We start from the raw sequence: 57,671 nt of genomic DNA, 5'->3' as shown, positions 1-57,671 counted from the left end.
CTACCACTAGTTAAAACAATAAAATTTTCTAATGTAATAGTACACCCTGTTCTTGGTGCAGTTAAAGATAAAGAGCCTTGTACAATCAAGTTTTTAACAACTAAATCAATATTATCTGCCTGAAAATCTCCCAGGAATGCTCCAGTTGCTACTCTTATAGTATTTACTGTTACATCACTAGAAGGTAGGTAAACAAAATCACCTGCTCTAATAATTAAATTATCTGTTGAAAGAAATGATGTTTTTACGCTACCAGAATTGGCCGCTGCATCAGAATCTGTTGACCACTTTGCTCCATTGTATATATCACCTCCAGTGGTAGAATAGTAATCTGTTCCATAAGAATCTATGCTGCAGTAAAGTAGTAACAATATAAAAATATAGGGTCTCATAGGTCATTAATAATTGATAATCAGTTTTTTCAGCTTTGTAACAAAGTAAACGCATTTTTTTAAAAGGAGTTAGTGAGAAAAATCTGCTTGGATGTAAGTTTTAAAAACGATTTGTGAAATTATTTTTAATATCTTTAAAGAATTCTTGGACAAAATTTAATAGTATCTTTTAAAAATTCAGTTTTAGTGAAGTACTATTTCGAATAACAAATCATTTTTTGGGATGAAAAAAAAAGTACTCGAGACAATAAAATCTTCTGATAATCAAGTATTAAGGATACGTATTTTTGATTATCTACTCAAAGAAAGTACTCTTATTACCTCTCGAAACGGCCTAAAAAAAGCCTTCAAGCAAGGTCGTATCGTATGTAATAACACACCAATGAATGGAAGTGAGTGGTTGGAAATTAATCAAGAGTTCAAAGTGTTAGGAGAAGACACACCTCCCCCAAAAGTCTTTGAATTGAAACTTGATGTGATCTTTGAAGATAATGATCTTGCAGTTATTTATAAACCTTCAGGAATAACAGTGAGCGGAAATCAATTTAAAACCATTGAAAATGCTTTGCTTTTTAATCTTCAAACTTCATCTATGGCCGATGCCATGCCTTGGCCTAAGCCATGTCATAGATTGGATGCCCCTACTTCTGGTTTATTATTAATTGCCAAAACTAGATTAGCGAGAGTAAAACTTGGACAACAGTTTGAAGATAAAACCATCAAGAAAAAATATCACGCTGTAGCTATGGGGAAATTTAAAGAATCTAAAGGTGATATATTATTTGATCTAGATGAAAAGAAATGTCACAGTTCTTATCAAATAATAAAGTCTGTTCCTTCCTTACGAAGTGAACAACTTTCCTTAGTCGAATTATCACCACATACAGGGAGAACACATCAACTAAGAAGACATCTTGCCATGCTAGGACATCCTATTGTTGGTGATAAAGAATATGGTGAAGAAGGAAATACACTCAAAGGAAAAGGTTTATTTCTTTCCAGTAACGGAATCACATTTTTACATCCAAGAACTTCAGAAAAACTCACTTTTTCCGTTCCTTATCCAAGCAAATTTGATTCTTTGTTAGAAAGAGAAGAAAAAATGTGGAAAAAATATCAACTATAAGATATCTATTAGATCTCTGCTGATTTCAAAATATGCTTAATTCTAATCTGTATCAATTGGTCTATTTCATTGTAATGAAATATGATGACGATATTCTCTTTATTATTATAACCTGTGTAATAATTTAAAGTATGGTTGTTTTTCCCTGCAACCGTTTCATCAAATCCCATTGCCAAGCCTGATACTCTATTAAAAGCGTTTAAGTAAGTATCTTCATCATATCTTCCGATATCATGGATAAAAATGTATTGACTAAATTCTGTGATAATCTTTTGTTGATTCACAATGTAATTTGTGACAAAAGTAGAGCCTTTTGCATTTTCTACGACTACAGATTCACCGGTGTAGTAATCCCCAACCATTTGAACTGGAGATAAATTTTCAGTTTGCCCAAACAGTGTATTTGGAAAAAGAAATAATAGAGCATTAGTCACTAAAATGCATACGAATACACATCTCATCGAGGTAAAAATTGAAGAGGTCATTGAAGTAAGTAATAAGTCATCCTACATTTCATAGGACACAAAAAAAGTGCTTTTCAGCATGATACAATATCAAACTTAGCACTTTCAATTATATTAGACAAATATAAGATTGAAAAATATTAACACATTTTTAGTTAATAGTAATATTTCATTCTTAAAACTTGATATAATAATTTATTACATCACAAAACAGTACAAAACAATGATAGTTAAACGCATTGAGGTTGAGATTAAATATAACTATCTATAGCTATAATGGTTATTTCATGTTTAATAAAATAAAATCTATGTTTATGTAGTTAATTACAAATCAATCTTTTTAAGAACATCTCTCCTTACATGATGACCTCCATCAAAAGTTATAAATTCTGCTTTACAATCCACATTCTCAACAATTTCATTTAACCATTCAATATTAATAAACCCTCTAAATGGGTCATTTTCACCAAATACAATGGTTAGTTTCGATTCTTTCTTTAAAAAAGAGAAATCATCTAATGTAAATTCTTTAGGAACATCTGCCGCCCATAAAATCAGATGATCTACTTTTGGTTGATAAGCTTTCATCCATCTCAATAAAGTGGCACCACCTTGAGAAAATGCAAAGTAATTGTGTTTGACTTTACGGTCATATTGATGAAGTGCCATTAATCTATTTTCATAAACTGCAGAAATGTAACGTTGTTGATGTGTAATATCGGCTTCTCTTTCCAAACGGGTCATCCATGAGGCCCCTACTTTTTCATAGGTATTGTCTAAGTAAAACCTCGATAATCCTTGGCAAGCTACGATATGATGCTTTTCCTTGTCATAGATATTAAACCTTCTCATGAAATGTTCTCCTAACTGTCCATAGCCATGAAAAACCATCCATAAATTTTCTACTTCTTTTGATAAGGCTGCATTGGTATAAAATGGAGCATCAATTGCAACAGGTACCCATTCTTTATGTATATCCATGATTTTTTGAATTCTATTATTTATAAATGAAAAAAGGTACCGTAATGACAGTACCTTTCTATTTATTTGTAGTGAGAATTAATGAAGTACTTTCTTTGTCTTCTCTAATTCTTCCTCCTTTAACATTCTTCTTAGAATCTTACCAACTGTTGATTTTGGTAATTCTGTTCTAAATTCATAATGTTTAGGCACTTTATAACCTGCCAAGTTTTGCTTGCAGAAAGCTTTTAATGTTTCTTCCGTAAGATGTTGATCTTTTTTGACAATGAAACATTTTACAGCTTCAGTTGACTTGTCATCAGGAACGCCGATGACTGCACATTCATCCACACCTTCATGCATTGCTAAAACATCTTCTACTTCATTAGGGTAAACATTAAAGCCAGATACAAGAATCATATCTTTCTTACGGTCTACAATTTTGAAATAACCATGATGATCCATAGTTGCAATGTCGCCAGTTCTCAACCAACCATCAGGAAAAAATGTTGCTTCAGTCTCTTCTGGACGGTTCCAGTATCCTTTCATTACTTGAGGACCTTTCACACAAAGTTCTCCTACTTCACCTACTGCTACTTCTTGTCCGTTTTCATCCAATATTTTTACGTTTGTAGAAGGATAAGGTAATCCAATTGTTCCAATCTTAGGACTATCCAATCGATGTACACAAACTACTGGTGAAGTTTCTGTAAGGCCATACCCTTCTGCAAGGGTACAACTTGTCACCTCTTCCCAACGTTTTGCTACAGCTTCTTGCACTGCCATACCACCTCCAATCGTCACTTTAAGATTTGAAAAATCTAAATCTGCAAATTTTCCGTGATTCAACATTCCATTGAACAAAGTATTTACTCCCGTAAGAATTGAGAATTTGTATTTACCAAGTTCTTTGATAAACCCATCCATATCTCTTGGATTCGTGATTAGTAAGTTGTGAGCACCGATCTTCATCATCGTCATACAATTCACTGTCAATGCAAAAATATGATATAATGGAAGTGCAGTAACTACCAATTCTTTTCCTTCTTCTAAACTTCCTTGTAACCAAGCATTAGATTGTTCTAAGTTCGCTACAATATTTCTATGTGTTAAGATTGCTCCCTTAGCTACACCTGTTGTTCCACCCGTATATTGTAAGAAAGCATGATCTTGCCCAGTTAATACAGGACGTTGGTATTCAGAAGTTGCTCCATATCTCAATGCCTTTTTGAAGCTAATTGCTTTAGGTAAACTAAATGAAGGAACCATTTTCTTCACATATTTCACTACTGTATTTACAATAAGGCTTTTTGGGAATGGTAAAAGATCACCTAGTTCAGTCACTACAATATTTTGTAGCTCAGGCAATCTATCTTTTATATTTTGTAATTTATCTGCGAAATTGGCAAGTATAACAATTGTTTTCACACCAGCATCCGAAAACTGATGTTCCATTTCTCTTTCAGTATATAATGGATTGGTATTTACTACCACCATACCAGCACGGATAGCTCCGATCATTGCAATTGGATATTGGAGTGTATTGGGCATTTGAATAGCAATACGATCTCCTTTCTTCATCTTACACGTATTTTGTAAATAAGCTGCAAATTCTTTTGATGCTTTATCCACTTCAGCGAAGGTTAGCTTCCCTCCCATACATTCGTAAGCTGTTTTATTTGAAAACTTCTCAAATGATTCTTCAAATAACTTAATTAAAGAGTGGTAATTGTCCGGATTAATCTCTTTGGGAGTAAAATCGGCATAGTGCTTATGCCAAGGAAAATTTTGTTCCATTTGCAAAATGTTGATATGTTAGAGATAAAAACCTCTATATGTGTGTAGTATTAGATAATTGATCTAAAGAAAACCAATTTCTTGAATAAAAAGAAAAGAGGTTTATCAGAAAGATAAAAAAAATGTTTGAGTGTTAGTGCTCAGCCGAAGCGGATTAACACTTCTTTAATAATCGTCAAATATACACCTATTACATATTACCTCCAAAAAAATGGATGAAAAATCATTCACAAATAACTTTTTGAGCATTAATACATCTTTTTTAGTAACTTTTCGTGTTATATATATAGACGTGTATTATATTTTATTTAGAAAATAAAAAACAAGAATGTTAGTCGACCGATTTAAGAACATATTAAAGTCAACAATTAACGATAAGATTGAGAGTAATCCCGTTTTTAAGCAATTCTTTGAAGAAGAGGATAAGCAAGACTGGGAAAAGTACTATGAGCAAATTAAAAATGATACTTACGAATATCAAAGTACAAACAACAATAATCAACAATCGTATCAACAAAATTCTTCTCAACAACCTCAACAAAAAAGTCAAGAAGATGAATATTACAGTGCTTTAGAGGTAAAAAGAGGTGATGATTTTCCAACTATTAAGAAATCGTACAGAAAATTAGTTAAATTATATCACCCGGATTTATATGCGGATGATCCTCAAAAGCAAGAATTAGCAAAAAAGGTAACATTACAAATCAATGAAGCCTATACTTACTTTGAAAAGAAATTTAAAAATTAATATAAAATAGAGAATAGCACATGTTTGGATGGTTAAAAAGACTTTTTGGAATAGCAGAATCAGAAGCTCATTCCGTATTAGATAAATTAGAAAACCCTATAAAACAAACTGAACAAGGGATCAGAGATTTAAAGACTGATTTATCAAAATCGATGCAAGGACTTGCTGAAGTAAAGGCCTTATCGATTCGTGAGAAAAAAGAATTTGAATCAAATCATAGAAATGCAAAAGACTTTGAGCAAAAAGCAGTTTTATTATTACAAAGAGCTCAAAGTGGACATATTAGTGCAGATGAAGCAGATAGACTAGCAAGTCAGGCATTAGAGCGTAAACAACAATATGAGCAACGTGCCGTTGCTAACCAAAAAAATATCGACAATTACTCAGGAATGTTGACCAAGATGGAAAGCAATGTACAAAGCTTAAAATCTCAGATTTCAACTTGGGAAAATGAATTAAAAACTTTACGTGCTAGAGCTACAGTTAGTGATGCTTCTGCCAAATTAAATAAACAATTATCTAGCGTTGATTCTTCAACTACCATTGCTCGTTTAGAAAAAATGAAGCAAAAAGTGGAGGAAAAAGAAGCTTTAGCAGAATCTTATGGTGAAATGGCTGATCTTAAGAATCAATCTGTAGATACAGAAATTGATCAAGCATTAGGATTAACCGGAGGCTCTTCAGCTGCTCAATTAGGTACATCAGATGAGCTGAATAAATTAAAAGCACAAATATCTCAGAATGCTGGTCAGTCTAGTAATCAAAATACTTCTTCTACGGATAATTCTACAGGAAGTAGTAGTGGAGATACTTTATCTGAATTAGATAAATTAAAAGAGCAATTGAAAAATAAGTAATTGCTGTAATCATAAAATGAAAGGCTTATAGTTTATAAAATTATAGGCCTTTTTTTATGCTTATTAAATACTAAAATAGTACTATTCCAATATTTAGATAGCACTTATTTAAGACTTACAGTTTAATGAGATTTTCCAAGCACTAATCATAGAAGGGTTTTGTTCTGTAGTTGTAATAAACAATAACCCCTTATGAAAAAACTAATACTTTTTATCTTAAATCTATTAATTATCAATTTTGGATTTAGTCAACACCACGTTATTGAAAATGATATTCATGATGCTTATGATTTTTACCAAACATCACACGAGGGTGCTGAAACCGCATTATATTTTATCAATGAATGTTTTGACTGTCACACAGAAGAATGTATTAAAGAAAATATAGGTTATGCAAAACGAGAAGCTCAAGATGCAATGAGGAATGCTCATTTTGCAAAAGACGAATCACATAGTGCAAAGTCACAGGCTATAGATGTATGCTCAAATGCTGAGGGACATGCTGGAGAAGCACATGGATCTTTTCATGATGCTAAAATCGTATTTGACATTGCAACAACAACTTTATCTGACGCTCATTATGCTGATGATATGAATGAAATGCATTATCATTTAAACAATGCTGTCGATCATTTGCATGATGCAATTGAACACTTAAACAGTGGTGTTGATGATTTAAATAATGCCTTAGGACATTTAGAATATTGCAAAAATAGATAAAACTACCTGATTTCGATCAGATCAAAAATACTTCGCTTAATTATTCATGTTTTAAAAAAAGGCCTCTGTTCTTCATTGAACTAGAGGCCTATTTTTATATTTAATTTTTCTTTTTTCTGACGCTAACGGAACTCTGATTATACACTGTGGAATCCGGTGCTACACTTTCTGTCAACCAAACATTCCCACCAATAATAGAATTTTTACCAATTGTCGTATCCCCTCCAAGAATTGTTGTTCCTGAATAGATAATCACATTATCCTCAATCGTAGGGTGCCTTTTCATAGTCGCAAAATCTTTACTCACACTTAAGGCACCTAATGTTACACCTTGGTATAACTTTACATGATCTCCAATTTTTGTGGTTTCTCCAACAACGATACCTGTACCATGATCTATACAGAAATATTCTCCAATTGTAGCTCCTGGATGAATATCTATTCCTGTTTTGCTATGTGCATATTCAGCAAATAATCTAGGGACAATGGGTACTTGACATTGTAGCAACTGATGAGCCATTCGATAGACAAATACAGCAAAAAAGCCAGGATATGCTAAAATGACTTCTTCTATATGTTTTGCGGCAGGGTCACCATCAAAAATTGCTTGAGCATCTTTTAATAATTTATTATGTACTACTGGAAGTGCTTCAAAAAATTTGTCAGTAGCTCTACTACAACCCATTTCGAATTGATCCCTAATTGGAAGAATGATCTCTTGTAATTTGCCATTAAGACGAATCAATGCTAATTCAGCAGCATAATAACCTTGTTCTACCCCTGATACTACAGGAAATAGAAAACGAAACATATCATCCACAAACTCTTCAGCTTTTTGCTTTGAAGGCATTTGGAACATACATTTATTTGAATTGATTTGAGCAATTATATCTTTATTCACTTGTTTTTTGATATTACTTTCCATAATCAATGAGTTGGGGTGTATAATTCAAAAGTAAGGAATGTAAATGTTATTATTCAATAAATCCTATATTAAAATAAAAAAAGCGAGAAGTTTCCCTTTCGCTTTTCCTTATTCAAAACGTGTATCATAAGCAAATAACTCCGTAAATTTTGGAGCGGGGTTGTGCTTCTTATATACAGACGTTATGTATTTCATATCTTTTTCAAAATCTCCTGTTGGCATAAATGCTTCATAGATTCCTGCTTCTTTCTTATCATAATCCAAGTAGGCTAAGATAATCGGTACTTTTGCTGATACAGCAACATAGTAAAAGCCCGATTTCCATTTGTCTCTCAAAGACCTCGACCCTTCAGGAGGAACAACCAAAGAAAGTTCTTTATTTTCTTTAAATAAATTGGCCATCGCCTCGACCATACTTAGTTTTTCTTTTCTATCTCCTTGCGGTCTTCTGTCAATACCAATTGCTCCCATTGGGGATAAAGCAATACTTAACGGAAAGCGTAACCATTCTCTTTTTATCGCAAAACGTAATTTTACTTTAATTTTAAGCATGGCTGCAACCATATAGACAGCATCCCAATTCGAAGTGTGTGGAGTAGCTAGAAAAACACTTCTTTTGATATCCTCTTTAGCAATATGATCAACTTTTAGTGACCAACCATTGATTTTAAATAATAAACGAAATATTAATCGTATCATATTTTCTATTTACGCTCTATGGAGAAAGTATTAATTAGAGTAAAAATATATTACTGTATTAACAAAAGTAACAACAGAAAAGATCAAAAGTTTGTGACAAAAACAGATATTTATTTTTGGTAAATATTATTAACATACAAAAAAAACTCACCATAGTACATGATGAGTTCTTTCTTCCTGTTTCTAAGGCATTTATTTTAATAAGTCACGAATAGCCACAGAAGCTACTGTCAAGCCAAATACTGCAGGCATATAAGATATTGTTCCAATAGTTGACGCTTTGTGCTTCACACCTTCTACCGTCACTACTTTACTTTTATCGATTAATTCAGAAGAGAATACACATTTAATCTTTCTTCTAAACGATTCGTGTGTAATTCTTTTTCTTACTTGTTTTGCTAGTAAGCAATTATAGGTATCTCTTAAACGTCCAACTTTTGTTTGTGTAGGGTCCATTCTTCCACCTGCACCCATCGAACTGACTACTTTGATTTTTTTCTTTACACAAAGTGATAATAAGGTCACTTTAGGCGTCAAAGTATCGATACATTCTACAACATAATCGTAAGGATATTCATCTAATAATGCTGCAATTGCTTCCTCATCCTCTAGATAAGTCTCTTTGACATGTAATGTTACATCCGGATTTATGTCTTTTATACGATCAGCAATTACAGTAGCCTTTGGTTTTCCTGTTGTACTTTCTAAAGCTGCAATCTGACGATTTCTATTACTTTCATCTACTACATCACCGTCCACAATTGTGATTTGTCCAACACCTGCTCTTGCGATTACTTCAGCAGCAAAACCGCCAACTCCACCAACACCTACAATCAATACATGCTTTCTTCCAAGTGTTTTAATTCCTTCTTGACCAATCAGTAATTCTGTTCTTTCCTGCCAGTGTCCCATCTTTTTTGAATGTAAATTTATAATGTGGGTGCAAATCTAAAGAAGTTGTTCAATTTTGGGAAATAAGTTTTTAGCAATTTCAATTTTTTCTTCAATTACTACATTCAATTCTTGCTTGTATAAGGCACTTCCTTTCTGATAAATATCTTCAATCTTTAATGCTCTCTCATCATCTGTTTCGAATAAATGGAAAGTTGAAGGCGTATCAAACATTACTTTTTCCAATTTAGGTCGAGATTGTAAAAGGGCTTTTCCGAAGGACAAATAACAGTTTTTTTGAATCAATTGATGTGCAATCTGAATATTACCCATAAAACCGTGAATCAGCCATGGAGTCTTACATTTTTTCTTTTTTCTGATCTGAAGAATATCAGCATACGCTCTTACACAATGAATCACCATTGGTTTTTGATATTTTTCAGCAATATCAATTTGTGCTTCAAAAATTTCTATCTGTTTTTCAAAAGGAAAATCAATGGCTCTGTCCAACCCTGCCTCTCCTATTGCATCTAGTTCTTTTGCTTTTTCATTTAGCCGAAGTAGACAATCCTCTACATTCACCTTATCCAAATGCCATGGGTGAATACCAGTACTATAAAGTTTATTATCTTCAATGATAAAATCTTCTTGAATAAAATAATTGACTAAACTCAGCGTCGTATTTTCTTTTTGATGTGTATGTGCGTTGAAATATGGAGGCATAAAAAAAACTTCTCTATTATCAGATAAAGTACCTAAAATAATAGAGAAGTTTGATTTCTTCAATGCTAAAGTGAATTAGAATGAAGCTAATTTATGAAATTCCTCAACTCTTGCTTCAAGATCAGCTTCTGTGATCTCAAGAAGACGTTCAGTACCGAATTTTTCTACACAGAATGAAGCCATAGCTGAACCGTAGATTACTGCTTTCTTCATGTTTTCGAAAGAGATATCGTCAGTTTTTGCTAAATAACCAATGAAACCACCTGCAAAAGTATCTCCCGCTCCAGTTGGATCAAATACTTCTTCTAATGGTAAACCTGGAGCTGAGAAAATTTGATCTTCATGGAATAATAAAGCGCCGTGCTCACCTTTTTTGATGATTAAGTACTTAGGTCCCATTGCCATGATTTTCTTCGCTGCCTTTTTCAATGAGTATTCACCTGATAATTGACGAGCTTCTTCATCGTTTACAGAAAGAACATCAACCATAGAGATTGTTTTTCTTAAATCATCCATCGCGATATCCATCCAGAAATTCATTGTATCCATTACAACTAATTTCGGTCTGTTATTTAAACGCTCAATTACTGTACTTTGAACCTGTGGAGAAAGGTTACCTAACATAACATATTCTGTACCTTGGTAGCTTTCCGGAACGATTGGATCGAAGTGCTCTAAAACATTTAATTCTGTCACTAAAGTATCACGAGAGTTCATATCGTTGTGATATTTACCGGCCCAGAAGAAAGTTTTTTCACCTTCTTTGATTTGAAGACCTTCAGTGTCTACACCTTGCTCTTTCAAAGTATTAATGTATTCTTGAGGAAAATCCTCTCCTACTACTGCTACAACACGAACAGGTTTTACAAAGAAAGAAGATGAGATAGAAATATATGTTCCAGCTCCACCAATGATTTTATCCGTTTTTCCAAAAGGTGTTTCAATTGCGTCAAATGCAACTGAACCTACAGTTAATAAACTCATAAGTTGTATATTATTGCGTCTAAATTTTTCAGTTAAAATTCTTATTGAAAAGCAATTAGAATTTACTTTTCGCAAAAGAGAAACAAAAGTAATTAATTCTAAAATAAAATTAACGACTTATGTAAATTCATTAAGATTTAGTTGTATTAATATCTCTTTTTTAATGATTTAGGTATAAAAAAACACTTACTCTTTTCAATTATAAGAATAAGTGTTTTCAAAATTATTTAATCAGCAACCTTAAAGCATTCAGATTAATACTATTATTGGTTTCGCATTGATAACTTAAAGAAGAAATCAAACTCTTCAATTCCTGAAGCTCAGTACTTGCCTGACTTTCATGGTCAATATTATTATCTGCTAAAACGAGATAAATAACAATACAGTTATAATTGTCATCAATAAAAGAAAGAATATTCTCATTCTCATCCGTTATTGTTGTACAATCATTTTGTGAAGCTGCATTTTCTATAATATCTACATAATTTAGAAATGTCTGTCTTATATAATTATTATCACAAGATGAGACTGCTGAAGTTTCTTCGTTTTCTAAACATGATAATATTGAAAATGCCACACAAATATATAGGATTAGGTTTTTTATATATCTAGTCATAATACTTTAATTCTCTACTCAATATAATGACAACCCAAACAGATTATTGAACAAATAAAATAAAGACTTTTTAGTGGAAGCTTAAAAAATGCTCAAGTAGTCCCTGTTTTAAATTGACAATGTTTTGGGTATTTTAACTATTTTTAATCTAAGTTAAAATATTGATTCACAACACATTTAAAATTAATTCTTTTTATTTGAAAGTATATATAAAAACCTAAATATTTTTACACCGTAAAGGTAAATTCAACATAACTACAGAGACAATATGACAAATATCTATAAATACATCCTTTTTATAATTAGCATCGGTTCATTCTTTAGCTGTGCATCAAGCAAACCCGCTAAACAAATGACAAAAACACTGACCATTAATAGTCAACAGATTGACTGTAATGGTGTTGCTGCTCAAAAATGTCTTCAAATCAAAGAAGATGGAAGTACTGAATGGAATACATTTTATGGTTCAATAGAAGGTTTTGAGTATCAAGAAGGAAATACATACCAAATTGAGGTAAGTATCTCTGAAGTTGAAAACCCTCCTGCTGATGCATCATCACTAAATTATAAACTTGTTAAGATTTTGAAAGAGACTAAAGATCCTTACGCTAGCTTGGCTGGTACTTGGGTAATCGATGCTATCAATGGAAATACAGCTGATCCAATTGTTACTTACATTTCTTTTGACCCTTCTAAAAATAGAATCGATGGTTATGCAGGCTGTAATGGCTTAGGAAGTAATATGAGTTATGATGCGGAGAAAAATACAATCAAAGCAGGACCCTTTATGTCCACAATGATGTTTTGTGAAGAGGTTGCAGCTAATGAAAGAGCATTAAGCAAAATCTTAGAAAATTTTAATCGTTTTACCATTGATGGTGATGAATTAACTTTATATCAAGATGATAAAATGCTTGTAAAAGCAAAGAAAGGTGTCAATCATAGAGATTTAATCAGAAATTGGAAAGTAACTGAAGTTGAAGGAGTAGTTAGTTTAAATGGAAATATTCCTGATATCTTTTTCGATAAAGATGGTAAAGCATATGGAAGCGGAAGTTGTAATAAATTCAATGGAAGATATACTATTGATGCTTACTCTAAAAATATTAAAATCGGTCCATTAATGTCAACAAAGATGATGTGCGGTGATAATAAAGTTGAAAGTGTATTTTTCATACAAGTGAATACAGTTGACCATTATGAGATTGTAGGTAAAGAATTACACTTGTATAGTGGAGATAAGGTTGTTATCAAAGCAACAAGATAAAAATATTAAATACGATTTCCATCAAAAAAATAAACCCCGATACAGTTTAGATCGGGGTTTTTCATATCTTCTAATTTGTCTTTACCAAAATACAATATTTACCGGTAATGGCAATTCTAATTCATCTTTGAAATCTAATAATCCTGTTTTCTTATCTCTCTTTAATAATACAACATTATTAGAAACTTGATTAGAAACTACTACAAAATCTTCTTTTGGAGTCAATGAAAAATCTCTAGGTGAATCTCCATGTACCGATGTAAAACCTAGATTCTTCAACTTGCCAGTTTTACTATCAATTTTATAAGTGACAATACTGTTATGTCCACGATTAGAAGCGTAAAGGAACTTTCCATCTTTTGACACTTTAATGGCTGCACAAGTATTTGTCTCTTTAAAGTCTGTCGGCAATGTTGAAATCTGCTCAACAAAAACTAAATCATCTGAAGTTTTTTGATAAACAGAAACTTCACAAGACAATTCATTTAAAACGTAAAAGTATTTTCCATTAGGAGACCACATTGTATGTCTAGGACCTCCTCCCGCTTTAACATCAATCGTCTTTATTTCATTTAATTTCCCATTTTCTACTGTGTAAAAATGAACTTTATCACTTCCTAAATCAACAGTTACTACTTGCTCTTCTTTGGGGAAATATTTAGAAAAGTGTGCGTGAGCAGCTTCTTGTCTAGCCTTATTAGGGCCTTTACCTTCATATTGAATCACCTCAGTAGAAGGCGTTAACATTCCATCTTTTATTTTAAAAACTCCAACATTTCCTCCTGAATAATTGGCTACAAAAATCATATTGTTATCGTCTAATGACACATGACAAGGATGAGCTCCTCCACTTGGCATTGAATTAACAAAAGTAAGATCACCTGTTGATTTATCTACTTTAAATAAACTGATCATTCCATCTTTACTTGGTAGCTTTTCATCTGAAGTTTCATTTACGGCAACAACATATTCATGATCTTTCGAAAATGCTACATAAGAAGGTTGTTCTGACTTAGCAGCTACTCCATCTAATACAAGTTTATCGGCTTTAGTATCGATATGCATCTTGTAGATGCCCTCTGAAGTAGTACCTGTATAAGTACCGACATAAAAATTAGTTTGTGCAAATGCTGGCATTAGTACAAGGTAAGCTAAGCAAGAGAATAATAATTTTTTCATTTGTTTTACGATTAATTTACTCCTCAAAGTACAACTTTTTAATTTATTATTTACATTTATTTCTACGTATAACCTATTCCAATCGATAGAAAGTAGAAATAGTACTATGAAGAAAATTAATATTAAAATAGAATACTGTACACTCTGCCAATGGACGCCAAGAGCTGTATGGGTGCAACAAGAATTACTTTATACTTTTCAGAACGAAATTGAAGAAATTACACTTCGACCGACCAATGGAGGCGTTTTTAAAATATATGTGGATGGACAAATGGTTTGGGACCGTAAAGAACAAGGGTTTCCAGAGCCTAAAAAAGTAAAACAAGCGATTAGAGATTTAATTGACCCTGAACGTTCTTTAGGGCACTCAGATAAAAAATAAATGAATGATTTATATTGAAATACAATCTCTTTTCCTTATTTTTTGGACATAAACCAATAAATAAACACTTATGCAACATCCTATGTCCAATAGAGGTTTCTCTACTTCTCATTATGATGCTATTGTCATTGGAGGAGGAATTACTGGAGTTTCTATTGCATATGAACTGTGTATCAAAGGTGCTAAAGTTGCTTTACTTGAAAAAAGTGATTTTGGCAGTGGTACATCAGCCGCAACATCTAAATTAATTCATGGAGGGTTACGTTACCTCAAAAACCTTGAATTGGGTTTGGTACGTGAGAGTCTGAAAGAACGTCGTTTTTTATCAGATATTGCTCCAAATTTTGTACGTCCAATTCCTTTTCTACTTCCTTTTTATTCTCTTTCAGAAAAGTGGATGCTGAAAGCGGGAATGGAAGCGTATGATCTTTTGTCTTACGATAAAGATAAAACTACTTTACAGGAAAATGCATTACCGAAGTATCAAACTTTGAGTAAAAGAAAAACATTGATTCGCGAAAAGATTGTTCAAGAAAAAAATCTTCAAGGAAGCTATCTTTATTATGATTGTCAAAATGCTTATGCTGAACGTCTAACATTAAGTTTTTTAAAATCAGCCATGGAATATGGTTGTGATACTGCAAATTATTGTAAAGTCACTGATTTTATTATTGAAGACGAAAAAGTAAAAGGAATTGAAGCTTTTGATTTAATTCACAATTCTACTTTTAAACTGACAAGTAATGCTGTCATCAATTGTGGAGGTGCGTGGGCCAATGACATCCTTTCTTTAAATACTGAATCTAAAGTTGATACTATCAAAGTGAGATCTGAAGGAATTCATATTGTTACACCTTCTTTAGGTCATCAGAGTGCTATTGCTTTGATCACACCAAAAGGGAGACATATAATGTTTTTACCGTGGAGAGGACATACAATTATTGGCACTACTGATAAGGCTTATCATGGTAATGTAGAAGATTGGAAAGTAACTGCTGAAAGTATCGATGAATTGATAGAAGAAGTCAATAGTTGTTACCAAAGTCAAGTGCTTCGAAAAGAAGATATTACTGCGTATTATGGTGGATTACGCCCCTTGGTTGATCAGGACAATAACAATACTTACAATCAATCTCGTAAACATGAAATTGTAGATCACAAAGAAGAAGGTTTTGATGGCCTTTTTACAGTTGAAGGAGGAAAATATACGACTTCTCGACACCTTGCTGAAGTTTTGAGTACCAAAATTTCGGACCGCATTGATATAGTATATGAAAGAGAGAAAACTGCCAAACAACCATTATTTGGATGTAGTATTATAAATCTTGAAAATTATAAAAAGCATCTTCAAGAACAATATCCAAAAGCATCAACGATTCAAATAGAAACTCTTGTCAATATGTATGGTGAAGAGGCCAATACGCTTTTATCACATCATTTTAATCTAGATGATCAACAGGAGATTTTATCTGATGAAGGAGAAGTTTTAGCACAAGTCTTTTTTGCTATTGAAAATGAAATGGCTTTTACGCTAGAAGATATTTTCCTACGAAGAACAGGTTTGGGTACTTTACATCAACCATCAGAAGATTTGATAGAAAAAGTGGCTTCTATTTTAAAGGAGAAACATCAATTCACTTATGAAATAATGAGTACACAAAAAGAACGATTACTAACACATTATCAACTACTACAATAAAGCATTAAATCATGAAAACATTGCTTCAAAATACCTATAGAAATATATTTAAATGGGGGGATCCACAACATCAAGAAATATTATCAGAGGATGTCAAACGAACGATTCAAGATCTTGTTGGTATTCCGGTAATGGAAGTCAATCTTCCTACTTTTTTACCGGGAGAAAAAGAAGTTGTCGTTGAAAAAAGTATTGGTATTCCTCCCAAAAAAGTGCAGGTATTTACAGAGATCGTGGGGGCTGAAAATATTAAAACATCAGACTTTGATAGAGCTGTTCATGGCACTGGAAAATTTTATAGTGAATTATTAGAATTACGTCAAGAGAAAGTCACTACACCCCCAGACTTGATCTTATCACCCAATAGTGAAACTCAATTAGAAGAAGTAATCTCCAAATGTCATGAATGGAATATTCCGATTAGTCCACAAGGATTACGCTCTTCTGTCACAAAAGGTATTGGATTACCGGACGGAGGTATTGCCATAGACTTAACAAAGCATTTTACACAAATCATTGCTTTGGACGAAGAAAGCCTCACTGTTACAGCACAAACAGGAATTAGTGGACCTGTATTAGAAGAATTTTTAAATAAAAAAGGATACACTTGTGGTCATTTTCCTCAATCGTTCGAATTTTCAACATTAGGAGGATGGATTGCAGCAAAAGGGGCTGGACAATGTTCAACAGGTTATGGTAAAATCGAAGATATTGTTTTAAGCCTCAAAGCCTATACTCCTACTGGAATTATTGACAACGAAACGTATCCAAAGACAGCACAAGGATGGGACTACACTCCTCTTTTTATAGGTTCTGAAGGTGCTTTAGGTGTCATTACACAAGCAACGATAAAGATCAGAAAATTTAATCCTAAAAACAGGAAGAATGCATGTATTCTTTTCAAGGATTTTATTTCAGCAAAGAATGCCATGAAAGACTGTATTCAAGGGCAATTTGGATTACCGCATCTTTTTAGAATTTCAGATCACGAAGAAACTGAAGTTGCCTTCCGAATGAAGGGTTTTGAAGGAACTTTTTCTGACAAAGCTTTACAAGCCATTGGATACAAACCAAACAGTAGATGCTTGATGTTTATTTCTGTAGAAGGAGATAGAGAGTATACTTCTTTTGTGGTCAATAAAATAAAAGCTACAGCAAAAAAGCATGGAGGAAGATCAATTGGCGCAGGACCAACAAAAAAATGGTTATCTCAACGTTTTCATTCAGCTTATATGCGTGAGCCACTTATGGACTTAGGCTTAATGACAGACACCATTGAAACTGCCGTTTTATGGAAAGATTTAGAGCAATTGTGGAGAAATGTTCGTTCGTATGTAAAGTTGAGACCTAAGACCGTTTGCATGTGTCATATCTCTCATGTTTATGAAAATGGAGCAAATTTATACTTTACCTTCATCTCTCCCACTGATAAATCTGCTCCTCTAGAAGATTATCAAAATTTCCACAAGGGATTAGTAGATACTATTCTTCAAAATAAAGGTGCACTTTCCCATCATCATGGAGTGGGTAGAGCATTAGCGCCTTGGATGAAGGGTAAAATTGGAGAAAGAAATATTGAATTAATGAAAAATATAAAAGCTACTTTGGATCCAAAAGGTATCATGAATCCAGGCAGTATTTTAATGTAAAATGAAGCCCCTTCTCAGTGATGAAAAGGGGCTTCATTTTTTATTTATTTAGATTAATATCTTTAATACTTTCTATTCTATTTCTCTCCAAGAAAGCATCAATTGTTTCAAAGTGTTCTATTACTCTTTGTTCTTTAAATTCGAAAACTTTTTCAGAAAGTCCTTGTAAGAAATCTCTATCGTGAGAAACTAAAATCAATGTCCCATCGAAATCTTTTAATGCCTCTTTCAATACATCCTTAGATTTCAAATCAAGGTGGTTTGTTGGTTCATCAAGAATCAATAAATTGACAGGTTCCAACAATAATTTCACCATTGCCAATCTTGTTTTTTCACCTCCAGAAAGAACACCGACTTTTTTGTCCACATCCTCTCCGCCGAACATAAATTGACCTAAAATATTATTGATATGCTTACGAATATCTCCTTTAGCAACTTCGTCTACCGTTTGGAAAATGGTTAATTTTGGATCTAAAAGTGATGCTTGATTTTGAGCAAAATACCCCACTTTTACATTATGACCTAGCTCTGAAACCCCTTCATCAATACCAATTTCTTTTAAAATTGATTTCAACATTGTAGACTTTCCTTCACCATTTCTACCAACAAAGGCCACTTTTTCACCTCTACGAATCGACATATTTGCACCTTTGAAGACCACTTTATCTTCATAAGATTTGGCAACATCAGAAACAGTAACTGCAATTTCACCCGAACGTGGTGCAGGAGGAAACTTCAGTTTTAATGCTGATGTATCCACTTCATCCACTTCGATAATTTCCAATTTCTCCAACATTCTTTCTCTAGAATTCACTTGATTCGTTTTTGAATAAGTACCTCTAAAACGTTCGATAAATGCCTTCGTTTCTGCAATGAACTTCTGCTGTTCTTGATATGCTTTTAATTGCTGTTCTCTTCTATCCTCTCTTAATTCTAAGTAATGAGAATAGTTGGCTTTATAATCATAAATACGTCCCATCGTCACTTCGATAGTACGGTTTGTGATATTATCAATAAATGCTCTATCGTGAGAGATGACCATTACGGCATCCGCTTTATTTACTAAGAAATCCTCTAACCAAATGACAGATTCGATATCAATATGGTTAGTCGGCTCATCAAGTAGAATTAAATCGGGCTTTTGTAAAAGAATCTTTGCCAGTTCAATTCTCATTCTCCACCCACCAGAAAAATCACTGGTCTGACGTTGAAAATCTTCTTGTTTGAAGCCAAGACCTTTCAAAGCCTTTTCTACTTCTGCATCATAATTTATTTCTTCGATAGCATAATACTTTTCACTAAGATCAGTTACTTTCTCAATGATTTTCATATACTCATCGCTCTCGTAATCAGTACGTGTTTCTAATTGTTTATTGAGATCTTCCATTTCATCACGCATCACAAAAATATGTTGATACGCTTTAGAAGCTTCCTCAAAGACAGTACAATTATCTTCAGTCAATAAATGTTGAGGTAAATAGGCTATAACAGCATCTTTAGGAGCTGTAACATTTCCTTTGGTTGCTTTCTGTACCCCTGCCACGATTTTCATCATGGTTGATTTACCCGCACCATTCTTACCCATTAAGGCAATTTTATCTGTGGGATTAATCACAAAATTCACATCACTAAAAAGTGTCTGACCGCTAAATTCTACGGCTAAATTATCAACTGAAATCATAGGTTTTATTTTATTGCTGCAAAGATAGAAGGATACTATAAATAGAAAAAGATGAAGTCTTATTTTAACTAAATAAGATCTCGAAAATTCTTTTATTCTTATTAAAATTAATTTCAAAAATTGATAAAAATTGAGTATAATTACTGTAATACTATTTACAAATTTCTAATCTTATTCCTGTCTAAATATTATGAATGAAATTGAAGAAATTGTCCTAAATGCAATCAAAAAAGATAAAGATTATTTAAATGCTTTAAGAAAGCAATTGAAGGATACTAACCCCTTTACGGTGGCTGTCAAAATGCAAGAAGATTTAAAAAATGTTGAAAAGCATCGTGCCCTTTATGATACAATTTTAGAGCAAGTAGATTTATACAAAATCGCGAATTCACTCAATCAAAAAAGAGCCTATAATAAGAAAGGGTCTTAAGATAAAAATAAATATGATTCCTAATTTTCTAAATAATAATCCCCTTACGTCTATAAAATGATAAATAAAAAAATTGTCGTCGGAGTTCTCTTCTCATTGCTAACACTAAGTTGTTCTACTACTGATGATAAAGAAAAAGAGAAAGTGAAAAACCTTCTTACACAATCACAGTCCACTGAAAAAATAGAGGACCACAAAATCATTATTTACCAAATGATGACCCGCCTTTTTGGGAACATTAAAAATACCAATAAACCTTGGGGAACTTTAGCCGAAAATGGAGTGGGTAAGTTTAACAATATCAATGATGCTGCCCTTCAAGGAATAAAAGACCTTGGTGCTACACATGTTTGGTATACTGGCGTGATAGAACATGCTGTTATCACAGACTATAGAAAATATGGTATTCCATTAGACGATGCGGACGTGGTAAAAGGTCGTGCAGGTTCACCTTATGCCATCAAAGATTATTATGATGTCAATCCTGATTTAGCGGATAATGTAGACTTAAGAGTGGAAGAATTTGAAGCTTTGATTAAAAGGACTCATGACAATGGATTAAAAGTAATTATTGACTTTGTACCCAATCATGTTGCACGAAAATACCATTCTGATAAAAGTCCAAAAGAAGTGGAAGATTTAGGTGCTTCAGATAACGTCAAAGTAGGATTTGATCCGAATAATAATTTTTACTATATCCCAGGAAAGCCTTTTATTGTACCAGAAGGGTATGTTCCATTGGGAGGAGATAAATTTCCGACTTCTGATGGAAAATTTAATGAAAATCCTGCAAAAGTTTCTGGAAATGGAGCCGTAACTAATGCCCCTACCGTCAACGATTGGTTTGAAACTGTTCGTCTAAATTATGGTGTAAATCATCTTAGTGGAAATGGTGAAAAAGTATTTGACATTAATGGAGATGTTCCTTCTACTTGGAAAAAAACATTAGCTATTCTGACGTATTGGACTAAAAAAGGTGTAGATGGCTTCCGTTGTGATATGGCTGAAATGGTTCCTGTAGAATATTGGCATTGGATGATTCCTCAAATAAAAAAAATCAATCCAAAAATCAGATTCATCGCCGAAGTCTACAATCCGAAGGAATACAGGAATTACATTTTTACAGGTAATTTTGATTACCTCTATGATAAAGTTGGTGTTTATGACACTTTAAGAGCTGTTATGGAAAATCGTCGAGGTTCATCCCTTTCTCATCTAACGAAAGTGTGGAAAGACATGGATGGTTTCAATAATCACATGTTACGTTTCCTTGAAAATCATGATGAACAAAGGATAGCTTCTAAAGAGTTTGCTGGCGACCCATTATTAGGTATCCCAGGCATGGCAGTGAGTGCTGCATTAGGTAGCGGTCCTGTGATGATGTATTTTGGCCAAGAAGTTGGTGAACCAGCAATTGGTGCATCTGGATTTAGTAGTGATGATGGTAGATCTACAATTTTCGATTATTGGGGAATACCTGAACATCAGAAATGGGTCAATAATCATCAGTATGATGGTGGGCAATTAAGCGAAGCACAATTAGAATTAAGAAATAAATACCGCCAGATATTACGTGCTTCTAAAAAATCTGAAGCAATTCGTAAGGGTCATCTTATTGATTTACAACAGTTCAATCGTACCAATGGAAATTATAATGTGGATAAGACTTATAGTTTTATCCGATATATAAACAAAGAACGAGTACTTGTTGTGGCTAACTTTGATGAAAAAGAAATTACTACTGATATTATTGTTCCAAATGAAGTCTTAACTTTAATGGGAATTAAAGAGAAAAAGCTCACAGCCAAGGATTTATTGACAGACAAGACTATTGAATTGGACTTTGATGCTGGTAATGAAAGTGGCTTGACGATTTCTGTTCCAATGTATGGAGCTTTGTATATTGCTTTTTAGATTAAAAAAAATCTAACAAAAAGGAGTGTTTTCTAGTTTATTAGCAGAAAACACTCCTTTTTTTATGAAAAATAGTAATGTATTTTTCATTCTATAGAAAGAGTTTTAATTTTGAAATAACTTATTACATCGCAAGAATGCGAACAAACAAAACTGTCTATTAGATGAAAGTTGCCATTTTAAAATACAATGCCGGTAATGTACAATCCGTACGTTATGCATTGCAACGATTAGGGATTGATCCCATCTTGACAGACAACCCTGAGGAGCTCAAAGCTGCTGACAAAGTAATTTTTCCAGGTGTCGGCGAAGCAAAATCTGCTATGGATTACCTTAAAGCTCGTCAATTGGATTCATTGATTAGAGATCTAAAACAACCAACATTAGGTGTATGTTTAGGATTACAATTAATGTGTAAACATTCAGAAGAAAGAGATACAGATTGCCTCGGGATTTTTGATGTCAATGTCAAAAAATTTGAAAGTGAAAGTTTGAAAGTTCCTCATATGGGATGGAACAATATTCATGACTTGAAAACTCCACTTTATGATGGCATTCATGATGATGACTATGTTTATTATGTACATAGCTTTTATGCTGAATTGTGCGAAAATACAATTGCAGTCACTGACTATGTTAACCCTTACAGTGCTTCATTACATAAAGATAATTTTTATGCAGCACAATTTCACCCAGAAAAAAGTGGTGATGTAGGACAAAAAATCATCGAAAACTTTCTAACAAAAATCTAAATATGTCTCGAAAAATAGATATCATCCCAGCTATTGATCTAATAGATGGTAAATGTGTTCGATTGTCTCAAGGAGATTATAATCAAAAGAAAATATATGCAGACGATCCTTTAGTGATTGCTAAACAATTTGAAGACGCAGGAATCAAAAGGTTACATCTTGTGGATTTAGATGGAGCCAAAGTAAAACATGTCGTCAACTATGATGTATTAGAGAGAATCACTTCTAATACTTCATTAATTGTGGACTTTGGTGGCGGTATTCAGTCAGATGAAGATCTTCAAAAAGTATTTGATCATGGAGCTGCAATGGTAACATGCGGAAGTATAGCTGTAAAAGAGGCAGAAAAGTTTACTTCTTGGATTACAAAATTTGGTAGTGATCGTATGATCCTAGCTGCTGATGCCAAAAATAAGATGATAGCGGTAAGTGGGTGGCAAGAAAATTCAAATCTCCCTTTATTTGATTACCTTGAAGATTATACTGCTAAAGGGATCACCAAAGTACTTTGTACTGATATTTCTAAAGATGGAATGATGCAAGGTCCTAACACGGCTCTTTACAGTGAAATTATGGGACAATTCCCACATATTGAATTAATTGCAAGTGGTGGTGTCAGCAAGTTTGAAGATTTAGTTGCTTTAGAAAATGCGGGTATTCCGTCTGTAGTTGTTGGAAAAGCAATCTATGAAAATTCAATTTCAATTGAAGACATATACCAACATATGAGTAAATAAAATAGTAACAAAATGAGTCTAAAAACATTAAGTTTTGAACAGTTAAAAGCATTTGATGGTCAATTAGATCATTTTGTCACAACAAGAGAAGGAGGAGTTAGTACTCCTCCTTTTGCTTCTCTAAACTTGGGCAATATGCTTCATGATAAAAAAGAAGATGTAATTGCTAACCGTAAAATCGTCAAAGAGTATTTAGACTGTAAAAGACTTTTTATTGCAGATCAAAAACACACCAATAAGGTCTATTCAATCACAGAAGAAAATGTGGATACCTATCTCAATATGGACAATCCCTTTCCTGATTCTGATGGTATGTTGACAGATGTCAAAAATATTGGATTACTAACTTTAGCTGCTGATTGTACTCCTATTTTATTGTTTGATCCAGTAAAAAAAGTGATTGGTGCAGTTCATTCGGGATGGAAAGGTACTGTTTTAAAAATTTTGACATGCGCTGTAGAGCAAATGCAAAATGACTTTTCTTCAGAGATCGAAGATATCAAAATTTCCTTTGGTCCATTTATCAAGGAAAGTAATTATGAGATTGGAGGCGACGTCATTCAATTATACCAAGAAGCTTATCCAGAAGACATCAATACCATTTTATTACCACATTCAAACCCTGAAAAAGCTTATTTAAATATTACAGAAGCACAGCTTTCACAGTGTAAAAAATTAGGTATCAAAAAAGAGAATATTGAATTTCTCCCTTATGACACCTATACCGATGAGCGTTTTTTTTCAGCTAGAAAAGCTTCACCAGGACAAACAGGCCGATTTGGTGGTGCTATTGTCCTTCGTTAGAATTTTGCTCTTCTAATTTATGTTTTAATACTTCTAGTGCTGCCTTGTACTTGTCTCCTACTCTTTTATCGTAGTCAGACATAAATGCAATTACACGAGTAACCAATTGAAATCCAAAGTCTCCTTTTTCTTCCCAAGTCACTAAAGTACCTTTATCAGATTCTTCCAAATGAAAATTCAAATCAGAAATAAACGTTCCTTCATTGGTTGACATCTGTAATTGTATATTGTCATATGGGTTTGATGAAATGATTCTTAATTCAGCTGTACTTTGTCCATCTGATGACATCCAAGTATGTGTTGCTCCAGTTCCTTCATCAGGACCTTTATATTCAGGCATTAATCTAATTCCTTCTTCTTCTTCAGCAAATGCCCATTCATTCCAGTTCCTTAGGTTATCAATGTAAGGATAAATTTTACTTGCAGGTTGATGAATAAAAACGTGTTCTTTTACATCATACCCTGAAGGTAATAACATAGCACCACCTGCAAATAATACAATTACTGTAAGTACTCCCAAGGAAAAATATCTTATCATGTTTGTCTTTTATTCTTATTGAGTTTAGGTCATAAAGGTAATAAAGAAGGGACTAAATAGTAAAATTCACACATCAAATATCAACTATATAATTCATTTATAGCACTATCAAGGATTTGTCTATAAATCTTCAATTCTTAACCTCTACTCTCTTAAGTAAATTTACTAAATTGCAATACTGTTTTAATTTATCAACCCTCAATGAGCCACTGTCGCTATCAATACATAGCCAAATGTCTTTTTTTTACTCTAGCAATAATTTTACAACTTGACGGTTATGCTCAAGAGGTTGATTCGTTATATCAAAAAGTTAAAGTCAAAGCCTATATACCAATTGTAATAAAAGATTCCGTATACACATGGGATCATGATACGGTATTATATCTACAGCCAGGTTTGATCGATATTGATTCAACTTCACATTTACAATCACAGGAATTCTATAAAAAAGTTCATAAGTTTTTAGGAAAGAGAAAACTTACAAAAGAATTGTCGAATTTACTTTTTGTTCAACAGAAAGGAAATAAAATCACAAAGAATGCACAGCAAGAATTAATAAGTACAGGTATGTGCTTTGAAGGAAAGACTGTAAGAAGTATTACCTATATTCGTTTGCAACCTTTTGGTGCTGATGTTAAAAAACCTGACCCAATTATAACAACTCGATTTACGAGATATGCTAACGGTGTTCACTCGAGAACTAAAGAGAGAGTAATTGATAAAAACATTGTATTTAATATTGGTGACGTCATTGATGACACTGATTTTTCTGATTCGGAACGTTTACTACGTGCCCTTGATTTTATTAAAGATGCATTAATCTATGCTTGTGAGGTCGACCAAACATTTATTGATGTATATATTATTACTCAAGATCAATGGACGATCGGTGTAAGTGGTAGGTATGGTAGTTTCACTGATTTTGAATTAGGCGTTTTTAATAGCAATTTCGTTGGAACTGGTCAATATGTTTACCTTGGAGCCGTCGTCAAATCTGAAGATAATTCTCAACCATTAGGCTATAACTTTGAATATAGATTCCAAAACGTCCAAGGTACTTTCATTGATGCTGATCTAAAGATGAGTAATAATTATCTTGAAACCATTTTTGAAGTTGAATTTGATAAAGATTTCGTAACGACAAATACAAAAACTGCTGGAGGTTATCGATTGACAAATAGTAGGCAGTTGTATGGTTATTCCACCTCAGATAGTGCTTATTTAAATGTCGAGGATAATAAATCTTTTTTCGAACCACTTGAACTTACATATATGGGTGGATGGTTAGGCAGAGCTACTCACTTAAATGGTAAACAAAATCAAAATATTACGGTAAGTGGAGGTTTTGATCGTATACAGTTTTTCCAACGCCCTATAGAAACGGCTCATGATACTTTATATTATTACCATAATAAGGCACAATATGCTTTCAGTCTGACGTTAAATCAACGAAATTATAGACAGTTAAAATACCTTCAAGGTTTTGGCCGTACCGAGGATGTTCCCTACGGATGGCTTACTTCTGTTACTACAGGTTGGGAACAGAATGAATTTTTAGGTCAGAGGCCTTATATTGGTATGGCCATAGATGTAGGTCAATTTTCTCCCTATGGTTATTTTAAAGTATTAGCGGAAGGTGCTACTTTTGTCTCAGATGAATACAAGCAGGGAACTTTTCATTTAAATTTCCAATATTTCACCAATTTAATTGCTGTTCGAGAAAATTTCTTTCGTTTATTATTGGATATAGATTACTTAGATGGTTATGACAGAATCCCTGGTGATTATCTTTATTTTCAGAACAATGACACATTTTCTGATTATCAAATCAACAGATATTCAAAAAAAGGAACCAAAAGGTTTCAAATGAAACAGGAAAATATCTGGTTTACGAAGTGGTTTTTCTTTGGATTTAAATTCGCTATATATCAAAATGTAGAAGTCGGTATACTATCAGATAGAGATAAAGTCTCTATTTCTAAACGAGACATATACACTTCAGTTGGTGCAGGTATTAGAACACGTAATGAGAACTTAGTATTTAATACACTCACTTTAGATTTAAGATACTTCCCTAATGCAAACCTAAACAATAGTCCTTTTGAAGTATTAATTGGTACTCGAATTGATTTACCTTTACAAGACTTTAAACCAACTAAACCTACCTTTTTACGATTCCAATAATTTATTAATATGTTTTAAGTTAGAAACTAATTTTTCTCTAAAAAAGTATATATTGTTGATATATGAACGTATATTCATCTAAACTAAGAGAATCATGTCAATTAATTTATTTGAAAAATATACTGATGAATCCTCTCAATTTATGGAGATTGACGGGATGAAAGTCCACTATAAAGTAGAAGGAAATGGATTTCCTATCGTACTTCTACATGGCACTTTTTCATCTTTGCATACGTGGGATAAATGGGCTGAAAAACTAAAAGAAAAATATAAAGTAATACGATTAGATTTACCTGGATTTGGATTAACCGGTCCTAGGGTTGATAAAACGTATTCTGTAGATATATACATAGATTTCTTAAATACTTTTCTTAAGAAACTTGAAGTTAAAAAGTTTTACTTAGCAGGTTCTTCCTTGGGTGGTTGGATTGCTTGGGAATATGCTTTCCAATTTAGAGAACAAGTTCGAAGATTAATCCTTTTAGATGCTGCTGGGTTCAATGACAAGCATTCAATTCCAATGCTATTCAAGTTGGTACAAAATCCAATCATGAAGGAATTCAAAATGTTCCAAGGAGTTGCTGAATATTTCAAAGCTCCTAAATCATTTGTAGAATTCTTCTTGAAAAATGCTTACGGTGACCCTAAGAGAGTGAATGAAAAAACACTTAATAGATATCATGAAATTTTCTCTAGAAAAGGAAATAGAGAGGCTTTTATCAATATTGCGAATAGTCACTTAGAAGATCATTCGGAGAACTTAAAACAAATGGATACACCTACATTAATCATGTGGGGTGAAAAAGATAGATGGATTCCATTGACAAATGCTTATAAATTCCAATTTAGTTTACCCAATTCTGAATTGATTATTTATGAAGGTGTGGGCCATATTCCAATGGAAGAAATACCTGAAAAATCTGTAGCTGATACTATTAAATTTATAGAGAATAAATCTTTTGATAGTGGTGTAAAAATCCAAACAAGTTTCCTTTGTGATCAGTTTAGAAAAAAGGTTAGAGTTGCTTCTGGAGAATTCAAACAAATTGGAAATAAAAAAGCTTTTCATGGTACTGCTGTTTGCCTAAAAACAAACAACCCCAAATTAGTCTTGGAAAGAATTCAAGAGGAAAATGGGAAAGGAAAAATACTTGTTGTTGAATGGGAAAGTAAGAAATTAGATGCTTTAATTGATGAAGAAATTGCCTATGCATTACTCCATCAAGAGTGGGAAGGAATGATCACTGATGCTAATTTTAGACATACAGCCGAGTTGGATAAAATGAGAATTGGTATTCTTGCCAATCGTTGTTATCCAATGAAAGCCATCAAAGAAGAAGAACCTATTGAAATTTATCTTCATGCTAATGTTGGTGGGTTAGAACTTGTCGATGGTAATTATGTATATGTCGATGAAGATGGTGTCGTCAGTAGTGACCAAAATCTAGTTGATTGGGAAGCATAATGATAATAAAAGGCCTTAATAAAAAACGATTTTATTAAGGCCTTTTTCTTATTCTTTCTTATCAAAAACTTGTTGTGTAATATCATTCAATTTTTTCACTTTGAAAGCAAAATCTCCTTTCAATTTATCTCTGATACTTCTCAAGTTATCCAATAATTGTTGTGTTTCATCAGGAAGTGCATCTTCTAAGAATTCACGCATTCTTTTGGCTAAAGTCGGTGACTTTCCATTCGTAGAAATTCCAATTTTCAAGTCTCCTTTTGTCACAACTGAACCAAGATAGAAATCACATAAATCTGGTGTATCAGCCACATTCACCAACATTTTTCTTTTATTGGCTTCTTTTTGTATTTCTTGATGTAACCCAAAATCATCTGTAGCTAATAAAGCTATATGATGATCATCTAAATCTGAATTTTCAAATCCTTTTTTGACCAATTTTACAGATGGGGATTTAGCTGCTAATTCTAATAAATCTGTTCCAAAATCTAGGGAAACAACTGTCACTACTGCATTAGGACTGTTTTTTAGAATAGCTTCTAATTTTTCATGTCCAACATTACCTCCACCCACAATTAGTGTTGAGATCTCAGACATCTTTATAAATATGGGAAACATTTGATTCATAATAGGAAGTTCTTTTTTGTTTGTATTAAAAAATAATGTAATCAAAAATACATTAAACCAACTAAATAAAAAAAGCAGGACATTAAGTTAAACTTAAAAATACCCTGCAATTTTAGATGTCAAAACCATCAGTGGAACGCAACGCACACTGTTGAACCACTAACCGATGTATGTCTTTGTATTATAAATTGAAACACACAACGCCACGTCTCCACTAATGATTTGTTATATTTTTATTCTAAGCATTCACTGTTGCATTAACTACTACATCAGAAAGGCGATTAGGATATCTTGCGTGGTGTTTTACCACTTCACCCACCACAATTACTGCGGGTGAACCTAAACCTTCTTTTCTCATGATATCAGCGATATTATGTACATGACCAATACCGACACGTTCATGAGGAGTAGAAGCATTTTGGATAATTGCTACTGGGGTATCTTCTTTACCGGCAGCTTTGAAACTATCCATAATTTGATCAATTTTTTTTGTACCCATTAGAATAATTACTGTTGCAGAAGATTGAGCTGCTAAAGCAATATCCTTAGATACCTCTCCTTCTTTGGTTGTTCCAGTGATTACCCAAAAACTTTGGCTATCACCACGACGTGTTACAGGAATACCTTGTAATGCTGGAGCTGCTACTGAACTACTAATTCCGGGTACTAAATTCACACGAATACCATGCTTCTGAGCATATAACATTTCTTCATGACCACGACCGAAAACATAAGGATCACCACCTTTTAGACGTACAACATGACCGCCACCAAAAGCATGTGATACAATCAAACGATTGATTTCTTCTTGCTTAAATGAGTGTTGACCAACACGTTTACCTACATATACTTTCTTAGCATTGGGTGCATATTCTAAAAGTTCTTCTGAGACTAAGGCATCATATAAAACCACGTCTGCTCTCATCAGTGCCTTCATCCCTTTCACAGTAATTAAATCTGGATCTCCTATCCCTGCCCCAACAAGGGTTAACTCTGGTTGTAATGTCTTTGTCATAATAGGTGTGTCTTTAGTTCGTTAGTAGATAGATTTTCTTGAACACCTGACCGTTGTACGATCAGGTGTTGAAAACTTAAACTTCTTCAGCTGCTAAATCTTCTTTTCTAAGATTAGAAACATCATTTAAGAATACTTTAGCCTCTTCGATATATTTAGTAGCAAATTCTTCAGATGCCTGGTATTTATTGATTCTCAAAACATGATCAACAAATGAACCTTCTGCAAAATTAAATTGCTCATCGTAATGCTCTGCAAAACGATTAATTACTGTCATATGACTATTTAATTTTACTTTTTTATCTAAAAGAAGTGCTTTTGCAGCATTCACATAACTACTGTAAGCATGATAAATAGCATCCGCAAATAAGCCTTTACTAAATGCTTCCTCAGCCCAACCTGCTTTTTCTTCCGCTTCGAAGATCAATGTTTGTACAAGGTCAATAATTACACCTGCACATTCACCAACAGCTTTATGTAATTGAAATTTATCGTCTTTTGTATACCAATCTAAGTAATCCTCTGGAGTTAGATTATCTAGTACTGCCAATGGTTTTAAGATTTCATAGAAGTAATCTTTTCCTTGACGTTTGTAATAATCCACAAAATACTCTCCTTCTGTTGCATTTTCATCATAGTTATCTACTACAAATCTGAAAGCTTCTTCAATTCTTTTACTTGGGATCTTAATTACTTTATCAGCAATATGTGGTGTACCTTTACTATCAAAACCACCACCCAATAAGATTTGAGCAGCAGGTAATTGCATTTTATTGGCTTTGTTTCTTAATGAACTACCATGAATACCAAATTGAGCAATTGTATGTTGACCACATGCATTCGGACAACCACTGATTTTGATTTTGAAAGTATCATCTGTCACTAAATCAGGATACTCCACTTTCACTAAATCTTCTAATACTCTTGCAATACCTGTACTTGATGAAATACCTAATACACAAGTATCAGTACCAGGACAAGCCGTAATATCTGCTGTAGTATCGTATCCGATTTCTGCAAAACCTATTTTATCTAGAGCATTAAAAATAGCTTTTAGATCTGCTTCTCGTACATATTTTAATAAAATACCTTGACGAATAGTTAGCCTAAAATCATCTGCAGTATATTTTTCTACAATCTTAATTAATTCTCTAGCAGTAGCTGTATCAAAGTTACCTAAAGTTAAACGAACAAGGATACCATAGAAACCTTTTTGCTTTTGTTCAAAAACGTTCGCTTCTTTCCACTTATTAAACTTTGCTTCATCAGTAACTTCAACTTCTACAGCTGCATTTTCAGAAGGTAGTACAACTGAATCTACTTTAGTACGGTCTACCCAGATCTCTTGGTGTTCTAATGATTTTCTTTCCTCTTCTGCTAAACGAAGTAATTCATCTTTACCGATATCTTGTAACAAGAACTTCATTCTTGCTTTCATTCTACGGTTACGTTCACCATGACGATCGAACACTCTAATTAGAGATTCGATAAATGGAATAAGTTTTTCTTCTTCTAAAAACTCAGAAGCTGTTTCAGCAATGTAAGGTTGAGCACCTAAACCACCACCGATCAATACTTTAAAACCTCTTTTTTCCTCACCATTAATTGTTTTCAAAACTGGAATAGCTCCCACGTCATGAATAAAAGCAAAAGCAGTATCTGCTTCTGAAGATGAGAAAGCAATTTTGAACTTACGACCCATTTCTTGACAGATAGGGTTTCTCAAGAAATATTCGAAAGCCGCATGTGCATAAGGTGTCACATCAAATGGTTCTTCTGCATCAATACCTGCTTTCTCAGAAGCCGTAATATTTCTCACAGTATTACCACATGCTTCACGTAAAGTCACTTCATCTTTTTCTAATTCATGCCACAGTTGCGGTGCATCATCTAAAGAAACATAGTGAATTTGAATATCTTGACGAGTAGTAATATGAAGTTTACCATTAGAGTAAGTATCAGAAACCTCACAGATTCTATTCAGTTGTCTCATTGTCAATTTTCCATAAGGAATCTTAATTCTGATCATCTGAACACCTGGCTGACGTTGTCCATAAACACCTCTAGCTAAACGAAGGCTACGAAATTTTTCTTCGTCAATATTTCCTTCGTGAAATAGTCTAATTTTCTTTTCTAAATCTAGAATATCCTTTTCGACTATTGGGTTTTCAAGTTCGGTTCTAAAGCTTCTCATGATGAGTATAATATTAGTTTTATATCTTATCCCCTATCGGTTTACTATACTAATGATGTAAAGTAAAAGACCATTGGTTGATGGTCTTTTGCAATTTTAAGCAGTTAAATATATAATTCAAAAGAAAAAGGGATATTTTTTGAAAATATCCCTATTAATTTATGTTTTCTTTGAAAAATACTAATTACCTTCTTGATTTTGAGCATCAAGGTTGGCGATAGTGATCATATCTAAAATCTGCTGAACATTGGCACCCATTTGTAAAATATGAGCTGGTTTTTTCATTCCCATTACGATAGGTCCTACTAAAGTAGAGTCAGAAATTTCCTCTAACATTTTCAAGGCAATGTTTGCTGAAGATAAATTAGGGAAAACTAAAACGTTCGCTGATTTTTCTGCTAACTCAGAGAATGGGAAGTTGGCTTTTGTTTTCTCAGGATTCAGAGCAAAGTTAGCTTGAATATCTCCTTCTACTACCAAGTTAGGATTTCTTTCTTTCAATACTTCTCTAGCATATTTCATCTTTTGAGAATCCTCTCCTTTTTTCGATGATCCAAAATTAGAGTAGCTTAATAAAGCAACACGTGGCTCAATTTTGAAGAATTCCTTCACATTTTTAGTAACCGCCTCAGTAATTTCAACGATTTGTTGTTGTGTAGGATTTTCAATCATTGTTGTATCTGCAAAGAATAATGGTCCTTTGTTTGTCAAGACCATATACATTGTCGAAACAGACTTATTATCCACTGTACCGATTACTCTCAATGAAGGAGTTAAAGAAGAGATATAGTTACGGTGAATACCGGCAATCATTGCATCAGCATCTCCTTCTTCCACCATCATAGAAGCATAGTAACTACGTTTTGTCATTAAGTCTAATGATTCATATAAAGTAGTACCCATTCTTTGGCGTTTAGCGTAGAATTTCTCACCGTACTCTTTACATTTTTCTTTACTTTCTTCAGAACGAGGGTTAATGATTTCAACATTAGATAACTCATCTAATTCCAAAGCTTCAATCATTGTACGGATTCTAGAACGACGACCTAATAAGATTGGTTCGATAATTCCTTCATCCATAGCGATACGTGCAGCTCTTAATACATGAGGGTTATCCGCTTCCGCAAATACCACACGCTTAGAAGCATTTCTTGCTTTCACCCCTAAACGACGCATAATATCGTTACCTGTTCCCATTCTACGAACTAGTTCCTCTTTGTATGCTTCCATATCATCGATTGTTGTTTGAGCAACACCACTGTCCATTGCAGCTTGAGCAACTGCTGGAGCTACTGTTGTCAATAATCGAGTATCTAATGGCTTTGGAATGAAGTAATCTCTACCGAAGATCAAACGATCTACATTATACGCTTGTGTAACGGCTTCAGGAACTGGCTCTTTTGCTAAAGCTGCAATTGCTCTAACACAAGCTAATTTCATTTCCTCATTAATTTCAGTTGCCCTAACATCTAGTGCACCTCTAAAAATATAAGGGAAACCTAATACGTTGTTTACTTGGTTAGGATGATCCGAACGACCTGTAGCCATCATGATATCATCACGAGTACTCATTGCCAAATCGTAATCGATCTCTGGTGTAGGGTTCGCTAATGCGAAAACAATAGGATTGTCAGCCATTGATTTCAACATTTCAGCAGACATTACATTTCCTTTTGATAAACCTAAGAATACATCAGCACCTACTAATGCTTCTTCTAAGTTATGTACATCTACTTCCGTTGCTAAATCTAATTTGTTACCTGAAAGACCTTCACGGTCCTTACGAATTACACCTCTACTATCACAAACGATAGCATTTTTTCTGTCTACTCCTAACTCAAAGAAAATATTAATACATGATACTGCTGATGCTCCTGCACCTGACACTACCACTTTTAAATCTTTTAAGTCTTTACCTATAATTTCAGCTGCATTTAATAATGCTGCACCTGAAATAATAGCTGTACCGTGCTGATCATCGTGCATTACAGGAATATTCATTTCCTTTTTCAATGTTTGCTCGATTTCAAAACAATCCGGTGCTTTTATATCTTCTAAGTTGATCCCTCCAAAAGTAGGTTCCAACGTTTTACACGCTTCGATAAATTTCTTAGGATCTCTTGCATCCAATTCAATATCGAATACATCAATTCCTGCGAAGATTTTGAAAAGTACGCCCTTACCTTCCATTACAGGTTTAGACGCTTCAGGTCCAATATCTCCTAAACCTAGAACGGCTGTACCATTTGATACTACACCTACTAAGTTTCCTTTTGCTGTATATTTATAAACATCTTCTTTTCTCTCGGCAATTTCCAAACAAGGATCAGCTACACCTGGAGAATAAGCTAGAGATAAGTCACGTTGTGTTTTTGTCTTTTTTGTAGGTACTACCTCAATTTTACCTGGTATCGGTTTTTCATGGTACTCTAATGAGTCCTTTTTACGTATTACGTTCTTAGACATACCTAATTACTTGATTTATATTTATAGTGAATATAACTGAGTGTTTATTATTGTGCTCAAAAGTAGTTACTTTACCTTGGATTAAAAATTAGTTTTCTTTATTCTGTAAAGTTTTTTATAAATTAGATCTAATTCTTCTTTTTTAAACTTATCCTTTAACTAAACTTATGAATTTTTGCAGCAACTGTGGTAACGGACAACTTGAGTTTATTATTCCTGAAGGTGATCATAAACATCGCTATTACTGTGCACAATGTGATACGATACATTATCAAAATCCTCGTATCATTGCAGGCTGTATTCCTATGTTTAATGGAAAAGTTTTACTTGGTAAGAGAGCAATAGAACCTCGTTATGGTTATTGGAATTTACCAGCAGGTTTCTTAGAAAATGGAGAAACTCCAGAAGAAGGTGCATTAAGAGAATTATTTGAAGAAACAGGTGCCAAAGGAAGTATTAATCGCTTACATACTGTTTTTTCATTACCGAACTTTAATCAAGTCTATCTTTTATTTTTAGTGGATTTGGAAAGTGAAGAATATGAAAAGTCTACTTCAGAAAGTTTAGAAGTTTCATTCTTTGATTTAGAAGACATTCCTTGGGAAGAAATTGCCTTCGAATCCTCCACATTTACCTTAAAACATTATATCAATTCCCCTGAAAAAGAAGAAGTACATTTGGGAAAATTTGTCAAATATTAAAGATGAAAAAAGGGCGTATCCATTACACCCTTTTTTTACTTATGGTAAATAAATTCCTTCCTTATCAAATTTAAAAGGTTGCCATTTTCCATCCCAAAGAACAGTCATTTCTTTGAAACCAATTTCTTCTAAAAGTTGTGCTGTTTCTCTAAACCCTTTTGTTATTTCTGCAGTTATATGAGCATCAGAACTTAATGTAATTGGAATATTCATCTCATTTAATTTTTCTAAGATCCATTGACTGGGATACAATTCTGAATACCCTTTATACATTCCTCTTGTATTTACCTCTGCAATTACTCCTTTTGTTTTTACTACTTCCAAGTAATTTTGCATTAATTCCTGATACCATTCTTCCGATTCCTCAAACCATTTCCCTGTTGAATTATGCATTTTCATTTTATCTAAATGCCCTAAAACAGATGGCGTATCTTCTTCTAACATTTTGATATTCAAATCTACATAACGTTGAAAAGCCCTTTGAATACTTCCTCCAAAAATCTCTTGTAGTCCTTTATCATAATGTTTTTTGGTATAATCAATTTCCCAATACTCACCCGTTTCAAATTGATTAACATAATGCACTGACCCTACTGAGTATTCTAATTCTGGAAAAGTATGCACACCACATCTCCCTTCAATATAGTCTACTTCTAATCCTTTATAAATTTGTATTTCCCCTTGATATTTCTCTTTCAAATGGTCTATTTCTGCTAAATATTCACGGTAGTTTTCCATTTTCATATTCCATGAAGAAGGAAAAGGTACTGGAGAATGTGTTGAAAAGCCATAAGACTTTACATTTTGTTCAATCGCAGCAACAATATAATCTTCTAGAGGTGATTTACCATCATCATAAAAAGTATGACTGTGAAAGTTTGTCCAAGCGGGCTTCATATATTAATAATTCAGTAGTAAAACGATTTACTATTAAAGATACTTCTTCAATAGTATAATCTTATTTTTTTCTATTCTTAAAGTGAGAAGTTACATTAAAAAATTTTGAGACTCAAAACTAATTACTTAGAATTATTTACCCATTGCCCTTATTATCATTAATTATCATGAAAATATTAGTTATTCTCGCCCATCCCAATTTTGGCAGATCTACAATAAACAAAAGATTGCATGATGAATTACAAAAATACCCTGAAATAGAAGTACGTAATTTATACCAAATGTATTCTGATTGGGATATTGATGTTGATGCAGAACAAAATGCATTGCTAAAAGCAGATCGAATCGTTTTTCAATTTCCTTTGTATTGGTATAATGTCACTCCTTTATTAAAGAAATATTTTGATGATGTTTTTGAATATGGTTTTGGTTATGGAAGTAAAGGAGATAAACTTAATGGTAAAGATTTCATGGTAGCAACTACCGTTGGAGGACCAAAAGACGTTTATCAGGCTGGTGCTAGAAATAATTATACAATTAGTGAATTAATGCGCCCTCTTCAACAATCTGCATCTTTAACAGGAATGAATTACAAACCCATTTTTACAATTCACGGAACTATCTACTTCACCAAAGAAGAAAATAAAGTAGAACTAGATAATTATGCCCATGAATATATATTTCATATCAAGAATGAGAATTTGTAAGGTATGACTTTAGTTTAATGAAAAATTAAGAATGAATAATGAAAAACTAAATTTTCCAACGTATTCCTAATCCAATTAATGAAGGAGTTAAAATATTAATTCCCCAAATGATCAAAGCTGACATTAATGCTGTTTGTGGATCCAAGGATAAGTATTCGAAAATATAAAGAGTGGAAATCTCTCTAATGCCTAAATCTAGTAAACCTCCAAGGTTGGGAGATATCGTTTTAATTAAGAAGATTACGGGAATGACAAGTAATATCACACCAATAGCAATGGAACTATTTAGTGCATGAACTATTAATAAAAACTGTATTGTAAAGACCGAATAACGCAATAAACCTAAACTGAATGTCTTTAGTATAGTCTCTGAGGTATATAATTTTAATATTGAAAAATAACGTTGGAAAATATGTTGAATAAAAGATAATTGTTGAATATTCTTCCAGCATACCACAACGATTAATAGCAATAGAACAGACATACCAGTTAAGTAATAGAGATATTCTTCCTGAACCTTTATTACATGACTTTTTAAAAACCAAAGTAGACAAGGGATACCTATCCAAAAAGTATGAATTCCTTGGGTTAATTGGCTTACAAACAAAGCCCCTATTGATTTGTCTCTATCGACTTCTTTAGGTATTGCCCAATATCTTCCTAATACATTACCAATCGTTTTCCCTGCCAAAAAAGAGGCACCTAACCCTGATAACACTCCAAATAATGCTTTTCTAAAAGTTACCTTAAATAAAGGTTTTAAAAGGATTTGCCATCTTTTAGATTCTAAACACCAATTCAATGGCATTAAAATAATGGCTAAAAAAAGAAACTCAGGGGCATCTATTTGTAGATTTTCCCATGGGGAGTATTCTACAAATTTATAAGTAGCAAACAGTGCTAAAACCACTGCTATACTTTTTAAAAACCAACCTATTTGCGTTTGATATTTTTTTACCATATTCCAATATACATAGGCCCAAGTAATAATAGCCCAGCTGCAAACATGAGGATTAACAATAAAGGTCCCATCCATTTCACCCATACTTCATATGGAATTTTTGCAATAGAGAGAACGCCCATAGTTACGCCACTTGTAGGTATAATTAAATTGGTCAAACCATCTCCAAATTGAAAAGCGAGCACAGCAACTTGTCTTGAAATACCTAATAAGTCACTTAGAGGAGCCATAATTGGCATTGTTAACGCCGCTTGTCCACTGCCTGATGGTAGGAAAGTATTTAAAGCACTTTGGAATAAAAACATCGCTTCAATTGATGCCACTTGAGGAAGTCCGTTGACCATTGAGGCAATGCCATGCAATACAGTATCAATGATTTTACCGTCTGTAGCAATAATCAAAATACCTTTACAGAAAGCAACGACTAATGCTGCTGTCATCATTTCCTTAGCACCTTTAACAAATCCATCACTCATTTTGTCCATATGAATACCACAAACAATACAGGCAATAACACCGATAGCGAAAAATAATCCACCGATTTCAATCATATACCATCCATATTTGGCTACACCTATTACTAATGCAATAATACCTAAAGCAAATAAAAATAATACAAATGCACGTTGCCAAGTCAAATCAATTTCTTCCGCATCTTCTAAAGTATTTTCATCTTCAATACGACCTGCTAATAAACTTAAGCTTGGATCATTTGAAATTTTGGATACATAGCGCATCAAATATATTACAGCAATTGAGGTAAAAATCACCCAAACGAAAATTCTATATTCCCATCCACTAAATAGTGGTACTTCTGCAATAGCTTGGGCAATTCCTATTGTAAAAGGATTACTTACCGCTCCTGCAAAACCTACTCCCGCACCCACAAATGGAATAGCGACCCCAACGATAGGATCCAATTTCATTGCTTTGGCCATTGGAATGGTTATTAAAATGAAGATCAATACTTCCTCAGACATACCGAATGTAGCACCTGCAATAGAAAATATTACAGTTATAAACGGGATGATGATTTTTTTGTAAAAAGTATGTTGATTACTCCACCCAACGAGACCTTGTAAACCAGCTTCTATAGCACCTGTGGCACTCATCATTCCAAAGGCTCCACCTACAATAAATATAAAAGCGATAATCTCTGCCGCAGAAATAAACCCTTTTAATGGTGCTGTAAAAAATGAAGTAATTCCTTGAGGAGAAGCCTCTACTTCCTGGTATGATCCGGGTACTAAAACATTTCTACCGTCCAACAATTCACGGCTATATTCACCTGAGGGAATAATCCATGTAAAACCAATAAAAATAAGTAGGATAACCGATGCGATAACTAAAGTATCTGGAAGTTTTTTCATTTAGAATGGAGTTCAAAGTCGTATTGTTCACAAACTTATTGAAGAGAGAGTAAACAAACTAAAAAAAATCACTTTTATTAATGCGTAAGTTTGACTATTTTTCAAGTAGAAAAAATTACAATTACATATTTTAAAATGAAAATTAAAGAATTAGATGAAATTTTTGATGATTATGATAGTTACAAGGCATTAGGTGAAGAAAGTTATATAGTTGGTGCACAGCACCCTCAGAATTTTAAGCAGCATAAAAAATTTATCATTCCATTATTTTATTTCGATGGTGAAGATTGGTTTAAATTAGACATTAGTAAGTTAGGTGAAACAATATTTTTAGCAAGTGCTCCCTATACATTAACGACTGATTTTAAATTAGAGGAATTAATAAAAGTTAAAGGTGTTCGACCAAATAAACAGCTCACAGATGATGATGAGCATAATAAAGAACACTCTTTAACTAAGCATATTACCCATGCTGATCGCTTAAGCGTACTTTCTGAAGATCAATTATTTGAAATCTTCCCTGGTGAAATTGACTTTGAGTTACATTTATTTCATCCAGACAAACATTATTATGACATCATCAATGAGGTGTATGTCGCACAGGAACGTAAGTTCTTTGTAGAGTCCAAAAATGGATTGGTTTACGGTCCATTTGTTGGTGTTAAAACGAGTACAGAAGCAAAAGCAATTCGTCTTTCGGCAACTGGTGTTCGTAAAAGTGTAGAAGCTTACAACTTACCTTCAGAGGCATTTTTGGAATTCAATATGCCAGAAGAAGGATTGAAACGTAAGCTTGTTCGTAGTACCCATGATATTGAGTACTACATTGAGGAAACTGTAGATTTTATCAGCAGACAAGATTTATTTAAATGGGCAGAAGACCAATTGAATAAAAAACAATCTCTTGAAGTAGCTGATAAAGTATGGAAAGCCATCTCAAAAGACAATGCTATTCACTCATTCCAAGAGCGATACCAGCGTCTAGAGAAACTTTTCCAAAAACCACAGGAAAACCTTCAATATCTACAACAATTTGTAACTTCGCTTGCTGAAAATGACTTTTTCAAAGCTAGTCTTGATTCCCTTCAAAATGAGAAGTTGGAACTTGACAATGCAGTTGCTCAGCAAAAACGTGAACGTGACCTTGTACGAAAAGAAACAGGTCGTTTACAAGAAGAAATGCAAGACCTAGAAGAAGGCATCAATAATCTTAGAGCCAATGAGCAAAAGATTCGTGAAAGCCTTCAGAAGGAAAGAGAATTTGCAATCAACAAAGAAATTGAAGAAGGTCTTTCTAAACTAGAAAAAGTAAGAGAAGAACTTTCTGACCGTGCTGAAGCAATCGAGTTGGCACATACTTTTGATAACCTGGCCCGTATCAATGAAGAAATTGATAACGCAAAGGACATCAAACATAACCTTGAAGTGTCTATTTCTGCATTAAAAGAAGAGTTTATTAAGGCTCAAGAAGATGCTGATACTGCACTTAAAAATTTATTGAAAACAAAAATGCAATTGGATGTTTTCAATCAAAATGGTTCTAATAGTCAGAAAGCAACACCTACTGAAGAAGTTGTCGTAGTGAATGATTATTCTATTGAAAATCCTTCTCCTATTTCAACTTTAAAAGATTTATCACAGAAAGTACACAAAAGATTGGGGCGTTTGGGTAGAAATTATCCAGAACACTTTATTGCCAACCTTTTGATTTCAATGCATCAAAACTCTCTTACGTTGTTATGGGGACCTCCTGGTTCTGGTAAGACTTCATTAGGGCGTTATATGATTCAGTCATTGACCAATCCAAAACGCTATTCTGAGATTTCTGTCGCTAGAGGTTGGTCTTCTCAAAAAGATATTATTGGTTTTGCGAATCCACTATCAAAGCGTTTTCAAAGAGCAAATACAGATTTGTATGACTTATTGAAACAATTGGATGGTGAATTTACAAATTCCACTTATTTACAATCTCCAATGTCTTATTGTCTTTTAGATGAAGCAAATCTAAGTCCTATAGAACATTATTGGGCTTCATTCTATTCATTGACAGATTCAAAAGCACAATTGGATAAAGGTTTAAAGATTTCTTTAGGTAATAATGAATCAATAGAATATGCAAATAATTTAAGATTCTTGGGGACGCTAAACTTGGATTCTACCACAGAACAAGTTTCTCCTAGATTGTTAGATCGTTGTCATATTGTTCGTTTGGATTTACCAAGACATGATATGCCATTGATTGGTTCTGAAATCATTATGCCTGAACCTTTTGAGATTCCATTTGAAAGCGTTCGTTCACTGTTTGATCTTAAAGATTTTAAACAAGAGTTAGCTCCAGATCAGCTTGAATTTATCGATTCAGAACTGGAAGAGCGTTTTGAGCAAATTGCTTCTGAGTTGAGAAACTTAGGTATTCAGATTAGTTTACGTACTCATAAGGCTGTCATCGAATATTGTAACCTTGCTCATTCAGCTATGATCGAACAATTCAGACCTTTAGATTATTGTTTAGCGCAAAGAGTGTTCACACGTATCAATCTACAAGGACCTGAAGCAAGAGAAGGCATTAAATCATTACTAGAAATAGTGAAGAGTTTTGCCTTAAAAGATTCTCATGCAGAATGGACTTTACAAAAAATGTTGGAAAGAGGTGGCAAAGAAGGATTTAATCATCACTTCTATAACTACTTCTCAATTGATGGATAATTATGGAGTTCAAAATTTTTCATATAAGAAAAGAAAGTACTCCACCTTATAATACTGAAAGAGAAGAGGTGCTCCCAATCGACGGCTTACACGTCGTTTTGGAGCATCATTTCTATGAATTAGAGTTTCATTATTACGAACTGCCTCATGACACTCAAGTGTACATTGACGATGTAGAAATTGAACCTACATTGATCACTAATGATGAACAAAATGGATATGTCACTGTAGGCTTAGGACAACATTTTTCAAATCAGCTTGGACTCGCAACAGTCCGCTGTGGACAAGACGCTTTTCAAGTTCGTATTGATGCCTCTAAATTGAGTAGTGAGGACGCTGAAAGTATGATTACTTATTTATATCATAAAAATAAGTCGTTGATACTTCAACTTTTTACTACTGAGGAAAAGTCTGAACATCATCATTCCAATACAATCAGTATGACACGCCTCTCCCCTTTGGAGAAGTTTATTACTGATATGGAAAAGGTGTTGCCTGCTTTAGCACACAGTCCGAGATATACTACTGTTCAAGATAGGGAGGTTCAAGATTTTGCTACCGCAAATATTGATGAACAAAGTATAGATTGGTTGATTGAGCATTTAGATGAACTTTATTTTGATGATTCATTAAAAGATCATCCAGATGCTATTGAGATCAACGGTCAATATACTGTTATCGATCGCATAGATGCTCCTATTATTAAAATGGAGTATGCATTGTACGAAAATGAGTGTATTCTTGGTGGCTTTTTCTGGGCTCGAAAACTTATTGATGAATTGATAACGCATATTGAAGCTGTCAATGATCAAAAAAGTTTGTTACAGACAGAAGGAAGTGGATATGCTACTTTTGAAGCCGCTCAGGTTATTCTGAATGCTCAAGCTATTGAGGACGCCAATGATATTCGTACAAGGCTCTATCGATTAGAAAGAAAGTACATGCAACTCTTCCCTAATTCAAAGCCAAATGTACATCCACCTCAATTGACCAAAAGGTTCAGCAGTGTAAACGTGTATTCTAATATCTTTCTAAACCTTTTACAGGTTTATAATTTAAAATTGGATACGCAAGACAGTTCTGGAATAGTGAAGACTTCCTTCCTTGACCAGATTTACGAGTTGTACACCTATTATCAATTGTATGATGGATTATTAGAATGCTTCAAAGACTTTAATTACAAATTAGAAATTGGTGATATCGAAGAGGGAGAATTTATACCGAAGCGTGTTTCCATACAGCCTATTAATGGTAAATGGCAAATGAACTTATTGTATCAACCTCAGATAGGAAGAGAACCAGGAGATACTCATTTGGTTTTACATGGTAAGCCACATAGAGACAGCTTCTATTATACACCTGACTTTGTGTTAGAATACTGTGACCCTCATTTATCATTGAGATATGGTATTTTAGATGCCAAATATAAAATGGCTAAAACAGTATTGGAGCAGGATCTTAAAGAGTCTTCTTTTAAGTATTATACTTGTGTGAGAGTGATTGGAGAAAAAAGAGATCATCAAAAACCTGATTTCTTGTGGTTAATCTGTCCAAATGCTTGTTATGGTAGGCCTGTTTGGACGATGAATTATGATGATAATTTCTTACCTATAATAGGTATTGTCATGAATAATTCTGAAAGCAATGATCCAATCAAACAAAGTATTAAAAAAATGATGAGAGAATGGAATGTCGGTTTATAATCTTCATTAAATTCTGAAAATAAAAAAACGTTCTAGACATTAAGATATTAATCTCTAGAACGTTTTTCTTTTATAGTACTTTTAGGCCTTGTACTATAGTAGTATCTATTAAAAAAAGAGTTTCTTAAATAATTTCTTCAGTCATATCTGACTCATCAAACGCTAAAGGTCTGTTGAATTTTTCCTCTAAAGAAATAAATGTCTCTGTTCTAGTAATACCATTGATACTTTGAACTTTGTCCTGAATTACTTGACGTAAATGGTTAGTATCACGACAAGCAATTCTAACAAAAATACTCCAATCACCAGTTGTATAATGCAAGTTCAAAATTTCAGGAATCTTAGCTAACTCAGTACACACTTCTTCGTAAAGACTACTCTTCTCCAAATAAATACCTAGGAAAGATGTGATATCATACCCTAACTTTGAAAAATCTAAATCCAAAGTTGATCCTTTTACGATACCCATTTTCTCCATTTTTTTCATTCTCACGTGTACCGTACCACCCGAAACAAAGATTCTTTCAGCAATTTCTGTATAAGGAGTCTTCGCATCTTTAAGCAATTCGGAAAGAATTTTAATATCCACGTGATCAATCTCAGGTATTTTTTCCATTAGTTCCGCCATTTTATTAAATCCACTTCATTAATACCCCAAATTTATTACAATTATTGAAAAAATGGATTAATAACTTTAAAAAGATTTCAAATAAATGAAATATACACTAAATTTGTAGTTCAAATACAGAAAAGCTAAGCATAATTTGATCAAAAATCGAATAAATGCGGCAGAGGTGTAAATCCTCATTGGCTTCAAGCATGTGTTTATTTTATGTGTTGTTTATTGGTTAAGGTTAAAGGTATGTGAATTTTTCGCGTACCTTTTTCATTTTATTCAACCTATCTAAATTCAAAAAATGACATACCCTTTTGAGATATGTCATTTTAAAGTTATGGATTTTTAATCCTTATCTTCCTCTCATTTCAAATCAACAGTAGATGGAATAAACTTTTTATCCATTAGCCAATCTTTTAGATCACCTTCAAAAGGTTCTCCATATTGAGCTGAGATATAATTATTGGATTCTGCAATGATTGCCTCGTCGTCCCCTTTTAATTGAAGAGCATTGATCAATGCATGAATTTCTTTGTATAATACTTTATCATTCAAGAAGCAGATTTTTATTGTACCCATAAGTTCTGATTTCTTAGAAATTACACTTGTGTGATAAATTTCTACTTTAGAACCATTTTCAGGAATATCATATCTGTCTATAGGGTAAAGTGCAGCCTTACTGAGTGTCACTTGACCATCATAGATTTTTAATACTTTATTGATTGGCATTTTATCTATCTCATAACGATAAATATAAGTATGTCCTCCTTTCTTTTTGAATACCTCAGGATCAAGGTTCAACACATATTCATCACCAAAGACAACACGTTGGTTTGAGCCAAAATAAGCTTCAATATTTTTAATGTTTTCATTAGGAATAGCATTAATTCTTCTGCTACTCATTGTTACATTTGCAGCTACAGGCATTATTACTTGTTTTAATAATGCTTCAAATTCGCCATGATGATTATCTCTTGCTTTAGTTCCATCTAACAGCTTTCTTCCTTCTTCTTTACTAATAACAATTGCTTTTGCATTAGGGCTAAAGAAAATAAGTTCAGTATCGGATTTAATCATATCTCCGACCATCAGGTTACGTTGAGAATTCGCGTCTTTAATTTCACCATTTAAGTGCAGTACATAATAATCTTGAGCGAATCCTAATGTGCTCATAAAGCACATAAGTAATAAAAATAGTATAGAAGTTTTCATATAATTCTTGCTTGTTATATAAGTTCCCGCAAAGATAGGATTATATAGGTTCTTTCTAAATTTAAAACGTCATAAATAGTCTAAATCGTGTATTTACAATAAAAAAAATACCTAGAATTAGTCAAAATAGGGTTAAAATTAACATTTACAGTGTTTTAAGCAGTATGTAATCATCCATTACATAGTTATTACCGATATCAGCGATTACTTCATCAATGACTTCAAAATTCATCTTCTTATAGGCTTCAATAGAGTTAGTATTATATTTATTTACCGTCAATCGAATACCTTTTTTATCATGATCTTTAGCATATTGACATACAAAAGCAATCCCCTCCTTTCCAATTTTCTTACCTCTAAAATTTGACGCAACATAAATTTTACTTAAAAAGATATTTTCTTCCTCTTCTTTAAAACCTAAATATCCTGCAGGAACATCATTCCAATAAAAAAGGTAGTAGAGTAGCCCTTCTTTAATTTGTTGTTGCATTGCTACAATAGACTGGAATTTATCCAACATATAATCAACTTGTTCTTGCCCAATTATTGGTACATAATGTTCATTCCAGATCTCAAACGCTAATTTTTCTATTTGTTGAAGATCATTTTCTGTCTTTGCTATTTTTATTTTCAACATCACTTATTAAAAAATATTTTGTAGGATGAATTACATTCTTACTTTCTAGTTGTAAAAGTTCTCAAAGTAATCTATTTTGAGAGTACAAAAGTACACTTTCAATTAAATTTTATGACTGAAACTACGGATAAATCAAACTATATCGTCGGTATTGGGGCATCTGCTGGTGGTTTAGAGGCTATCAAAAACCTCTTTGAAAACTATCACACAGATTTAGGTGTATCCTTTATTATCGTTCAGCATTTATCTCAGTCACATAAAAGTCTGATGCCTGAGTTATTACAAAAAATAACTCACTTACCTGTAATCGAAGTCAATAAGTCTCATATTATTGAACCCAACCATATCTATATTATTAATAACCATTCTATTCTTACTGTTAAGAATAAACTTTTAAGTGTTGAAGAAAGGACAAAAGATGAAAAGATGCTGACTTTTCCTATCAATACATTATTTGAAAGCTTGGCAAAAGAATATGGTAAAGATGCTATAGGTATTATTCTATCCGGTACAGGTAGCGATGGTACAGAAGGTTTAAAAGCAATCAATGATGCAGGTGGTATTACTTTTGTTCAACACCCCAACTCTGCAAAATTTAATGGGATGCCCTTCTCTGCCATTAAATCTACCAAAATTGATTTTATCATTAGTGCAGAGGAAATTGCAGATTCCCTCAAAAATATCATTCAGACAGACGGTGAACTTCATCAGAGTTATTACCAAAAGATAGAAAATATTTTAGAGCTTATAGGCCAACAGGAAAACATAGATTATTCTGCTTATAAACCTCAAACTTTGTACAGAAGAGTATTAAAAATGATGGAATATCAAAATCTTTCATCCATCAAAGAATACTATGAACTATTGGAAAACTCACCTCAAGAATGTCAAAAACTGGCGCAAAGCTTTTTAATTGGGGTGACAAGTTTTTTTAGAGATAAGGAGGAATGGAATTACTTAGAAAAAAATATCATTTCTAAGATTTATAAAAAAGATGTTATTAGAATATGGTCTATTGGCTGTAGTGTAGGGCATGAAGCGTATTCAGTAGCAATGATGCTAGATAATAGTATTGGAAATAAAAGTATTAAAGAGATAAAGATTTTTGCTACAGATTTAAATGCTTATGCCATTCAAAAAGCATCTGAAGGCCTATATTCTTCTGATGATATTGAAAAAGTCCCAAAGCAATTTGTATTGAAGTATTTTGATAAAGTAGGTAACAATTATCACATCAAAGAGAAAATTAGAAATATCATCACTTTTGTTCAACATGATATTCTAACAACTCCTCCTTTCTTAAACATAGACTTGATCATTTGTCGTAATCTTTTGATTTATTTAAAACCAAAAGTGCAGCAACAAATTCTTAATACCATTAAGTTTTCATTGAACAAAAATGGATATCTTTTCTTAGGTCCATCAGAAAAAAATTTCTCTGATAAATTCCTAAAAGAAGAAAATACCAAACATAAATTTTTTAAACTTGTCGATAAATTTAAAGGTTTTGACTTCGACAAAAATCCTAAAATTTCAACGAAGAAAGTAAAAGTGCCGAAAACCACTACTAATCACAATTTAAGATCTGATTTACTGGATTACGAAAATATAGAAAAACAGATCATCGAATATTTCTGTCAACCTATACTCGTCGTTAATGAAAAGGAAGATATTATTTTTTCATCTGATGAAGTGGGTAAGTATCTAAAGTTTCCTAAGAATGAATTGGTGCTAAAAGAAGTATTTGATTTTGATATATATATAGATATCATTAGAACCATCAAAAAAGTCAAAGAGGATGGCAAGAATAGAAAATTAAATCGATTAAAACTTCAGAAAACACCTAATGTAGTTTGTGAAATTGTCATTAGAAGATTGAAAAATGAAGACAATATTGATTTATTCATTCTTGAATTTTTTGAAGGAAAAGAGGATACAAATGAAAGTATCATCGAACAAGATAATACCATTCAAAATCTAAAAAGTGAAATCAAACACTTACATCAAGAGTTAAAAATTTCACAAAGAAGGATTGAAAAAATGAACGAAGATTATCAGGTCAATAATGAAGAACTGATGTCTTCAAATGAAGAGTTACAATCTAGTAATGAGGAACTTCAATCCGTCAACGAAGAGTTATATACCGTCAACCAAGAGTATAAAGATAAATTAGACGAGATTTCAGTTTTAAATGATGATTTCTTGAATCTTTTCCAATCCGCTGGTATTGCAAGTTTATACCTTGATAAAGATTATAGTATTCGAAGAATTGCCCCGAATACTTCTGAGTTTTTTGGTATAGAAAAAGAAGATATTGGTAGAAATATCATGCAATTCAATACTTTTTTTGAATTGAAAGGTGGGTTATTGGCTGCTATTGAAAAAGCAATCAAGGAAAATTCTTTCCAAGAACATGAAGTGAAAACGAAAAAAGGTAAAACCTATTTACTTAGAGTTTCTCCTTTCGGTGATAAAGCTAGTAAGTCTTATGGCATTATTCTTTCGTTTATCCCTATTAGTACACTGAAACCTATTCAGAAACTACAACAGAAGAATATTCAACTCAATAAACAAGTTGATGATTACAAAGAATATTTTTCATTCTTAAATGTAGAAACATGGACTTGGGTTGCTGAATCTAATATTTTCAATTTTTCTGAGCCAGTAAAAGAAATTTTTCATTACGATAATTATGATAATTTCCTTTGGAGAAATATCGAACCTCTATTAGATGATAAATCAAGAAAATCGTTTAAAGAAGGTTTAGATAAATGTTTATCAAAAGGAGATTATTTCTCTACTACTTTGTGTATTAATGCAAATTATTATGATTTTCACTGTCTCTCAGAGAAAAATGAGGCAGGTAAGATTGTGAGTCTATATGGAACAATAGAAGATATCACAACTAAATATAATCGTGAGGTCAATTTAGAAGTTGTGGCCAATACTTATGAAGGAATTTCTGAACTTCACCAATTTGGAACAATAGAAATTTTTGAAGATAAAGAAGAATATATTGCTTTAAATTCAACGATTATTAATTGGCTTGATATCGACGAAACCAATAAGGTTATACCACTTCAGGAGTTCATGAAATTGATTTATATCGATGATCGTGAATTATTTTTAAAAGTAGTGAAAAATCCAGGTAAAAGGTTTGAAGCTACCCTTCGATTTATTCATAGAGGTGGTGAAATGATTTACTTGAATTTTATAGGTTTAAAACCAAATTCAAAGAATCTAGAATCAAAAGTTCTTGCCATTGTTTTTGATGACACTTACAATAAATCATTAGAGAAACAATGGAAAGAAACTGTAGAACTTGCTGAAAAAACAGCCCAAACACTTGCTGTTCAAAATGAACAATTAGAAAGTTATACTTATATCGCTTCTCATAATATTCGTTCTCCATTATCCAATTTACTAGCATTAATGGAGTTGTATCAAAATGAGGAAAAGACGGACGCAAAAGACAATTATCTTCTACTTTTTGAAAAAGCATTGACACAGCTAGAGAATACTGTCAATAACCTTACACATGCAATTAAGGTGCAGCAGAAAACAAAATTAGAACGTACTACAATTCATGTAAAGAATGAATTAATGAAAGTACTTGATATTCTTTCTGGGCAGATTAACAAATATGGTGTTATTATAAGTCTTGATGTAGAACGTAATCTTTCTATTGAATATCCTGAAGAATACCTAAAAAGTATTTTCTTAAATCTATTAAGTAATGCCATCAAATATAGATCTGAAGAGCGTTTACCAAAGATTGAAGTGGAAGCATACGAGGAAAAGGAAAAGATAATTATAAGAATAAAAGACAATGGAAAAGGGATTGATCTTGAAAAGTATGGACATCGTATTTTTGGGATGAATCAAACATTCCATCAAAATGAAGATGCGAGAGGATTAGGATTATTCCTTACAAAAACACAAGTTGAAGCTACAGGTGGAAATATAGATCTTTCATCAACAGTCAATAAAGGCACTACTTTCTCTATTAATATACCGATATAAAACTATGATTACATCCTACATTTATTCTAGTGACTCTGAATCTCACCTTGAGATTAATGAACTTAATGAGATACAAGAACTAGCACAAAGAGAAAATAAAAAGAATGATATTACGGGTTATTTAACCTTTAAAAAAGATACATTTATTCAATATATTGAAGGGCCTGAAGCTAGAATAAAGCAACTTATCATCAATTTAGAGAATGATAAAAGGCATCATATTAAGAAATCTATTTTCTTAAATGAAAAAGAAAAGAGGATCTTCAAAGACTGGAGTATGAAATATATCGAATATGATGAATTGATAGAAATTGGCTTCCATGACCTTTTAGAAACTGTGTTTTTTACGGTAGGAAATAAGATTTTTGAAGAGGAAGAAGTAAAAACAAAATTAGATAATATGTTGAATAAAATTGCAGAGACTAAAAATCAAAACAGTGATTATTAAATCGATGTATGTACCGACTCAAGGCACTCTTTAAGCTTACGCTTGGATAATGGTTTTTCAATATACATTTCAATATTAGGGTGGATTTCAGCCCTTTTTTTATCATTAGGGTGCATACTAGAACTTAATACAAATATTTTAAAGCTAGTAACTAACTCTCTTGTTATTAATTCATCAATCACTTGCCATCCATCTAAACCAGGCATATTTAGGTCAAGAAACAATAAATTATTTTCTTCAAAATGCAATGAGTCAATTGTATGGAAAAAGAAATCTCCACTTTTGTAATACTGTTTATTTAAATCAATAGTTTCTGGTAATGAATTAGTGATAATTTTAGAAATTTCAATGACCAATTGATCATCATCAATAAAAATTAGTTGTGTCATAGTGAATATTTGGGATAGAATTGTCTTGTAATGTCCTGTTAATAGTTATTTTAATTTAATTCTTTAAAAATAGACATGCAAAAAAAAGCTGATATACTTTACTTAATGCAAAGTATATCAGCTTTATATAGAATTGTTATTAATTACTTAATCTCTCCTTCTAATGTTTGGAAGTTAAGGTTGATCGTAGTAGTACCACCACTTAATGGCACTCTTTCTTGATCATCTCCTGCACCTCTGTAAACGATTTCACCATTTAAAATGATGAACTCTGATTGCCACCAATCTCCTAGCCAGTTTGTTCCTTCATACATACCAGAAACGTACATACGTAACTCACCTGCATTTAAATCTTTAGTCGTTGTAATTACTTTATTTGCGTTATCCACGTCCATTAAAGCATCTGGATTATAAGAGTTCCAGCTTCCAACTACATCACCCATTAAGTATACTTCAGGTTCCATAATAAGAATTTGCTCTAAACCGTAATCTACAATAACCATATAGTATCCTGATTCAACTGGTGTAGCAATATTATCGCCACCAAAGTTTCTTACACCAAATTCACCATTACCAGCACCGTTTGAACCAAACTCAGCACCACTCCAAGCTTGTTCTGGAGAGAATTTAATTCCTTTTCCAGCTTCTAAGTAAAGTACAGCCCAGAATTTTTCTTCATGAGAGTGAACAGGTACAAGTTGGATATCGTGAGTACCCCAGTCCCAACCACCAACACCGTCACCGATCACATATAAGTTTTCAGGTGATTCGATTACGAAGTAAGGTTGGATTGTTAAATGTGTATTAGATGTTGTAGTGTTTGTAATGTTATCGCTAAAATCACCGATAAAAGCTTCTACTCTAAGTGTAACACTTTCTTCTTTCACACCACCAGCATTTGTAATACCTGTAATAGTATTTACCGCACTGTTCATATCTACAACAGTAATATCAACAGAAGTTCTAGAACCTGTAACCGAAGTAACAATAGCTTCATTTTCGTATCCTTCTACTTCTGCTACAACATTGTATTTGTATTCTAATTGAGGATCACCATAATCAGCTGCAGTCCATTCCAATGTCGTAAAAACATTTTCTTTTTCTTCAACATTAAGTACATACAGTTGATCTTCTGGAACAGTTACAAAAGTAGGAGCAACATAGTTCTCGTTGCTATCCAATTGAGATAGTTCATCGTCTTTACAGCCGAATACCACTAACGCAATCAATAATGTATATAAATATTTTTTCATTATTCTAAGATTTTGAATTCAAGAGAGCGTAGTGTCTACGCTCTCAAGTAGTATTAATAACCTGGGTTTTGAGTTAAATTAGGGTTAGAACCAATTTCTGATCCTGGGATAGGGTACAATTCATATTTTGCATCCATATCTCTTTTTCCTTGTTTATAATCAATACCTCCTTTGAATTGCCATGGAGATACAACCGTATTTACTGTATATTCATTAAAACGTCTTAAGTCAGTACGTCTGTGACCTTCCCAGTATAATTCTCTTGCTCTTTCATCCAATAAGAATTTAGCATCGATAGTAGGAACTGCACCTACTCTACCCGCTCTATTCCATAACCTTTGAATGTTTGTTTTATCTTCTGTTCCTTTTCTCCATAAGATTTCAGTTTGCATTAATAATGCATCTGCTAATCTGAAAATTGGAAAATCAGTGTCAACAAAAGTAGGGTTAGAACCTGCAGCACCTGAAACAGTGATATTCTTAAACTTCTCTACTTGAACACCTTCGTTAAAGATATTGTAATTTTCGATTACTGGCTGATTGTATCCTGTGAAGAACAATCCTCTAGAGTCATTTTGGTTACCACTTTGGTCCAAGAACAAGTCATAAAGATTAAGCATAGAGCGGTTACCACCCCATCCACCACCAATACCGAAGCTTGATGGGTCCATATCATCACCACCTACAGCAGCACAAACCATATACGTCATACCACCCCAAGTTTGAGTATTATTTCCATCAAAATTAATTGAGAAAATAATCTCGTTGTGTTGTAAGTAATTGTCTGCTAAGAATAACGACTGGTAAGCACTTGAATTTGCTTGTGGAGCTTCGATTAAGCTATAGCTATTCACTACCATATCCGTATACTTTTGTGCTTCATCTAGGTAACTTTCATTAATGTATACCTCAGCATTCAAGTATAATTTTGCTAAAAGCATCCAAGCAGCGCCTTTGTTTGCTTGACCTACAAGACCTTCACCTACATTGAATAAGTGCTCTTCATTTTCATCATTAATGATACTCAAAAGATCATTTGTAATGTAATCGAATAATTCGCGACCACCTACAGAACCAGCTGGCAATGGTAAATCAGAACCAATAGTACTTTCTTCTGTTGTAAATGGAACACCATTACCATAGATATCTAGTGCATGCCAGTAAGAGAATGCTCTTAGGAATCTAGCTTGTGCTCTATACGTACTTACTTCTTCGTATGGAGCATCTTTTGTATCTCTTAGGTACTGATTACAAAGTGTAATCTGATAGATAATTCTGTAATATAAAGCTTCATTCAATGTGTTATTGACACCCCAAGTCATGAAGGACATTTCTGGCTGACCTGGATCTGACCAACCATTTATTGCTTCATCCGTTGGTAATTCTTGTGCTTCCCACCATCTACGTAAGTATTGTGAAGCACCTTCATCGATACCACCTAAATCACCATTACCATCAGGTCCTTGCTGACCAGTTACTGCATAACCTGCATATAACTTTGAAAGACCCATTTGATAACTATATAAATCAGTATATATTTTGTCCTGTGTATTTTCATTAGGATCAACTGGAACTGTGTCCAATTGGTGTACACAAGATGTCAATGCAGTAGTAGCAACCAAAGCTGTTCCTATTACAAATCTTTTTATATTTTTAAAGTTCATTATTGTTCAATTTGAAGGATTAGAAGTAAAGATTTACACCTAACATATATGTCGTTGGACGAGGATACATGTTGTTGTCAATACCACCTTGAATTTCTGGGTCAACACCAGAGTAAGGAGTAAATACTGCTACATTGTTTACAGTACCATATACACGAGCACTCATATTAGTACTACCTAGTTGGTTAAAGTTATAACCTACCATGATGTTGTCAATTCTAAAGAATTTAGCATCTTGTACATAGTAATCTGACTTCATTTGAGCTGATTGGAAACCAGTGTTGTAGATATCAGTTGTTACGTTGTTAGTGTTACCATTCGCAGCAACATACAAGTTGTCATAGTAACCATTGTTAGAATCAACGTTATTGTAAACTTGGTTACCAAATTGTGCACGACCAGCCATTGAGAACTCCCAGTTTTTGTACATTACACGAGTTGTAAAACCTAAGTAAACGTTGGCCATTGGATCGCCAGCAATATACATATCGCTTTCATCAACAGTACCGTCACCGTTTCTATCTACATAAGCACCTTCAACTGGCTTACCAGCATCATCATAAACTTGCTCATATACTAAGAATGAATAAGGAGCATAACCTACTTTATGAATTTGGATTGTTTCACCAGTACCACCAGCAATACCACCTACTTTCACACCTTCATATGAAGGATCATCCACTACTGTTAATTTTGTAATTTTAGAGTCGTTCCAAGTTACGTTCACACCGAAGTCCCAGTGGAAATCTCTCTTTTCAATGATCTTCGTATTGATACTAAATTCAACACCTTTGTTTTCCAATGTACCTACGTTAGTTAATAACATGTTCGTAAGGTTTGAACCACCTGGTACTGGAATAGTGTTTAAAAGATCATTTGTTACTCTATAATAACCTTCAACTGCACCTGTTACTCTATCGTTAAAGAAACCGTAATCTAAACCGATGTTATAGGTAGTTGTTTCTTCCCATTTGATATATTCATCATATCCTTCTGGACGAATTGTTGGAATAGATACCATTTGTCCTGTATTTGGATCAAAAAAAGTATATTGAGATTGAGGATCACCATAAGTATATCTTGCCATATAAGGGTAATCATCTCCACCGATATTTTGTTGACCAGTGATACCTACACCTGCTCTTAATTTCAAAGTACTTAAAGCATCCATATCTTTAAATAGATTCTCCTCTTTTAATTTCCAAGCAAGTGCTAATGAAGGGAACATACCCCATCTATTATCAGGAGCGAAACGAGATGTACCATCATAACGCATTGTCACTGTTGCCATATACTTATCATTAAAAGTATAATTTGCTCTACCGAAGAAAGAAACTAAATAGTATTCTGTTGCCCACATTCTGTTTTCAGGGTTAGCAACAGTACCATAGTAATTATTTTCTGAATTTGAACCTTCGCTGTAGAAATGTTGCCAAGAATAACCACCCATTACATCGAAACGGTGTTTACCAATTTCTTTATTGTATTGAGCATATACATCTAATAATTCATTTCTCTTTTCTTCTGTGTAGTTTGAAATATAACCACCTGTAGGGATATCACCGCCAGGACCGTTATTTTCATGCCATGAAGCTTCAGGACCTACTACAATTCCTCCATCTGATTTAGAGTAATCATAACCTGCATTCACTTTTAAAGTTAAGTCTTCAAATCCATGAATTTTATAGTTGATTTGAGCATTACCGATACTTCTGTTTACATTACCAGAGTTATTTTCTTGCTCTAACATTGCTACAGGGTTGTTTGGAGCATTTACAGACTTACTTCCGCTTTGTAACCATGTATGGTATCCTCCGTAAGGATCATAAGCAGGATCACTGCTACGTACGGGTTGTGTTGGGTCATAAACTACTGCACTACCTAAAGCACCTGTATTTGCAAAGCGGTTATCGACAAACATTCCTTTTAAAGAAGCATCAATTGTTAAGTGATCATCTAAGAAAGAAGGGCTCAAGTTTAAGTTCACTGTTGTACGCTCCATTTGAGAAGTTTCCATAGTACCATTGTCCATTGTGTAACCTACAGTAGCTCTGAATGGAAGCACACCACTAATGTTACCAGAAACACCCACATTGTGATCTGTAGAAACTGTAGTTCTTAATACCTCTTGTTGCCAATCTGTATTTGCTGAACCTAATAAATGCTCTCCAGCACTACCTTTCATAATATCTCTGTATTGATCTGCAGATAATACATCTACTTGATCATTTGGCGTATTTACCGATACAGTACCTGTATAATTTAAACGAATATCTGTAGAGTTTTTATCTCCTTTTTTCGTTGTAATCAAGATGACACCATTAGATGCTCTTGAACCATAAATTGCAGTAGCAGACGCATCTTTTAATACGGTCATGCTTTCAATATCATTCGGGTTGATTGCGTTCATTGGGTTACGCATACCTGCTACACCTTCAGAGTCTACTGGAACACCATCGATCACGATAAGTGGATCATTGGAAGCTGACATAGATGAACCAGAACGGATACGAATAGTAGATCCTGATCCTGGAGCACCACCACCAGAAGTGATCTGAACACCAGCTACTTTACCTTGAAGTAAACCTTGAGGAGAAGTAATAGCACCTTGGTTAAACCCATCAGCAGTTACTGCTTCTACTGAACCTGTAGCGTCTTTTTTATTGACACTACCGTAACCAATTACTAGTACTTCATCTAGTTGTTCTGCATCCACATCCATCGGAACATTAATTACTTGCTGCATTCCGATTTCAATTTCTTTAGTCATATAACCAATATAACTAAATGCCAATGTTTTATCTGATGCTGAAACTGAAAGCGTGTATTCACCATCAAAATTAGTAGTAGTACCACGAGTAGTACCTTTAACGATAACTGCTACCCCTGGAAGAGGTTGTCCAGTTTCATCAACAACAGTTCCTTTAATAGACTTTTCCTGTGCGGAAACGAAGCTACTTACGAAAGTAAAAAGCATACACAGGAGGGTACAAACAAATTTATTGTTTGTAATGCGTAATTTTCTATTCATAATATAGATATAAATTAGGTTGCTTATATTTTAGATTAAATGTAAACAGAGAGTATCCGTAAAGAATTTTTCTTCACATCACTCAAGAAATTAGAATCTTTTAATTGTTAAAAATTAAGTTATGGACTTTACAATTTTTATTTTCACTACAAAAGCATTATTTGTCAGTTGATGTTTATCTTCTGACTTTATTTTCACTACAAATCTTCATCTTATTTTCATTTCCTTTCCATACCCAAGATAAAGGGTGTACAAAAGAGATATCAAATATTATATTATTTGTAATTCGTTTTTTAATTAATAAAGAATAAAATTAGAATACATTCCAGTTGGAAATACATTGATTGAGCAAAAAAGCATCTTACTTTTTACCCGGAGAATAAGGTTTCTTTTCTAATAAAGTTAAGTTTAGACTTTTATAATTTCATTTTTCTTTCCATTACAAGTGCAATATAAACACTTTAAAAA

Annotated in this window: 48 protein-coding genes (1 of these 48 only partly in view); 21 read left to right on the top strand and 27 right to left on the bottom strand. The window is 33.2% G+C overall.

Annotated elements, in window-relative coordinates; genetic code table 11:
• Nucleotides 1-392, bottom strand: partial view of a T9SS type A sorting domain-containing protein gene (locus tag ACXAHM_RS01365; protein ID WP_474958594.1) — the beginning only. Its footprint begins 1,612 nt before the window's first position; 392 of the gene's 2,004 nt are visible here — the first part of the coding sequence; it begins with the start codon at nt 390-392; its stop codon lies off the left edge, out of view.
• A 223-nt stretch (nt 393-615) separates the two neighbouring features.
• Here ACXAHM_RS01365 and ACXAHM_RS01360 point away from each other — a divergent pair, with 223 nt between their 5' ends.
• On the top strand, nt 616-1,518 hold the full coding sequence (locus ACXAHM_RS01360) for an RluA family pseudouridine synthase (RefSeq protein WP_474958593.1): 903 nt from the start codon (nt 616-618) through the stop codon (nt 1,516-1,518).
• Nucleotides 1,519-1,526: 8 nt separating this feature from the next.
• Here ACXAHM_RS01360 and ACXAHM_RS01355 read toward each other — a convergent pair whose 3' ends face one another.
• The 3 genes from ACXAHM_RS01355 to ACXAHM_RS01345 all read right to left on the bottom strand — a co-directional run bounded on the left by ACXAHM_RS01355 (nt 1,527) and on the right by ACXAHM_RS01345 (nt 4,739).
• Nucleotides 1,527-2,003, bottom strand: coding sequence for a hypothetical protein (locus ACXAHM_RS01355; RefSeq protein ID WP_474958592.1), 477 nt, complete (start codon nt 2,001-2,003; stop codon nt 1,527-1,529).
• Nucleotides 2,004-2,306: 303 nt separating this feature from the next.
• Nucleotides 2,307-2,963, bottom strand: a complete 657-nt coding sequence (locus ACXAHM_RS01350) for an alpha/beta hydrolase (RefSeq protein WP_474958591.1) — start codon at nt 2,961-2,963, stop codon at nt 2,307-2,309.
• Between the two features lie 78 nt (nt 2,964-3,041).
• The gene (locus tag ACXAHM_RS01345; protein ID WP_474958590.1) at nt 3,042-4,739 is read right to left on the bottom strand and encodes an AMP-binding protein; all 1,698 of its coding nucleotides are present in this window, start codon (nt 4,737-4,739) and stop codon (nt 3,042-3,044) included.
• Between the two features lie 328 nt (nt 4,740-5,067).
• Here ACXAHM_RS01345 and ACXAHM_RS01340 point away from each other — a divergent pair, with 328 nt between their 5' ends.
• The 3 genes from ACXAHM_RS01340 to ACXAHM_RS01330 all read left to right on the top strand — a co-directional run bounded on the left by ACXAHM_RS01340 (nt 5,068) and on the right by ACXAHM_RS01330 (nt 7,064).
• A complete protein-coding gene (locus tag ACXAHM_RS01340) occupies nt 5,068-5,487 on the top strand; it encodes a J domain-containing protein (RefSeq protein ID WP_474958589.1) in 420 nt (139 codons plus the stop codon).
• A gap of 20 nt (nt 5,488-5,507) precedes the next feature.
• Entirely contained in the window at nt 5,508-6,344 is an 837-nt protein-coding gene (locus ACXAHM_RS01335) for a PspA/IM30 family protein (protein ID WP_474958588.1), read from the top strand.
• Between the two features lie 192 nt (nt 6,345-6,536).
• Nucleotides 6,537-7,064, top strand: a complete 528-nt coding sequence (locus ACXAHM_RS01330) for a hypothetical protein (protein WP_474958587.1) — start codon at nt 6,537-6,539, stop codon at nt 7,062-7,064.
• Between the two features lie 100 nt (nt 7,065-7,164).
• On the opposite strand, the gene epsC is transcribed toward ACXAHM_RS01330, so the two are convergent.
• The 6 genes from epsC to ACXAHM_RS01300 form a co-directional block, all read right to left on the bottom strand.
• Nucleotides 7,165-7,989 (bottom strand): serine O-acetyltransferase EpsC, encoded by an 825-nt coding sequence (gene epsC / locus ACXAHM_RS01325; RefSeq protein WP_474958586.1) that lies wholly within the window; start codon nt 7,987-7,989, stop codon nt 7,165-7,167.
• Between the two features lie 108 nt (nt 7,990-8,097).
• Entirely contained in the window at nt 8,098-8,688 is a 591-nt protein-coding gene (locus ACXAHM_RS01320) for a 1-acyl-sn-glycerol-3-phosphate acyltransferase (RefSeq protein WP_474958585.1), read from the bottom strand.
• Nucleotides 8,689-8,880: 192 nt separating this feature from the next.
• Nucleotides 8,881-9,600 carry a tRNA threonylcarbamoyladenosine dehydratase gene (locus ACXAHM_RS01315; RefSeq protein WP_474958584.1) on the bottom strand — a complete coding sequence of 240 codons (720 nt, stop codon included), beginning with the start codon at nt 9,598-9,600 and terminating at the stop codon, nt 8,881-8,883.
• 36 nt (nt 9,601-9,636) lie between these two features.
• Nucleotides 9,637-10,365, bottom strand: a complete 729-nt coding sequence (locus tag ACXAHM_RS01310; protein WP_474958583.1) for a TatD family hydrolase — start codon at nt 10,363-10,365, stop codon at nt 9,637-9,639.
• A gap of 12 nt (nt 10,366-10,377) precedes the next feature.
• Nucleotides 10,378-11,286, bottom strand: a complete 909-nt coding sequence (locus ACXAHM_RS01305) for a PfkB family carbohydrate kinase (protein WP_474958582.1) — start codon at nt 11,284-11,286, stop codon at nt 10,378-10,380.
• Nucleotides 11,287-11,509: 223 nt separating this feature from the next.
• On the bottom strand, nt 11,510-11,863 hold the full coding sequence (locus tag ACXAHM_RS01300) for a hypothetical protein (protein ID WP_474958581.1): 354 nt from the start codon (nt 11,861-11,863) through the stop codon (nt 11,510-11,512).
• Between the two features lie 307 nt (nt 11,864-12,170).
• Here ACXAHM_RS01300 and ACXAHM_RS01295 point away from each other — a divergent pair, with 307 nt between their 5' ends.
• The gene (locus tag ACXAHM_RS01295) at nt 12,171-13,169 is read left to right on the top strand and encodes an META domain-containing protein (protein ID WP_474958580.1); all 999 of its coding nucleotides are present in this window, start codon (nt 12,171-12,173) and stop codon (nt 13,167-13,169) included.
• Nucleotides 13,170-13,250: 81 nt separating this feature from the next.
• Here the strand turns inward: ACXAHM_RS01295 and ACXAHM_RS01290 are convergent, their stop codons facing one another.
• Nucleotides 13,251-14,348, bottom strand: coding sequence for a lactonase family protein (locus ACXAHM_RS01290; protein ID WP_474958579.1), 1,098 nt, complete (start codon nt 14,346-14,348; stop codon nt 13,251-13,253).
• Between the two features lie 106 nt (nt 14,349-14,454).
• On the opposite strand from ACXAHM_RS01290, the gene ACXAHM_RS01285 reads away from it, so the two are divergent.
• The 3 genes from ACXAHM_RS01285 to ACXAHM_RS01275 all read left to right on the top strand — a co-directional run bounded on the left by ACXAHM_RS01285 (nt 14,455) and on the right by ACXAHM_RS01275 (nt 18,078).
• On the top strand, nt 14,455-14,730 hold the full coding sequence (locus ACXAHM_RS01285) for an Rdx family protein (RefSeq protein WP_474958578.1): 276 nt from the start codon (nt 14,455-14,457) through the stop codon (nt 14,728-14,730).
• 70 nt (nt 14,731-14,800) lie between these two features.
• The gene (locus ACXAHM_RS01280; protein WP_474958577.1) at nt 14,801-16,429 is read left to right on the top strand and encodes a glycerol-3-phosphate dehydrogenase/oxidase; all 1,629 of its coding nucleotides are present in this window, start codon (nt 14,801-14,803) and stop codon (nt 16,427-16,429) included.
• A gap of 11 nt (nt 16,430-16,440) precedes the next feature.
• Nucleotides 16,441-18,078: an FAD-binding oxidoreductase gene (locus tag ACXAHM_RS01275; RefSeq protein WP_474958576.1), complete on the top strand. Its 1,638-nt coding sequence runs from the start codon at nt 16,441-16,443 to the stop codon at nt 18,076-18,078.
• A 40-nt stretch (nt 18,079-18,118) separates the two neighbouring features.
• On the opposite strand, the gene ACXAHM_RS01270 is transcribed toward ACXAHM_RS01275, so the two are convergent.
• The gene (locus tag ACXAHM_RS01270) at nt 18,119-19,759 is read right to left on the bottom strand and encodes an ABC-F family ATP-binding cassette domain-containing protein (RefSeq protein ID WP_474958575.1); all 1,641 of its coding nucleotides are present in this window, start codon (nt 19,757-19,759) and stop codon (nt 18,119-18,121) included.
• Nucleotides 19,760-19,949: 190 nt separating this feature from the next.
• Here ACXAHM_RS01270 and ACXAHM_RS01265 point away from each other — a divergent pair, with 190 nt between their 5' ends.
• The 5 genes from ACXAHM_RS01265 (at nt 19,950) to pgeF (ending at nt 24,396) form a co-directional block, all read left to right on the top strand.
• A complete protein-coding gene (locus tag ACXAHM_RS01265; protein ID WP_474958574.1) occupies nt 19,950-20,189 on the top strand; it encodes a hypothetical protein in 240 nt (79 codons plus the stop codon).
• Nucleotides 20,190-20,246: 57 nt separating this feature from the next.
• Nucleotides 20,247-22,103 (top strand): alpha-amylase family glycosyl hydrolase, encoded by a 1,857-nt coding sequence (locus tag ACXAHM_RS01260; RefSeq protein WP_474958573.1) that lies wholly within the window; start codon nt 20,247-20,249, stop codon nt 22,101-22,103.
• A gap of 164 nt (nt 22,104-22,267) precedes the next feature.
• The gene (gene hisH / locus ACXAHM_RS01255) at nt 22,268-22,855 is read left to right on the top strand and encodes an imidazole glycerol phosphate synthase subunit HisH (RefSeq protein ID WP_474958572.1); all 588 of its coding nucleotides are present in this window, start codon (nt 22,268-22,270) and stop codon (nt 22,853-22,855) included.
• 2 nt (nt 22,856-22,857) lie between these two features.
• A complete protein-coding gene (gene hisA, locus ACXAHM_RS01250; protein ID WP_474958571.1) occupies nt 22,858-23,592 on the top strand; it encodes a 1-(5-phosphoribosyl)-5-[(5-phosphoribosylamino)methylideneamino]imidazole-4-carboxamide isomerase in 735 nt (244 codons plus the stop codon).
• Between the two features lie 12 nt (nt 23,593-23,604).
• Nucleotides 23,605-24,396 (top strand): peptidoglycan editing factor PgeF, encoded by a 792-nt coding sequence (gene pgeF, locus ACXAHM_RS01245; protein WP_474958570.1) that lies wholly within the window; start codon nt 23,605-23,607, stop codon nt 24,394-24,396.
• Here pgeF and ACXAHM_RS01240 read toward each other — a convergent pair.
• Nucleotides 24,380-24,934: an SRPBCC family protein gene (locus ACXAHM_RS01240; protein WP_474958569.1), complete on the bottom strand. Its 555-nt coding sequence runs from the start codon at nt 24,932-24,934 to the stop codon at nt 24,380-24,382. The two genes, pgeF and ACXAHM_RS01240, sit on opposite strands and share 17 nt — an antisense overlap.
• A 201-nt stretch (nt 24,935-25,135) precedes the next feature.
• On the opposite strand from ACXAHM_RS01240, the gene ACXAHM_RS01235 reads away from it, so the two are divergent.
• Both ACXAHM_RS01235 and ACXAHM_RS01230 read left to right on the top strand, forming a co-directional pair.
• Nucleotides 25,136-27,118, top strand: a complete 1,983-nt coding sequence (locus tag ACXAHM_RS01235) for a BamA/TamA family outer membrane protein (RefSeq protein ID WP_474958568.1) — start codon at nt 25,136-25,138, stop codon at nt 27,116-27,118.
• Between the two features lie 94 nt (nt 27,119-27,212).
• Complete coding sequence (locus ACXAHM_RS01230; RefSeq protein ID WP_474958567.1) at nt 27,213-28,583, top strand: alpha/beta fold hydrolase; 1,371 nt, start codon at nt 27,213-27,215, stop codon at nt 28,581-28,583.
• Nucleotides 28,584-28,631: 48 nt separating this feature from the next.
• Here ACXAHM_RS01230 and ACXAHM_RS01225 read toward each other — a convergent pair whose 3' ends face one another.
• From ACXAHM_RS01225 to ACXAHM_RS01210, 4 genes are all read right to left on the bottom strand, one after another.
• Nucleotides 28,632-29,180, bottom strand: coding sequence for a precorrin-2 dehydrogenase/sirohydrochlorin ferrochelatase family protein (locus tag ACXAHM_RS01225; RefSeq protein WP_474958566.1), 549 nt, complete (start codon nt 29,178-29,180; stop codon nt 28,632-28,634).
• 268 nt (nt 29,181-29,448) lie between these two features.
• A complete protein-coding gene (cobA, locus tag ACXAHM_RS01220) occupies nt 29,449-30,225 on the bottom strand; it encodes a uroporphyrinogen-III C-methyltransferase (RefSeq protein WP_474958565.1) in 777 nt (258 codons plus the stop codon).
• Between the two features lie 76 nt (nt 30,226-30,301).
• Nucleotides 30,302-32,419, bottom strand: a complete 2,118-nt coding sequence (locus tag ACXAHM_RS01215) for a nitrite reductase (RefSeq protein WP_474958564.1) — start codon at nt 32,417-32,419, stop codon at nt 30,302-30,304.
• Between the two features lie 180 nt (nt 32,420-32,599).
• Complete coding sequence (locus ACXAHM_RS01210; protein WP_474958563.1) at nt 32,600-34,885, bottom strand: NADP-dependent malic enzyme; 2,286 nt, start codon at nt 34,883-34,885, stop codon at nt 32,600-32,602.
• A gap of 167 nt (nt 34,886-35,052) precedes the next feature.
• Between ACXAHM_RS01210 and ACXAHM_RS01205 the strand changes: the two genes are divergently transcribed.
• Entirely contained in the window at nt 35,053-35,586 is a 534-nt protein-coding gene (locus ACXAHM_RS01205) for an NUDIX hydrolase (RefSeq protein ID WP_474958562.1), read from the top strand.
• A gap of 39 nt (nt 35,587-35,625) precedes the next feature.
• Here the strand turns inward: ACXAHM_RS01205 and ACXAHM_RS01200 are convergent, their stop codons facing one another.
• Nucleotides 35,626-36,483, bottom strand: a complete 858-nt coding sequence (locus ACXAHM_RS01200) for a histidinol-phosphatase (protein ID WP_474958561.1) — start codon at nt 36,481-36,483, stop codon at nt 35,626-35,628.
• 167 nt (nt 36,484-36,650) lie between these two features.
• Between ACXAHM_RS01200 and ACXAHM_RS01195 the strand changes: the two genes are divergently transcribed.
• Entirely contained in the window at nt 36,651-37,190 is a 540-nt protein-coding gene (locus ACXAHM_RS01195) for an NAD(P)H-dependent oxidoreductase (protein WP_474958560.1), read from the top strand.
• A 46-nt stretch (nt 37,191-37,236) separates the two neighbouring features.
• Here ACXAHM_RS01195 and ACXAHM_RS01190 read toward each other — a convergent pair whose 3' ends face one another.
• Nucleotides 37,237-38,151: a lysylphosphatidylglycerol synthase domain-containing protein gene (locus ACXAHM_RS01190; RefSeq protein ID WP_474958559.1), complete on the bottom strand. Its 915-nt coding sequence runs from the start codon at nt 38,149-38,151 to the stop codon at nt 37,237-37,239.
• Nucleotides 38,145-39,521 (bottom strand): YfcC family protein, encoded by a 1,377-nt coding sequence (locus ACXAHM_RS01185; RefSeq protein ID WP_474958558.1) that lies wholly within the window; start codon nt 39,519-39,521, stop codon nt 38,145-38,147. Before ACXAHM_RS01185 ends, ACXAHM_RS01190 begins: the two co-directional genes overlap by 7 nt.
• A gap of 135 nt (nt 39,522-39,656) precedes the next feature.
• Here ACXAHM_RS01185 and ACXAHM_RS01180 point away from each other — a divergent pair, with 135 nt between their 5' ends.
• Both ACXAHM_RS01180 and ACXAHM_RS01175 read left to right on the top strand, forming a co-directional pair.
• A complete protein-coding gene (locus ACXAHM_RS01180; protein ID WP_474958557.1) occupies nt 39,657-42,227 on the top strand; it encodes an AAA family ATPase in 2,571 nt (856 codons plus the stop codon).
• A gap of 2 nt (nt 42,228-42,229) precedes the next feature.
• Nucleotides 42,230-43,930, top strand: a complete 1,701-nt coding sequence (locus ACXAHM_RS01175) for a hypothetical protein (protein WP_474958556.1) — start codon at nt 42,230-42,232, stop codon at nt 43,928-43,930.
• A 124-nt stretch (nt 43,931-44,054) separates the two neighbouring features.
• Here the strand turns inward: ACXAHM_RS01175 and ACXAHM_RS01170 are convergent, their stop codons facing one another.
• The 3 genes from ACXAHM_RS01170 to ACXAHM_RS01160 all read right to left on the bottom strand — a co-directional run bounded on the left by ACXAHM_RS01170 (nt 44,055) and on the right by ACXAHM_RS01160 (nt 46,395).
• Nucleotides 44,055-44,546 carry an Lrp/AsnC family transcriptional regulator gene (locus ACXAHM_RS01170; RefSeq protein WP_474958555.1) on the bottom strand — a complete coding sequence of 164 codons (492 nt, stop codon included), beginning with the start codon at nt 44,544-44,546 and terminating at the stop codon, nt 44,055-44,057.
• Between the two features lie 363 nt (nt 44,547-44,909).
• Nucleotides 44,910-45,719 (bottom strand): hypothetical protein, encoded by an 810-nt coding sequence (locus tag ACXAHM_RS01165; protein WP_474958554.1) that lies wholly within the window; start codon nt 45,717-45,719, stop codon nt 44,910-44,912.
• A gap of 184 nt (nt 45,720-45,903) precedes the next feature.
• Complete coding sequence (locus ACXAHM_RS01160; RefSeq protein ID WP_474958553.1) at nt 45,904-46,395, bottom strand: GNAT family N-acetyltransferase; 492 nt, start codon at nt 46,393-46,395, stop codon at nt 45,904-45,906.
• Between the two features lie 111 nt (nt 46,396-46,506).
• On the opposite strand from ACXAHM_RS01160, the gene ACXAHM_RS01155 reads away from it, so the two are divergent.
• Together ACXAHM_RS01155 and ACXAHM_RS01150 are read left to right on the top strand one after the other, a co-directional pair.
• Nucleotides 46,507-50,418, top strand: coding sequence for a chemotaxis protein CheB (locus ACXAHM_RS01155; protein WP_474958552.1), 3,912 nt, complete (start codon nt 46,507-46,509; stop codon nt 50,416-50,418).
• Between the two features lie 4 nt (nt 50,419-50,422).
• The gene (locus ACXAHM_RS01150; protein ID WP_474958551.1) at nt 50,423-50,866 is read left to right on the top strand and encodes a BLUF domain-containing protein; all 444 of its coding nucleotides are present in this window, start codon (nt 50,423-50,425) and stop codon (nt 50,864-50,866) included.
• Here ACXAHM_RS01150 and ACXAHM_RS01145 read toward each other — a convergent pair.
• The 4 genes from ACXAHM_RS01145 to ACXAHM_RS01130 form a co-directional block, all read right to left on the bottom strand.
• On the bottom strand, nt 50,863-51,255 hold the full coding sequence (locus ACXAHM_RS01145) for a response regulator (RefSeq protein WP_474958550.1): 393 nt from the start codon (nt 51,253-51,255) through the stop codon (nt 50,863-50,865). The two genes, ACXAHM_RS01150 and ACXAHM_RS01145, sit on opposite strands and share 4 nt — an antisense overlap.
• 143 nt (nt 51,256-51,398) lie before the next feature.
• Entirely contained in the window at nt 51,399-52,508 is a 1,110-nt protein-coding gene (locus ACXAHM_RS01140; protein WP_474958549.1) for a SusF/SusE family carbohydrate-binding protein, read from the bottom strand.
• A gap of 53 nt (nt 52,509-52,561) precedes the next feature.
• A complete protein-coding gene (locus ACXAHM_RS01135; RefSeq protein ID WP_474958548.1) occupies nt 52,562-54,172 on the bottom strand; it encodes a RagB/SusD family nutrient uptake outer membrane protein in 1,611 nt (536 codons plus the stop codon).
• A gap of 19 nt (nt 54,173-54,191) precedes the next feature.
• Complete coding sequence (locus ACXAHM_RS01130) at nt 54,192-57,149, bottom strand: SusC/RagA family TonB-linked outer membrane protein (protein WP_474958547.1); 2,958 nt, start codon at nt 57,147-57,149, stop codon at nt 54,192-54,194.
• Nucleotides 57,150-57,671 lie beyond the last annotated feature (522 nt).

This window comes from Flammeovirga sp. AWQ4_249 (genome assembly GCF_056161045.1).
The sequence above is the reverse complement of the archived record's forward strand: the minus strand, read 5'-3'. Positions and strand labels throughout refer to the sequence as shown.

What these genes read in the sequence shown, in the direction of transcription:
- ACXAHM_RS01355 (WP_474958592.1), bottom strand. Translation starts at nt 2,003, where the DNA reads ATGACCTCTTCAATTTTTACCTCGATGAGATGTGTATTCGTATGCATT.
- ACXAHM_RS01205 (WP_474958562.1), top strand. Translation starts at nt 35,053, where the DNA reads ATGAATTTTTGCAGCAACTGTGGTAACGGACAACTTGAGTTTATTATT.
- ACXAHM_RS01335 (WP_474958588.1), top strand. Translation starts at nt 5,508, where the DNA reads ATGTTTGGATGGTTAAAAAGACTTTTTGGAATAGCAGAATCAGAAGCT.
- epsC (WP_474958586.1), bottom strand. Translation starts at nt 7,989, where the DNA reads ATGGAAAGTAATATCAAAAAACAAGTGAATAAAGATATAATTGCTCAA.
- hisH (WP_474958572.1), top strand. Translation starts at nt 22,268, where the DNA reads ATGAAAGTTGCCATTTTAAAATACAATGCCGGTAATGTACAATCCGTA.
- ACXAHM_RS01305 (WP_474958582.1), bottom strand. Translation starts at nt 11,286, where the DNA reads ATGAGTTTATTAACTGTAGGTTCAGTTGCATTTGACGCAATTGAAACA.
- ACXAHM_RS01320 (WP_474958585.1), bottom strand. Translation starts at nt 8,688, where the DNA reads ATGATACGATTAATATTTCGTTTATTATTTAAAATCAATGGTTGGTCA.
- ACXAHM_RS01285 (WP_474958578.1), top strand. Translation starts at nt 14,455, where the DNA reads ATGAAGAAAATTAATATTAAAATAGAATACTGTACACTCTGCCAATGG.
- ACXAHM_RS01210 (WP_474958563.1), bottom strand. Translation starts at nt 34,885, where the DNA reads ATGTCTAAGAACGTAATACGTAAAAAGGACTCATTAGAGTACCATGAA.
- ACXAHM_RS01185 (WP_474958558.1), bottom strand. Translation starts at nt 39,521, where the DNA reads ATGAAAAAACTTCCAGATACTTTAGTTATCGCATCGGTTATCCTACTT.
- ACXAHM_RS01275 (WP_474958576.1), top strand. Translation starts at nt 16,441, where the DNA reads ATGAAAACATTGCTTCAAAATACCTATAGAAATATATTTAAATGGGGG.
- ACXAHM_RS01340 (WP_474958589.1), top strand. Translation starts at nt 5,068, where the DNA reads ATGTTAGTCGACCGATTTAAGAACATATTAAAGTCAACAATTAACGAT.
- ACXAHM_RS01170 (WP_474958555.1), bottom strand. Translation starts at nt 44,546, where the DNA reads ATGGAAAAAATACCTGAGATTGATCACGTGGATATTAAAATTCTTTCC.
- ACXAHM_RS01280 (WP_474958577.1), top strand. Translation starts at nt 14,801, where the DNA reads ATGCAACATCCTATGTCCAATAGAGGTTTCTCTACTTCTCATTATGAT.
- ACXAHM_RS01195 (WP_474958560.1), top strand. Translation starts at nt 36,651, where the DNA reads ATGAAAATATTAGTTATTCTCGCCCATCCCAATTTTGGCAGATCTACA.
- ACXAHM_RS01135 (WP_474958548.1), bottom strand. Translation starts at nt 54,172, where the DNA reads ATGAACTTTAAAAATATAAAAAGATTTGTAATAGGAACAGCTTTGGTT.
- hisA (WP_474958571.1), top strand. Translation starts at nt 22,858, where the DNA reads ATGTCTCGAAAAATAGATATCATCCCAGCTATTGATCTAATAGATGGT.
- ACXAHM_RS01230 (WP_474958567.1), top strand. Translation starts at nt 27,213, where the DNA reads ATGTCAATTAATTTATTTGAAAAATATACTGATGAATCCTCTCAATTT.
- ACXAHM_RS01145 (WP_474958550.1), bottom strand. Translation starts at nt 51,255, where the DNA reads ATGACACAACTAATTTTTATTGATGATGATCAATTGGTCATTGAAATT.
- ACXAHM_RS01140 (WP_474958549.1), bottom strand. Translation starts at nt 52,508, where the DNA reads ATGAAAAAATATTTATATACATTATTGATTGCGTTAGTGGTATTCGGC.
- ACXAHM_RS01225 (WP_474958566.1), bottom strand. Translation starts at nt 29,180, where the DNA reads ATGTCTGAGATCTCAACACTAATTGTGGGTGGAGGTAATGTTGGACAT.
- ACXAHM_RS01315 (WP_474958584.1), bottom strand. Translation starts at nt 9,600, where the DNA reads ATGGGACACTGGCAGGAAAGAACAGAATTACTGATTGGTCAAGAAGGA.
- ACXAHM_RS01240 (WP_474958569.1), bottom strand. Translation starts at nt 24,934, where the DNA reads ATGATAAGATATTTTTCCTTGGGAGTACTTACAGTAATTGTATTATTT.
- pgeF (WP_474958570.1), top strand. Translation starts at nt 23,605, where the DNA reads ATGAGTCTAAAAACATTAAGTTTTGAACAGTTAAAAGCATTTGATGGT.
- ACXAHM_RS01330 (WP_474958587.1), top strand. Translation starts at nt 6,537, where the DNA reads ATGAAAAAACTAATACTTTTTATCTTAAATCTATTAATTATCAATTTT.
- ACXAHM_RS01270 (WP_474958575.1), bottom strand. Translation starts at nt 19,759, where the DNA reads ATGATTTCAGTTGATAATTTAGCCGTAGAATTTAGCGGTCAGACACTT.
- ACXAHM_RS01150 (WP_474958551.1), top strand. Translation starts at nt 50,423, where the DNA reads ATGATTACATCCTACATTTATTCTAGTGACTCTGAATCTCACCTTGAG.
- ACXAHM_RS01235 (WP_474958568.1), top strand. Translation starts at nt 25,136, where the DNA reads ATGAGCCACTGTCGCTATCAATACATAGCCAAATGTCTTTTTTTTACT.
- cobA (WP_474958565.1), bottom strand. Translation starts at nt 30,225, where the DNA reads ATGACAAAGACATTACAACCAGAGTTAACCCTTGTTGGGGCAGGGATA.
- ACXAHM_RS01190 (WP_474958559.1), bottom strand. Translation starts at nt 38,151, where the DNA reads ATGGTAAAAAAATATCAAACGCAAATAGGTTGGTTTTTAAAAAGTATA.
- ACXAHM_RS01265 (WP_474958574.1), top strand. Translation starts at nt 19,950, where the DNA reads ATGAATGAAATTGAAGAAATTGTCCTAAATGCAATCAAAAAAGATAAA.
- ACXAHM_RS01360 (WP_474958593.1), top strand. Translation starts at nt 616, where the DNA reads ATGAAAAAAAAAGTACTCGAGACAATAAAATCTTCTGATAATCAAGTA.
- ACXAHM_RS01345 (WP_474958590.1), bottom strand. Translation starts at nt 4,739, where the DNA reads ATGGAACAAAATTTTCCTTGGCATAAGCACTATGCCGATTTTACTCCC.
- ACXAHM_RS01260 (WP_474958573.1), top strand. Translation starts at nt 20,247, where the DNA reads ATGATAAATAAAAAAATTGTCGTCGGAGTTCTCTTCTCATTGCTAACA.
- ACXAHM_RS01215 (WP_474958564.1), bottom strand. Translation starts at nt 32,419, where the DNA reads ATGAGAAGCTTTAGAACCGAACTTGAAAACCCAATAGTCGAAAAGGAT.
- ACXAHM_RS01160 (WP_474958553.1), bottom strand. Translation starts at nt 46,395, where the DNA reads ATGTTGAAAATAAAAATAGCAAAGACAGAAAATGATCTTCAACAAATA.
- ACXAHM_RS01350 (WP_474958591.1), bottom strand. Translation starts at nt 2,963, where the DNA reads ATGGATATACATAAAGAATGGGTACCTGTTGCAATTGATGCTCCATTT.
- ACXAHM_RS01295 (WP_474958580.1), top strand. Translation starts at nt 12,171, where the DNA reads ATGACAAATATCTATAAATACATCCTTTTTATAATTAGCATCGGTTCA.
- ACXAHM_RS01290 (WP_474958579.1), bottom strand. Translation starts at nt 14,348, where the DNA reads ATGAAAAAATTATTATTCTCTTGCTTAGCTTACCTTGTACTAATGCCA.
- ACXAHM_RS01165 (WP_474958554.1), bottom strand. Translation starts at nt 45,719, where the DNA reads ATGAGCACATTAGGATTCGCTCAAGATTATTATGTACTGCACTTAAAT.
- ACXAHM_RS01155 (WP_474958552.1), top strand. Translation starts at nt 46,507, where the DNA reads ATGACTGAAACTACGGATAAATCAAACTATATCGTCGGTATTGGGGCA.
- ACXAHM_RS01130 (WP_474958547.1), bottom strand. Translation starts at nt 57,149, where the DNA reads ATGCTTTTTACTTTCGTAAGTAGCTTCGTTTCCGCACAGGAAAAGTCT.
- ACXAHM_RS01180 (WP_474958557.1), top strand. Translation starts at nt 39,657, where the DNA reads ATGAAAATTAAAGAATTAGATGAAATTTTTGATGATTATGATAGTTAC.
- ACXAHM_RS01175 (WP_474958556.1), top strand. Translation starts at nt 42,230, where the DNA reads ATGGAGTTCAAAATTTTTCATATAAGAAAAGAAAGTACTCCACCTTAT.
- ACXAHM_RS01200 (WP_474958561.1), bottom strand. Translation starts at nt 36,483, where the DNA reads ATGAAGCCCGCTTGGACAAACTTTCACAGTCATACTTTTTATGATGAT.